Source organism: Anaerolinea thermolimosa (assembly GCF_001050195.2).
Taxonomy (GTDB): domain Bacteria; phylum Chloroflexota; class Anaerolineae; order Anaerolineales; family Anaerolineaceae; genus Anaerolinea; species Anaerolinea thermolimosa.
In genome coordinates, this window is sequence record NZ_DF967966.1 from 333,411 (window position 1) to 391,081 (window position 57,671).

Here is a 57,671-nt window from a genome sequence, read left to right on the forward strand (position 1 = left end):
GGGGGCTTTTCTGCCAGGGGGGCAGAGTGGAAGGTGAGATGGTGATTCTCTCAGGCAATGATGCGCCCGAGGGGGCGGGGTTGTATATCAACGGAGGGTGCACCTTCGATCTGCATGAGAGCGCTATTTTTCAGCACAATCAGAGCAGTGGAACGGTGATCACGGCGGGGGGCGTTCTCGCGTTGACCAATGTGAGCGCCGGTTTTAACGCTGGCACCGCCCTGAAGGTGCTCTCTGGCGGACAGGTCAACCTCAACCATGTGACGCTGGGATGGAACGGGCTGGAAGTGGATGGGGTGAGGGAGGTTCAGGTGCTGGCAGGCGGGCAGGCGCGATTGGCCAACACGCTGGTGCACCATCCTGATGGTATGAATTGCAGTGGGAGTGCAGAAGAACTGACCTCTCTCGGTTACAACCTGAGTGATGATGATACCTGCAACCTCACGGCGGGCGGTGACCTGGCCGGGGTAGATGCGCTTTTGACAGGAATGGAGTACAACGGCGGGGTTACTCCAACCTTCGCACTGCGGCGGGAGAGCCCGGCGGTAGACGCAGGCGACCCTCTGGAAAGCACGCCGTGGGTGGATCAGCGGGGAAAGGCGCGGCGGCGGGATGGCAACGGCGACGGGGTAGCGCGCGCCGATATTGGCGCGTTTGAGTTCCCGATTTTCGAGTTCATGCTCCCGCTGGTGATACGCGCGCCGGGTTTTTAATAGGCGGGAGCTTCAATGAGCTTCCCTTCGGCGCTCACCAGGTAAACTGGCACCCAGAGTAACCCTCCCACCTCAAGGTAGATGTCTTTTTTATAGGGAGCCACGACGATCTCCGAAATCTGTCCGGCGGTACGTGCCCAGCGTTCCTGGGTCTGTTTTAATTCTTCGGCTTTTTGCTGTTCAAGCTCCTGTTTTTGCTTGAGGAGGCTCTCCAGTTCTCGTTTTGCCGTTTGCAGGTCGGCTTTGGCCTGCTGAGCCATGCGGCTTTTGCTGAGCGGGGTTGAAATGCTGCGCCGGCGTTTTCCGAACAGCCCGCCCAGCAGCACCTCTGCACCTGAGGCGAGGGTCTCGACGTTGCGCTGGGTCACCTCGGCTTCGTTCTTGTCAATGATGCTTTTCTGTTTTTCGATTTTCCGTTCCAGAGCCTCGATCCGGGCCTGGTAGGTTTTTTCGATTTTACGGGCTTCTTCGTCAAGGGCGGCGCGCAGGGCGGCATCGCATTTCTGCCGGAAGGCGGCCTGACTGTCTTGAGGGTCGCTGTAAAGCTTGAGAGTCTGATTGGCGTAGAGGCGAATCTCCCCGCTACGGTAGGCCCATTCGAGAAAATCTTTTTGCAGCGAGGTGAGACGGGCGGCAGAGGAAAGCCAGCCGGGTAGCGGAGCAAAACGGGCATCGGGGAGAGGGCGGGTATCGAAACGCTTGGGGTCGATGGGTTCATGGGCGGCGGCGGCCCAGTCGGGGCGGGCGCCGGTGAGCGAGTCGATCAGGGCGGCCACCTTACGGGTGTAATTCAACCCGTAGGTGCGGTTCAGGTATGAGATCTCGGCCTGGCAGAAGAATACCGGGCGGTAGAGCAGGCCTTCGGGGCGTGCCGGGCCGTTAAAGCCACCCCCCAGGCGGGCAAGCGCCTGGCTGAGGCTGAGTTCGGGCGCCAGGAACAGAGCTGATGTTCCGGCGGGTGGGGCGGGAGGGGTGCGGGTGAAGGTATCGGTGGAGGTGGTGGTTGGGCCAGCCGGAGGCACGGCTGCAGGCTGTGTAGAGACTGCTGGCGCGGCAGTGGCGGATGGAACCGCCGCAGGGGGGGTGGGCAGCCCCTCAGGAGCGGCGCCGAGGGGTTTCAGCCCTGCAAGCTGAGCCCGGCTGAGCGGTCCGGCCAGGTAGTTGAGGCACCAGCGAGGCTGGAAGGTGAAGGCTCCGCCGCGATGATGCACGTTGTGGAGCAGGAAAACGCGCGGGCGCAGGGCTGAAATGATGCGGTCGTAAGCGGCGCGGTCTACACCACCCTCCAGGGAGTTCAGACCGTCGAGCAGGCGTTCTTTGTCGCGCTCGGTCTGCAACCGTCCGATGAACCAGGTTCCGGCATTGGAAAGGCCTTTGTAGTCGAGGTCGACGGGGTTCTGGGTGGCCAGCAGAAGGCCCAGGCCGAAAGCGCGCCCCTGTTTAAGCAGACGCAACAACACAGGGCGCGAGGGCGGGTTGGCCACTGGCGGCAGATACCCCACGATTTCATCAAACGCCAGCAATGCACGCAGGCCTGAACTGCCGCGTTGAGCACGCATCCACGATTCTACAGAAGCGAGCAGGAGGGTAACGAAGAACATGCGCTCGTTCTCATCGAGGTGGGCAAGGTAGAAAATGCTCATGCGCGGGCGTCCCTCAGGGGTGTAGAGGAAGTCTTGCACCTCGATGGGCTGGCCTTCGGCCCAGGCCTGAAAGGATGGAGAGGCCAGAAAATTGTTCAGGAGCAGGGCGAGATCAAAGCGTTCTTTGGAAGGGTAGAACGAGTCCAGAGGGAATGCCCCGAGGCGTTCGAAGGGAGGTTCCTGTACCTGATGGATCAGTTCGGCCAGATCGAGAGGCTGGTTGCGGCTCCAGGCGGTTTCCAGAATGTTGGAGAGGAGAATATGTTCACGTGAACGGAGTGGATCGATGTCTTTGAGGCCGATTAAACCGAGCAGGGCAGTGACCGTGGATGAAATCCGCTCACGGAGGATGTCGCGGTGTTCTTCCCAGTTGAGGGCAGGGGGCGGGCTGAAGGAGGAGAGGAGGTTGACGGGCTGCCCGCTGGAAGAACCGGGAGTGAAGAGGACGTAATCTACCGCCTGCTGAAGAGCCAGGAGCTGATCGCGGCCCAGATTCCAGCTCTGGAGGCCCTCACGCCAGCGGGAAGCGGTGGCTTCGGCAAGCTGGGGCACGCTCAGATTGGCGCGGCGGGCGGCTTCGGGGTCGATCCATGGTTCGAAATCGGCCGGGGCAAGGTTGGGGAAGTGGAGGAAAAGGTTGGTGAGGTCGCCTTTCGGATCGATGACAATGGATGGAATCCCGCGCAGAGCGGCTTCTTCGAGGAGGTCGATGAGCAGACCGGTCTTCCCGGAGCCAGTCATGCCGACGATAATGCCGTGGGTGGTGAGATCATCGGGATCATACTGGACGATCTCGCCGGTGGCCGGAGAGGACTGGGCGGTGAGGTCTACGGTACGACCGATGGTGAATGAAGCATTGCTCATGGGGCGCCTTCCTTAAAAAGGGAGTGGATGAGAGAGAATCATCAGGGGCGAATGACCACATGCAGTGGGGCACTACGGATGCGGCGTCCACTGCGGACGCCAACATCGGCGGTGTATTCTCCCTGGCGGATGGCCTTGAGTTGAAAGGTCAGGGTGGTGGTTTCCTGCGGTGCCAGGGGGAGGGAGAAATCGTAACCCACCTGGCCGGTGTAATCGGTTGCACCGGTGCTGGGCGGGGTGGAGCCGGTCAGTTCGGCCCCTTCGAGGAGGATTTTAGGCAGCTGGACTTCGGTGAGGGTGAGCGTACGGTCGCTGTCATTGGTGACGGTGACCGGCAGGGTGAACGATTCACCCACCTGAACGGGCGGCAGGGTGGGGATGGTAACCGTCAGGGGAGGTTCGCCGAAGAGGGAGGAAAGAGCCATGCCTCCCAGAAGAAAGAACCCTCCCAGACAGAGGAATACCAGCATGGAACCGATGAAGCCGATTAAAACCAGCCGCTTACGGCTACCGTAGATCAGGGGTTGGGCAGCGGCCGCTTGCAGGTCTGATGGTTTCATGGTGAGAGGGTCTTTCACGGGCATTCCCTGTTTGAACGGTTATCTTCAAAGAAATGATAAACCACAATAGATCATTGTGCAACCGGGGGAAGAAGAAAGTTTCACCTTTTAACAGGTTGATATTTCACCTGCGGGAGTGATAATCTTGGTTTGAAAATAGAACATATATTCTATTTTCGGGAAGGTGAAATGACTTCAGTGAAGAAGCGTGGAAACCGGCGCATGGCGCGTGAGGTGGAACAGGATCTGCTGGTGGAGAACCTGAACGAAGAGATTGCCACCCTGCGCGGGTTGATGCGAGAAATGGCGGAGGCCTTCGACGCCGGGATGGATGTGCCCGAACGGCTGCGGATTCTGGCCGTGTTGAGCCAGGCGAGTGCCCGGCTGGCGCAGGTGTTGAAGATCCAGAGTCAGCTGGGGGGCGGTACAGCGCTGGTGGAGGAGATTCGCCAGGTGGCGGAGGAAGTGCGCCGCGAGTTAGAGGGGCGCGGCGCCCCGGGACATTCAACGGAAGAGGACAGCGGCGTATGAGCGCAAACACCGGGGGTGGTGGGGCGTGCGGGGCCACAACGCCATGGCGGCCCTGGCTGCACGGCAACTCTTTTCTGGCCGGTTGGTGTAGTGTGATGAAAAAGTCAGCCAATACCCCGGAACCCTGCAGCAGGTGGTCTACACGAGGGCATCCTCACCACCCCGGAAACAAACTGCCGGTTTTTGTGCTCATCAAAGGCGGGCAAAGGAGGGGCTTGTTCAATCGTCAGGATGTGTATGGAGGGCTGGCTTCGATTCGTGCGTTCACCCTGTTCGGGGGGATTCGCCTGCGTGCCTATCAACAGGAAGCAGTAGAAGCTGTGCTGGGCTCGGTTTTTATGGGGCGGGGGGACTCGCTGGTGGTGATGTTTCCCCGTCAGAGCGGCAAGAACGAACTACAGGCCCAGCTGGAGGCGTATCTGCTGGCAGTGTATGCCAGTCGACCGGCGGAGATCATCAAAGTGTCGCCAACGTGGCGGCCCCAGAGCCAGAATGCCATGCGCCGGTTGGAGCGGGTGCTGCAGGCGAATCTGCTCACCCGGCTACAGTGGCGGCGCGAGAACGGGTATATCTACCGGGTAGGCGAGGCGCGGATTTACTTCCTCTCCGCTGCTCCGGAGGCTCACATTGTCGGGGCAACTGCCTCTCTGCTTCTGGAGGTGGACGAAGCGCAGGATGTAGGGGTGGAGAAATTTGACCGGGAGATTGCTCCGATGGCGGCTTCGACTCACGCCACCCGGGTTTTCTGGGGTACAGCCTGGACACCCACTACCCTGCTGGGGCGGGAGCTGCGCGCCAGCCAGCGGGAGGAACAGGCCGATGGGCGGCGGAGGGTGTTCCGGGTGAATGCCGGGGAAGTAGCGCGTGAGGTGCCGGCCTACCGCACGCATGTGGAGCAAATGATTGCCCGGTTGGGGCGGGGGCACCCCTCCATCCGGACGCAGTACTTTTCGGAGGAGATCGAAGCCGAAGGGGGCATGTTCCCGCCGGAGCGGCTGGCCTTGATGGAGGGGGATCATCTGTGGCAAGAGTCGCCGCAACCGGGGCAGGTGGTTGCTTTTCTGGTCGATGTGGGGGGAGAAACGCGTGCCCCGGAGGGGGACGGCGCACCGGACAAAGAGCATGATGCCACGGCGCTGGTGATCGTGCGGGTTGATCTGAGTACGATGGCCGACCCGGCGTTGCGCGCGCCGTGCTACCGGGTGGTGCATTTGCGCCAATGGCATGGAGAAAGCCATTCTCGTCTGTACGCTCAGATTGCCGCCCTGGCCCAGAGCTGGAATGCCCGCCGGGTCGTGCTGGATGCGACGGGTATGGGAGAGGGGTTGAGCAGCTTTCTGGAAAAGGCGCTTCCGGGACGGGTGATCCGTTTTCTTTTTCAGGCGCAGTCGAAAAGCCGATTGGGGTTAGGGTTCATTGAGGTGGTGGAGAGTGGCCGGTTTCGCCTGCCGCGAACGGTAGAGCCGCACGCCGAAGCCCTGGTGGAGCTGTTTCGAGCACAGTGCCGGGCGTGCCAGATGCACATGGGTGAGCGGATGACGCAGGGTATGCGCTGGGGGGTGCCGGAAGGGGCGCGCCACCCCCGCTCGGGGCAGTTGCTGCATGATGATCTGCTGCTGGCGGCGGCGTTGTGCGCTCATCTGGACAGGTTGGAGTGGCCTACGGGATCGGGAGCGGGGATCATTCAGGGGCGCGACCCGCTGGAAGAGAAACTTTCGTTTTGAACAGAGGGAAAGAGAGGAAGGCCTGGGATGTTGAAACGTCTGTGGCGGCGCTGGATTGAACCAGAAGTTTCGCGCCGGGTGAGGCTGGCGCTGGCCGAAACGGAAAATACGATCACAGTGGGGTGGCGGCACAACCAGAGCGAACGGGATCGTTTCGATGGCGACCGTGAACAGACCCTGGAGCTGGCTCTGGAAGCCTGGCGTACCAATCCCCTGGCGCGGCGCATTGTGGAATTGACCACTCAGTATGTGGTAGGGGGCGGTTTACGTCTGAGGTGCGAGGATGAGGCGGGGCAGTCTTTTCTTCAGGAGTGGTGGAATCACCCTCTTAACCGGCTGACGATGCAGAGCGCCGAGTGGTGCGACGAGTTGACGCGCTCCGGGGAGTTGTTTCTGCTTCTTTCTACGGATGCAGGCGGAATGACTTATGTGCGGGCGGTGCCGGCGGCGCAAATCTCGGAGGTGCGTTGCGCGCCGCAGGATATTCAACAGGAACTGGCCTATGTGGAACGCAGAGAAATGCCCGGTGAAGAGCGAATCTGGCCAGCGCTCCACCGGCTGGATGACTGCCCGGATGAATCGGGGAGCTTCCCACCGGCCATGTTGCACTATGCGGTCAATCGGCCGGTGGGGGCACTGCGCGGGGAGAGTGACCTGGCTCCCCTGTTGCGCTGGCTTTCGCGTTATGCTGGCTGGCTGGAAGACCGCGCCCGCCTTAACCGTTACCGCAACACATTTCTGTTTACGGTGCGTTCCAGCTTTGCCAGTGAGGCTGAGCGATTGGCCCGACAGCAGTCGCTTGCGGCCAACCCGCCTGCGCCGGGGAGTATTCTGGTCACAGATGCCAGCGAGGAGTGGGGGGTGATCCATCCCCGGCTGGAAAGCCAGGAAGCCGGAGAGGATGGGCTGGCATTGAAGAAAATGATCGCTGCCGGAGCGGGTGTGCCGCTGCATTTTCTGGCTGAGCCAGAAAGTGCCACCCGTACCACGGCTGAGGCCGCGGGCGGCCCGACATACCGGCGGCTTGAACAGCGTCAACGCTTTTTCTGCTGGCTGATAGCCGATGTTGCCGAGGCGGCCCTGCGGCGCTGGCAATGGGTGCAGGGGTTGCCGGTACGTCGAGTGCCGGTGTATGTGGAGGCAGCGGATCTTTCGGCGAGGGATAATGCTTCGCTGGCGGGGGCGCTTGCCGCCGCGGTGCGTGCGCTGTTGCCGCTCTGGGAGCACAAATTGATCGACGCTGATGAATTATTACGCCTGGTGTATCGTTTCGCCGGAGAAACCGGAAAGAGCCGCGGCTGAGGGAACCAATGGATGGGCATTGGAAACCTGTTCATCTGAATCAAGGAGGTGGTATGCAGGATGATGAGATTCCGGAAGGGGCAATGCGGGTGTGTCTGGCTGCCGAGGGGCAGGTGGGCGCGCAGGGTGAGTTTGAGGTGCTGGCGATTACCGCCGGGGAAGGGAATGGCTGGGTGTTCCCGGAGGCGGTGTTGCGGCATTCGCTTGCCCTGTGGGAAGGGGTGGAGGTTTTCATCGACCATGCAGAGCAGGCGCGCAGTGTTCGAGACCTGGCGGGGGTGTGCGCCGCGCCGAGCTGGGACGCAGTGGCAGGCGGGGTGCGGGTGCACCTGCGCGCGGTAGGGCCTTCGGCAGAAGTGCTCCGCGAGGTGGGCCGACAGATGCTGGCGGCGGGGAAACCCCTCCCGCGCGTGGGTTTCTCGGCAGACGTGGCGTTCACGGCCAGAGGGCGTGAGGTACAGGAGATCGTGCGGGTGTATTCGCTCGATCTGGTGTTCAATCCGGCGCGCGGCGGGGCATTCGTCCGGGCGCTTCATTCAAAAGGAGGGAAGATGACTGAGGAGCGCGAAACATCCATTCGGAAAGTGGCGCTGGCCAAAGAGGAGACGAACGGTCAGCCACAGGCAGAGGGGCTGGCGGGTCAGCGCGCCCAATTGAATCGTTACCTGCTGGATGTGGGACTGCAGGCGGCCAAATTACCCCCTGCCATGGAGGCTTATGTGCGGGGGCAATTTGATGGAAAAGATTTCGAGCCGGATCAGCTTGCACGGGCGATCGGTGAGGCGCGCAGGCTGCTTTCGGACCTGGCCGGTGCAGGTGTGGTGGTGGGGCCAGGGCGCATTTCAGAGATGTATGATACCCGGGATCAACTTCAGGCGGCAGTGGATGATCTGTTTGAAGCCCCGCGCGATGAGCACCTTAAAAGCCTGAAGGCGCACCGTTTGCAGGGTATTCGAGAATTGTACCTGATGCTCACCGGTGACTATGATTTTCATGGCGGATATGACCGAACCCGGGCTCAATTTGCCATGACCACAGATTTCACCGGGCTGGTGAAGAATGCCCTGAACAAACTGGTGGTTAACACCTGGGAAATGCTTGGCCAGGCCGGGTATGACTGGTGGTCGAAGATCAGCGTGGTGGAGCACTTCAACAACCTCAATCAGATCACCGGCATTCTGGTGGGAACGGTGGGTGACCTGCCCACAGTGGCGGAGGGAGCGGCCTATCCTGAGCTGGCTGTGGGTGATTCCCCGGAAACTGCCACATTCACCAAATACGGCGGGTATGTGCCCCTCACTCTGGAGTTGATCGACCGCGACGAAACAAGAAAACTGAAGGCGTATGCCCGGGAGCTTGCCAGCGCTGGCCTGCGGAAGATCTCACGGCTGGTGGCGGCAATCTTCACCCAGGCGGGTGGTCTGGGGCCAACGATGGCCGATGGCGGCACGCTCTTCAATGCCACGGTTGCCACCACAGCGGGCGGGCATCAGAACCTGCGAACGGTGGCGCTTTCGGCAGCAGAATGGGATGCCGTGGGGCAGGCCGTGTATAACCAGCCCATGCTCATTAAAAATGCCGCCGGGGTTTATGGAACCGGGCCCAAACTGGCGATTTCGCCGCGTTATTTGCTGGTGCCGCGCACACTTCAGCTGACTGCAAAGCAGATTCTTTACCCCAGCCTGGAGCGGGCGGCCAATATCTTCAGCGATAACCTGCAACGAGGCGAGCCGGGGGATGTGGTCACTGTGCCCGACTGGACGGATGCCAATGACTGGGCCGCGGTTTGTGATCCGCGTATTGCTCCGGCGATCTTCATCGGCGAGCGCTTTGGAATTATGCCGGAGGTGTTCATCGCGGGCGATGAACTCAGCCCGGCGGTTTTCACCAATGATGAACACCGTCTGAAGGTAAGGCACTTCCTGGCGGTGTGGGTTAACGATTACCGTCCACTGCATAAATCCAACGTGGCCGGGTAGAGAGGGTACGCTTATGGGATACACCCACGATACGGAGTTTGCCCAGTTCATTGCCCCTCATCAGATCATCAAGACGGCGGGAAGCTGGACAGATACCCTCAATGCCGGTGTCATTCGCTCTGAGCGCGCCCAGGCCGCCTCCGGGTTTTCGTTATTCGTCCCTCTGCTGGTTCCTTCTAACGGAGCGCCGTTGCGTGGAGCGCGCCTGAAGAGCGTGGAATTGCATTACCGCATTTCAGGGGCGGCCGCCGGGGCGTTTGCGGTGGAACTGGAACGGATGACGATTAACGCGGCCGGGGTGGTGAGCGGCGCGGTGGTGGCCGTCTCGCTGGACGCCGCACATGCCACTGATATTCAGCGGCGCAGTGTCGGTGATCACCGGATGCTGGTCAGCCTGGATGTGCCCGTCTGGGTGGATGATGACGATGCATACTGGCTGGTGTGTACGCTGAACGCGGCTTCATCCACGGCGTTTGGTTTGTCGGGGGCGGTGGTGCGTTACGATTTTCGCGCCTGATTCTGGTGATTGGTTCGCTGGATCGTTCCGGGAGGGTATATGCCTGAAAAATTGAAGATGTTGCTGATCAGCCGCAAATTCTGGGCGGCACTGGTGGGGCTGGTGATGGTGCTGGTGCGCACCTGGCGGCCTGATTTTCCTCTCAGTGAAGAACAGGTGACCGGCATCATTGCCTTGCTGGCCGCCTATATCCTGGGAACGGCGCTTGAGGATGCCCGGCCTGCTCTTCCACCGGCGAAATAGATTGCAGGTTCAGGCCCGGTGAGAGGGGGACTGGTTTGTGGTCTCCTTCTCACCGGTAATGGAAGGGAAGGTGTGCCTTGGATGTGAACACGGTGGTAGAGCGGGTGGCGGGATTGTTGCTCGACCCGGAACGGGTGAAATATGGTGAGGCTGAGATGCTGGCGGGGCTTCGGCTGGCACTGGGGGAATTATCGCTGAGGGCTGGCGAAGCTTACTTGCTCACCGGTCTGGATGGCGCCATGGAGACTACTTTGCCGGAGACCCTTGAGACGTTGCTGGTGATTGGTGCCGCCGGTTACACAGCTCTGGCGCGTGCCGGTGCGCGGGCTGACTGGGAACTGCAAGATGAAGGGGAGTTCCAGCGTTTACAAACCTGGGCCGAAGGGCGGCTGGAAGATTTTCGCAAGGTGATGCGAAGCCTTTATCCGGCGCATGTGCCCCGGGTACACGGTCAATATCGCAGTCAGGCGCCCTGGGCGGCGTGGCATGGCACCCTGGGAGAAGAAGAGGAGGGAAGCGCATGATGGAGATTTCTCTGATTCGGGGAGCGGATACGCTGGTGCTGAACGGTTCAGGAGCCTGGGCGCGCTTTGTAGATGCTCCTATGCGGACTCTGGAAGTTTCTCTGGCCGGAGATGCCGCCGGTGCGGCCGGGTGGGTGGGGGCGGTCTCGCGAATGCTGGATGAGGCAGCGCGTGCCTTCGCCTGGCCGGGTGAAGAGCGCGGCTATGTACAGGTGGCTCTGGAAGATGGTCAGCGCTGGCGCAGCCCCTACCGTGGCGGGCGGGTTGAGATGACCCGCAATGCGGCGGGGAGGGGATTAAAAACCCCGGCGATGCACCTCTGCCTGGAGCGGGAGGACTGGTGGGAAACCGCCGAACCGGTTTATGCCGCGCTCAGGAATCGCCATGGCGAGTCAATCGGGGCGGGTGGGCTGACCGTGTATAACCACAAGGATGCCAGCCACGATAATTACGTGGATGTGGCGTATATGGAGGGTGACCTCCCGGCTCCGGCGGTGCTGAAGATCTCCGGGGCAGGGATGGGAGGGGTGGAGGCATTCTGCGGGATGGGAAGTTTTCTGATGCTGGATGACTTTCAGGTGAGGTATGAGGGTGAAGGTGGTAGTTCGGGTGCTGGAGTAACGGCAACCCTTCTCGCCGATACCGCCTGCGCGGGGGGGAGCTTTGCGGCATTGAGCTGGGCGGGGACGGTTGAAGTGATGGTGCGGCGGTGGTCGGTATCCCGGGCAGAGGCCGGGGCGCTGGCAGGGCGGGTGTTTCTGCCATTGCTACGTCTGCAGGAAGCGGTGATGGCAGGAGAGTCTCTCTGGCTCAGCTGGCAGGTGGGCTTCAACAACCTGGGGGACATTGAGGTCATCTGGCAGGGTGAAGCAGTTCTGGTACCCGCGGGCCGGCAAATGGTGGTGTTCCCGGCCATGCAATTACCTCCCTGGCCAGCCCCTGCTGGAAGTGCCGAAAGCCTGGAACTTTGCCTGCTGGCGCAGGCCCAGACGGGCGGAGGGCACACCCTGAGGATCGATCAGGTGCTTTTGCTGCCCACCGATTCCTTTCTGCGTTTGGTTCCCGTGCTTTCGGGGTATCCGCAGTTCGATATCGAATATACCTCTGGCGGTGGTTTCTTTAAAAACGGAGGTCGAGCCTGCCCCTCCCATGAGGCCGAGGGGCCGGGGTTGTGGCTGGTACCGGGGCGGGTTCAACGGCTGGTGTTTGCCTTCAGGCAGGGGAACGAGTGGAATATTAACCACGCGCCGCTGGTGAATTTGCTGGTTCGGCCCAGAAGGCGGGTGATCTGATGGGCTGGGGTGTCTATTTTGAAAGCCGCGATTTTTCTCGCCCGTTGCCGGCGGCTGGCCTCACGTTTCGGGTGCAGCGCCTGACATGGAGTGAAGAGGGCGGTCCGCAGCTGGGAGAGGTGCAGGCGGTTGGTGATCTATCGGCGCTGGAGTCGCTGGTGGGACGGCTGCGCTGCCCGGTGACCGTGCTCGACGATTACGGCTCACCTGCCTGGTGGGGCTATGTGCACGCGGTGCAGATCTTCCTGGATGGGGTGGTGTTTCGGGCCACGCTGGAAGGGATGGCAAACCGGGTGGCGGTGCGCTGGGCCGATGAAAACCCACAAATGGAGGAGACCGGGCAGGCTTATCAGCACCAGACGGCCTGGCTGGATGATTTACCCTCTCAGCGGGCTTTCGGAGTGAAGGAGATGATTTTCTCTCTGGGTGAGGCCAGCCAGGCCGAGGCTGAGGCCGCCTGCTACACGCACCTGATGACCCGGCGGCTTCCGCAGGTGCAGGCCCTGCCCGGAGAACGCGTGGGGCGGCCCTGCGCGGTGCTCGATTTACGGGGCTGGTTTGATACGCTGCGCTGGAGATTCTGGAGCGAGCCGCGCGGGTACACCGGTAATATTCAATCTGGCGGGCGAGAAGCCAGTTTTGGCCACAGCCTGGCTGTACAGCGGGTGGCCCAGTCTTTTTCGTCGGGCCTGGCAGGAGGGTGGGAGCTTTCTGAAGTGTGGGTAAAGCTCTGGAAGGTGGGCGCTCCGTCAGATCAGGTGGTGGTTTCTCTGTGCGCTGACCAGAACGGCCTGCCCGGAACAGTCCTTGCCAGCGTGAGCCTTTCTACCGGGGAGATCGCCTCTGAGCCAGGGTGGGTGAAGGTTTTCTTCCCCGAAGCGCTGATGCTCACCGGCGGAACGATGTACTGGGTGGTACTGGCCCGCAGTGGAGTCGCTGGTGGGACGGCTGCGCTGCCCGGTGACCGTGCTCGACGATTACGGCTCACCTGCCTGGTGGGGCTATGTGCACGCGGTGCAGATCTTCCTGGATGGGGTGGTGTTTCGGGCCACGCTGGAAGGGATGGCAAACCGGGTGGCGGTGCGCTGGGCCGATGAAAACCCACAAATGGAGGAGACCGGGCAGGCTTATCAGCACCAGACGGCCTGGCTGGATGATTTACCCTCTCAGCGGGCTTTCGGAGTGAAGGAGATGATTTTCTCTCTGGGTGAGGCCAGCCAGGCCGAGGCTGAGGCCGCCTGCTACACGCACCTGATGACCCGGCGGCTTCCGCAGGTGCAGGCCCTGCCCGGAGAACGCGTGGGGCGGCCCTGCGCGGTGCTCGATTTACGGGGCTGGTTTGATACGCTGCGCTGGAGATTCTGGAGCGAGCCGCGCGGGTACACCGGTAATATTCAATCTGGCGGGCGAGAAGCCAGTTTTGGCCACAGCCTGGCTGTACAGCGGGTGGCCCAGTCTTTTTCGTCGGGCCTGGCAGGAGGGTGGGAGCTTTCTGAAGTGTGGGTAAAGCTCTGGAAGGTGGGCGCTCCGTCAGATCAGGTGGTGGTTTCTCTGTGCGCTGACCAGAACGGCCTGCCCGGAACAGTCCTTGCCAGCGTGAGCCTTTCTACCGGGGAGATCGCCTCTGAGCCAGGGTGGGTGAAGGTTTTCTTCCCCGAAGCGCTGATGCTCACCGGCGGAACGATGTACTGGGTGGTACTGGCCCGCAGTGGAGGAATATCAGCCACGCAATATTTTGGGGTTCGGCGCGAGGAAGATGCCCGCATTCCTTCCGGGGCATTCAAAGTGTTTAATGGCACAACCTGGGTGAATGAGGTTGCTCCGGGGCACCTGGTGATGGGGGTTCTGGGGCGCCAGGAGAGCACCGAACAGTTGGCGGCTGTTGCCGGAGCGGCGGGGGGTGGTCAGTTCCTGCGGGGGGTGCGTATTCGGCAGGCCAGCGGGGTGAAGGCTCACCTTTTTCGGGCCGGAAAATGGAACGCTCTGGAGGAAGTGTGCCGCCTGTTGCAAATGGGCACTGCCGGCGGCGAGAGATTGCTGGCACGGGTGAACCCTGAAAGGGTGCTGGTGGTGGAGAAACGCCCCGGCCCGGAACAGCCCACGTTGCGCATCTTACCCGGTGGTGAGGTGGTTCATCTCAACGGGCGCAGACTGCTTCCGGGAGAGAATCCGGCAGGCAGATGGGCGGTGCTGGATCATCTGGTGAGGATGGAGGGAAAAGTTGGAGCTCCAGAAGTAGTGTACCTGACCCGTGCCGAATGGAGAGATAACGGGGTGCGCGTGAGCTGGGAATGAGGCAATAAACCTTCGGGCGGGGGCTCAGTCAGAGTGGGAGCCGTGGAGCAACTCACGGGCGGTGGCATCGGCTTCTTTCAGAAGGTTCTCGACTTCCTTTTTGATTTCAGGGGTGGCACTGGGGGTGTAGGGAATGAATTTAACCAGGTCTTTGGCCTGTTGCGTAAGCTGCCGGATACGGGCAATGTAGTATACGTCGAGCCGCCCCAGCTCCTCTGGAATGGGAAGTTCCCGCGCCTGCTGGATGAGCTGGCGGGCTTGCTGGATACGTTCAGCCATGGTCAGGGTTTTGGGCGTCATAGGAACCTCTGGCGGAATAAACGTAGATAAGGGTCTGGCCAATTACTCGTTGATAACCGTGGAGTGACCCCATTATAACCAGATTCTCAGCGGATGGTGAATCACTGGCGGCAAATTTTGTTCGAGAGAAAATCTCCCTTCCGATTGGCATGATCTATGCACACTGTGATACACTTTAATTGTGTTCTGAGCGAACCTCTCTGGGAATTTTTACCGGGGGAACTTCCGGTGGATGGTATGAAGGATGAATGACCAGCCGGTAAACGATGCAACTTCTGCCCCACAGCCGAGCCCGCCGCCCGGCTGGCTGGGGGAGGGGCAGTTTGTCGAGTTACTCGCCGCTACCCGGGCGCGGGGTGGTATGCTGGTAGCCCGGGATGGTGTGGTCTTTTCAGGCGGCGGGTTGACCGAAGCTGTGGCACATGAGCTGGAAAAAACGGCACAGCGCTCGCTGGAGCGGTTGACGGGAGAGGGTGAGCACACCGATCTGGTGCGCTTTGTGCGCCTGCCAGGGCAGGGTAAATGGAGAGATCACCTGTTCTATGTGACCTCAGTGGCCCCTGAAGTGGTGCTTGCCATGGCTTATGCTGTCGGAACACCTCTCCGCCAGGTGCGGGAGCAGTCGGCTTTTGTGGCGGGCAGGCTGGCAGCATGTATGGATGCGCCTTTGCCACCCTCCGGTACGGAGATTCTTCCCACACCACCTTCCTCCGAACCTGCTGTTGAACCCGATGCGGTGTTGCCCGTCGGGGATGAGGAGGAGGTGGCCGAGATTGACCTTTCGGCATTGCTCGGGGATGTTCCCCCGCCTGACCCGTACCCCCCGGGAGAAATGCTGTCCCCCTCACCGGAGATTTCTATGTCTCTGCCGCGTCTGGAGGAAGAAAAAGCCCCGGAAGAAACCCCGGAATCGCAGGGAGAAGAGAGCCCGGCCTGGGCCGAAGTGCTTGAAGCCCTCTCGTGGATCGAAGAAGCGCGTAACGCTGGCAACGCCCGGCCCCAGCCTCCGGCTCCTCCCGAAGAGACGCCGCTTTCTGAACCTTCACCGGAGGCTGAAGCAACCCGCCCTGCATCTGTGGAATCCGACACGATGGAGGAAACGCTCCCCACCCCTGTAACGCCGGTCAGTGCGCCGCTTCAACTGGAAGAGCCCCCGCCGGATGACCTGGAAGATACCCGACCGCATGTGTTGACGCACCTGGTCAGTCTACAGCAGGTGGAACCGGTTTCGGCGGCGTTCAGCCAGCTGAGCTATACCTGTGTGCTCATTCCCCGCCTTCCACAGCACACCCTTACCGGGCAGCTGGGTGAGCAATTGAGCCAGTGGATTCAGCAATTGTGCCTGGCGTTTGGCTGGCGGCTGGAGGGGATCGCCGTTCGACCGCAGTATCTTCAATGTACGGTGCAGGTTTCACCTTCCATTGCCCCGGCGCACCTGGTGCGTGTGCTGCGCCACCGGCTTTCGGAGCTGATCTTCCAGCATTTTCCGATGTTCGGGCGGCAGAACCCCTCTGGAGACTTCTGGGCTACGGGGTATCTGATTGTAGGTGGGCCGCAACCTCCGTCGCCACGCCTGCTGCGCGATTACATCGCCGAGACGCGCCGCCGACAGGGGGTGACACCCTCAGGAGAACCGCTGGCTTTGCAGCAACCCTCATCGGCTGATTCTGCGTCCCCCCTTCATTAACAAGATTGAGGATTGTACAGTATGCCTCCAACGCTTTACTTAATTGACGGGCATGCGCTGGCTTATCGGACGTTCTTTGCCCTGACGGGCACCGGTACTCGCCTCACCACTTCGAGTGGCGAGCCCACTGCGGGGGTGTTCGGTTTTGCCAGTGTCCTGCTCCGCCTGCTCGAACAGGAAAAACCCGAGTACCTCGCGGTGGCCTTCGATGGCGGGCATTCTTTCCGCGATGTGGAATATCCTGCCTACAAAGCCACACGCGCCAAAATGCCCGATGATCTGCGCGCTCAGATGGATCGCGTTCGGGAGCTGGTGGATGCCTTCGGAATTCCCCGCCTGGAACTGGACGGATATGAGGCGGATGACATCCTTGGGAGCATTGCCCGTCAGGCAGTGAAGGCCGGGATGGGGGTTAAGATCATCACCGGCGATCGCGATCTCCTCCAGCTTGTGGACGAACGGATCATCGTCAACCTGGCGGGAAACAAGTTATCTGAGGCGCGCGATTTCACCCCACGGGATGTGGAAGAAGTTCTGGGGGTGCGGCCAGACCAGGTGGTGGATTATAAGGCGCTGGTGGGCGACTCTTCAGATAACATACCCGGAGTCAGCGGTGTGGGCGAGAAAACGGCGGTGTCGCTCCTGAAGCAATACTCCACCCTCGACGAAATTTATGCCCACCTTGAAGAACTTCCGCCACGCATTCGCACCCGGCTGGAAGCCGACCGTGAAAATGCTTATCTCAGCCGCCGCCTGGCGAAGATTCAGACAGATCTGCAAATCACCCTCGATCTGAACGCGGCACGGGTGGATGGCTTCGATGTGGCGCGGGTTGAAGAGCTTTTCCGCAGGCTGGAGTTTCGCTCTCTGCTTGAGCGCCTGCGGAAAATTGCCAAAGCCAGTGAGGGTTCTCCTTCTGCAGTTGAGACGAACCAGCGCGGTCAGCTTTCGCTGTTTGAGAGCCTGCCCGGCGGCACAGCTCGAAGTCTGCGCATTGGGGAGCCGCCAGCCTATCAGTTGAACACGGTAGTGGTTGATTCTCCCCGGGGGCTTGCAGAGCTTTCCGCCAGGCTGGAACAGGCGGAATGGATTGCGCTGGATACCGAGTCGACCTCGACCGATCCGTTGCGCGGAGACCTGGTGGGAATTTCGCTGGCCGTGGAAGAGGGAACGGGCTATTACATTCCACTGGGACACCGAACGGGTGAGCCTCAGCTTTCTCTGGAAGCGGTGAAGGCGGCCCTTGCACCGGTGATGCTGAACCCCCGGAAACCTAAACTGGGGCAAAACCTGAAGTATGACATGCTTCTGTTGCGGGTGCATGGGATAGAGACGGCCGGTATTGCCTTTGACACCATGGTGGCCGAATGGTTGATTGACCCGGCTTCGCGCAACCTGGGGCTGAAGGAGATGGCTGAGCACTACCTTGGGGCGAAGATGACGCACATCCAGGAGTTGATCGGCAGCGGTAAAAACCAGATCAGCATGGCTGAGGTGCCGGTGGCCCAGGCGGCTCCTTACGCCGCCGCCGATGCTGAGGTGACCCTGCGACTGCGTCCCATCCTCGAAGAGGGGATGCGAAAAAGCGGCGTGGAGCGGCTTTTTTATGAGCTGGAAATGCCCCTTGTGCCGGTGCTGGCCCAGATGGAATGGAATGGAATTTCACTGGACGTGCCATTCTTCGAGCGCATGAGCGAAACCTTGAGCCAGCGCTTGAAGGAAATTGAGGCTGAGATCTACACACTGGTGGGGTACACCTTCAATGTGAACTCCACGCAACAGCTCTCCAGGGTGCTTTTCGAAACGTTGCACCTTGAACCACCAGACCGCAAACGGAAGACGGCCAGCGGGCATTACTCCACCAGCGCGGATGTGCTGGAAGAGCTTCGAGGTCAGCACCCGGTGGTGGACCTGGTGCTGGAGAACCGTGAGCTGGCCAAACTCAAATCGACCTATGTGGATGCCCTGCCGCGGCAGATCAACCCGCGCACGGGGCGGGTGCACACCAGCTTTAACCAGACCGGTTCGGTGACGGGGCGGCTGGCCTCATCGGAGCCGAATCTGCAAAACATCCCCACCCGCACCGACCTGGGCCGGCAGGTGCGGAACGGGTTCATCGCCGAGCCGGGGTGGTTTTTGCTCTCGGTGGATTACTCGCAAATCGAATTGCGGATTGTGGCCCACGTGGCGCAGGACGAGGCCATGCTGGCAGCCTTCCGCGCCGGGCAAGACATTCACGCGGCCACGGCGGCGGCGATCTACGGTGTGCCGTTGAATCAGGTTGATAAAGCCATGCGCCGGCACGCCAAGGCGATCAATTTTGGGCTGATCTACGGGATGAGCGCCTTCGGGCTGAGCCGCTCCACCGAGTTGACTCTGGCCGAGGCGGAGGAATTTGTGAAAGCCTATTTCCGGCAATTCCCCGGGGTGAAGCGGTATCTTGATGAGGCTCGCCAGCAGGCCGCTCGCCGGGGATATGTGGAGACCCTGCTGGGGCGGCGGAGGTACTTCCCCAATCTGGTCAGTGGGGCCAACCCCGCCCTGCGCAGTCGTGAGGAACGCGAGGCGATCAATGCGCCCATTCAGGGCACGGCCGCCGATATCATTAAACTGGCCATGATTCGCCTGCCCCGCGCGCTTGAAGAAGCTGGAAGCCGGGCGCGCTTACTGCTTCAGGTGCATGATGAGCTGCTGCTGGAGCTTCCACAGGAAGAACTTCATGCCACAACGCGTCTTGTACGCGAGGTGATGGAAAACGCATTTCCACTTTCCATTCCTCTCAGTACCGAAGCGCGGTACGGGGTGAACTGGGGTGAAATGACCGTCCTGGAAGATTGAGGACGGGCACAGATGGGATGGTGAGACATTGCAATTGCCATACATTTACCGGCGAACTATTTTCGAGGAAAGGATTTGTGATATTCTATAACGTATGGCAGGAAACCAGGCTGCATTTCAAAAAGCGATGAACCAGGGCCATTCGGCGGCCTGGGATCAGGATTGGCGGAAAGCCGCCGAATACTACAGCCAGGCGCTGGAAGAGTTCCCGGAGAATGCCCTTGCTCTTTCCAGCCTGGGGCTGGCTTACTTTGAGCTGGCAGATTACGAACGTGCCCTGGAGTGTTATCAACATGCGGCGCGGGTGGCTCCCACCGACCCGATTCCCCAGGAAAAAATGGCGCGCATTTATGAGCGTATGGGGCGGCTGAAAGAAGCCGCTGAGGCTTCGCTCATCGCGGCAGAGTTACATCTGCGCGGACGCGATGCCGAACGCGCGATTGACAACTGGGTGCACGTGCTCAGCCTGTACCCTGAACATCTTTCGACACGGCAACGCCTTGCGGCTGTGTACGAACGGCTGGGACGGCGCGAAGAAGCCGTGCACGAATACATTGCTGTAGCCAGCCTTCTCCAGCATAGCGGAGACCTTACGCGGGCGCTTAAATCGGTGGAGTACGCCGCGCGCCTGGCCCCTGAAAGCCAGGAAGCCCGTTTTGCTCTGCACACTCTGCGAAGTAACCAGGTGTTGCCCCGCCCGGCCCGTCCCAAAGGGGGGACAGGGCCGATGCGTATGGCCAGCGTAAAGGAGTTAGAGAGCAGTGCCCAGAGCGGCGAACAGGATTTGCAACTCGACCCGGTGGATGAGACGCGCCAGAAGGCGCTGGTACAGCTGGCGGCACTGCTTTTTGAACAGGCCGAAGAAGCTGAAGGGGAACCTGCCAGCCGCCGCGGACTTTCTGCGCTGACCCGCGGGGCGGCCGGGCCTCTGGGCGGCGGAAACGATAGAACCCGGGTCATTTTACATCTGGGGCAGGCGATTGACTCGCAGACCGAGGGCGACCTGACCCAGGCCGCGGTGGAGCTGGAGCGCGCCTTCGAGCTGGGTCTGCGTACCCCGGCAGCGGCTTTTGACCTGGGCCTGCTTTACCGCGGGCGCGATGATGAAAAGGCCCTGCGTTACCTGCGCGAGTCTGTGAAGCACCCCGATTACACCCTCGGGGCAAGCCTGCTGCTGGCCCAAATCTACGCCGGACGCGGCCAGTGGAATGAAGCCGCAGCCAGTTACATGCGCGCGCTGGCCATGGCCGACGCTGAGATGGTGCCCCCTGAACAGGCCGACGAATTGCGCCAGATGTACGAACCGATGATCGATGCGCTGGGAAGCGATACCGATCAGGCATCCTTGCAGAGCATCTGCAAGACGATTGCCTCGCAACTGCAACGCGCCGACTGGCGTACCTTCCTGCGTATGGCGCGGCAAAATCTGCCTCCCCAGCCCCCCGGAAGCCCCCTCACGCCGGTGTCTGAGATGCTGCTGGAATCGCACAGCGGCACGGTGGTGGAACTGATCGGCCGGGTGCGTGAGCTGGCCGCCCGCGAAATGACCCGTTCGGCGATGGAAGAGGCTTATTTTGCATTGCAACTGGCTCCGGCGTACCTGCCCGTTCACATTGAGATTGCCGAGCTTCTTCTGCGCGAAGGGCGAATGGAAGAAGCCGTGCGGAAATTCATGATTGTGGCCGATCTGTACAACGCGCGCGGCGAATCGGCGCGGGCAGTGCGCATCTTACAGCGGGTGCTCGAAGTGGCCCCCATGAATCTTAACGTGCGTGAACGATTGATCGAACTGCTCGTGGCGCAGGAAAAAACCGATGAAGCTCTGAAGCAGTGCATGGAACTGGCCGAAAACTATTACCGCCTGGCAGACCTGGATAAAAGTCGGCAGACCTATCTTGAGGCGCTTAAGGTGGCCCAGCAGTCGAAGAACAACCGTGCCTGGGGGGTGGAGATTCTCAGCCGGGTGGCGGATATCGATATGCAGCGCTTGAATTTTCGCCAGGCGCTGCGTATCTTTGAGCAGATTCGCACCATTCAACCGGATAATCAGGCCACGCGAATGCAGATTATTCAATTGCAGTTCCGCCTGGGGCAGCCCGCAGCGGCCATTGGTGAGGCCGACTCGTACATTAACCTGCTGGAAAGCTCGGGCAGGCGGGGGGAGGCCATTGAATTTCTCAACCTGGTGATCAAAGAGGGAAACGATAACCTCGATCTTCGCCGCCGATTGGCCGATCTTTACGCCCGCGAAGGGCGAGTTGATGAGGCCGTGAGCCAGCTGGATACTGTGGCCGATGCCTACGCCGGGCAGGGGAAAATGTTGGAAGCCATCAACATCCTGGAGATGATCGTGGCGCTCAAGCCTAAAAATGTAGAAGATTACCGCCAGGCGTTGATGGAACTGCGGCGTCAAAGTTTACGCCGGTAAGGCGCTCCGCAGAGAGCGGCTCAGCCTTCAAACAGAGGGGCTTTTTCGAGACCGAGGATGACCCGCGTGGCATGGAAGGCCAGCGGCGGCAGGGCATGGCGCGGGAAGAAGGCCGCTGCCCTGGCATCATCTCCGGCCTGCAATTGACCTCCACAGATTTCGGCGCGGTAGGCAATGACCATGTCGGCTCCGGCAGGGTGTTCACGCCCGGCAATGATTCCCAGCAGACGGGTTACTTTTACGGTCAGCCCGGTTTCTTCCAGGCATTCCCGTTCAGCGGCGCTGGCAGGGTCCTCATGGGCATCAACAAAGCCTGCGGGTAATGTCCACAGGCCGGCTCCCGGCTCGTTCACACGCTGTACCAGCAGGACGTGTTCATCCTGTTCCACCAGCACCGCGGCGGCTACTTTGGGATCTTCAAAGTAAATCCATCCGCACGACGGGCAGGTGGAACGTTCTTTTCCAAAAAGGGGACGCTGGATGAGCGCTGTGCCACAGCTGGGACAAAAGCGGACGGGGAAAGAAAGGCTCATGGAGGTTCAGATGCGGCGGCGTGCAAACCAGGTATATACACCGGCCAGCAATGCCACTCCCAGCAGAATGGCCTGAATCAACCGGCGGGCAGGGAAGGCTTCTCCGGGGGCCGGGGCTGGGGCGGTTACTGGCTGAGAAGCGCTGGCGGGCATTCCAGGGGAGGTGGCAATGATCTGCCCGGCCGCCTGGTTTGAGGGAATGCCCAGAATGGGGCCGCTGCCTTCCAGCGGGACAGATAGCGGGAGGGCTTCCGTAGGGGCGAGGGGCTGTTCCTGCGCGGGAGCGGAGATCGGCCCGGACGGGACAGGAGCCGGCACGCCGCTGTAGGTTACAATTCCGCCTGATTGCCCCTGGGGGGGCAAACGTATTGGCAGCTCCACCATCTCCGCCAGCCATGAGCGCGCCGGGCGAGCTCTGGTTGAAGGTGACGATCCCTCCTTCTGCGCCAGAGCTACCAGTACCACCACCTCCACCACCGCCTTTGCCAAGGGCTATCGGACTACCTGTGTCCATCATGTTCGATTGACCGTTCCACACCACAACCGGCGGCGGAGTGCTCTGAGCGGTTGCCTGGACGCTCTCCTGGGGGGCGGCTTCCGGGGCGCGAGAAGTTTGCCCTTCGGTCTTCAGCGAGAGCGCAGGCCCCTGGGTGGGCATGGCCGGGGGCGCCATGGCCACCCGGCTGGCAGGCCCGCCGCCGGGTAATACCTGCAACACCAGCACAGCGATGAGCGCCACGGCGGCCAGTGCCGCTGAAAAGCGGAAGGAAAACAGGGAAGGAAGAATGGGCCTGCGAGCAACCTGGTGGGCCATTTCGGGCGAGAGAGTGAAGTTGCGTGGGGCGCGGTAATGCGGAGCACGGCGCACCACGGCACGGGTAGCGGCCAGCTCATCCAGGGCAAGGCGCCATTCGGGGTTGGCCTTGAGTTGCTCTTCCAGTTTGCGGGTTTCGGCGGGAGAAAGCTGGCCATCCAGATAGGCGGAAAATTGTTCGTAATCTCGTAACGATAAACGGCTGCTCATGCGCTCCTCGTATTTTCAAGACGAAAAGCGGGCGGCAATAGTTCCCAGAAGCGGTGCAGGCAGTCGCGCATTTTTAAACGCGCCCGTGCCAGACGGCTTTTGATGGTGCCCAGGGGGCGGTGAAGTGCGGTGGAAACTTCCTGGTAGTCCATGCCTTCAATATCTACCATGATCACTACCGCTCGAAACTCCTCGTCCAGGCGCTGTAAGCAATCTTGCAGGGCCTGGTTTAATTCTTCGCGTTCCAGTGTGTCTTCGGGAGAAGGTCCATCATCGGCCATCCATGCCGGTGATTCGACCTCATCGTCCTCTTCATCCAGCGGGTTGAGCGGGGTGGTGGGGCGGCGCTGTCAACGGCGTAACTCATCGTAACAGGCGTTGGTGACCATGCGCATGACCCAGGCGCGGAACGATCCGCCGCGAAAAGTGTTCAGGCTGCGGTAGGCCGAAAGAAAGGCCGTCTGGGTGACATCCTCTGCAAGATAGGGGTCGTTCAACATGCGGATGGCCAGGTTGAAGGCCATGTCCTGATAACTCAACACCAGGCGATTGAAGGCGTCCAGATCTCCCTGACGGGCGCTCTGGACGAGGGCCAGTTCATCCACGGGTATCACTCCTGAACACAAGCCAGCCCCAGAGCAGGCGCCAGATGCCCATTCCCAGCGCATTGGTCAGGCCCAGAACCAGCACAAAGAGGGGTAAGACGGCACTGTTTAACCACAGCCCCCGCAGGGTGGCCGCCAGCGGCGCGGAAAGCAGGGCCGCCAGGGCTGCGCGCCAGGCATGGGCCGGGCGCGAGGCCGTCTCGGGACGATAGACACCCAGCCATGGAGCCACCAGTGCCCAGGCTGCCAGGGTGGGGAGGATGGTGGTCAGCAGGCGGGCGTTGAGATCGCGGTTGTGAAAGAGGAACCCGATCACCCCCAGGATGACGATCGCCAGAAAATCCCCCACCAGAAGAGGGAATGGTATGCGACGGAAGGCAATCATAGCGATATTGTACCAAAGAAATGGACATTACCCCGGTTGCGAGGTTGGGGGCTTAATCTCCGCGGGCTTCTTCACTTTGCAATGCCAGGGCTTTTTGACGGCGGTCGAATTGCCAGGCAAACACGGCCAGCCCCAGCGAGGCGAGGATGAAAAACACAGCCACCATATAGGTGTTGACCACTCCGCTGATCAACGCGGAGGGTGGAGCAGTAGTGATGTCGAAGCCGGGGGGGAAATTCCCGAAAGCCATTACCTGAGCGGTGAAGATTGAACCGATGAGGGGCAGGCCGGTAGTGCTCCCCAGGGTACGCGAAAGGCTGACCAGCCCCGAGGCTACACCCAGCCGATCGCGCGGGGCGGCTCCCATGATGGCGCTGTTATTCGGGGATTGAAAAACACCCATCCCCACCCCCAGTGGAACGAGCCGCAGAATAATCCCGAGCGGAGTGACACCGGGGTGCAGGGTGCTCATGCCCAGGCACCCCCCCGCCAGGATGATAAGCCCCACCAGGCTGATCACCCGCGAGCCGAAGCGGTCGGATAGAGACCCGGCCAGGGGAGCTACCAGTCCCATGGCAATAGGATTGGCCATCATTAATAAGCCCACCATTTCAGTGGAATACCCGAGTACATTTTGCAGCAGGAAGGGAAAGATGAACCCGGCGGAAAGGACGATGAACACCAGGAAGGCCATTAATAGATTGGCGCTGATCAGTGGATTGTGGAACAGGCTCAGGTCAACCATGGGGTGGGTGGTGCGCCGCTCCACGAGGATAAATGCGGTTAATCCCACAAGGGCCAGCCCCAGCAGGAGGAGCACCGGGAGCGTTCGGAAGCCCTGATCCTGGCCGAGGGTCATGCCCAGGGCATACGACCCCATCGCGAAGAACAGGATGAGTGCTCCGGCGGCGTCGAAGCGCTGGCCGCGGCGAAGAATGGTGCTGGGCGGGACGAAGCGCTGGATGATCAACCAGGTGAAGAGGCCGACCGGCACGTTCACCCAGAAGACCGAGCGCCATCCCAGCAGGCCGATCAGCAATCCTCCCAGGGGTGGCCCCACCGCGATGCCTACCGAAACCGTGCTACCCATCACTCCCAGCGCCCGTCCGCGCTCACTGGAGGGGAAAATCTCGGTCACAATGGCCCCGCCGAGGGCCTGCATAAAAGTTGCGCCTAATCCCTGCAGGGCGCGAAAGGCAATCAGCCAGTTTGCGCTGGGAGCAAGGCCGCATAAAAACGAGCCAAGGACAAAGACGGTCAGCCCTCCCAGGTAGAGCTTCTTCTTGTTGAACATGTCGCCCAGGCGGGCGGCGCCAAGCATGAGCGAGGTAAGCACCAGGGTATAACTTAAAATCACCCATTCGATGGTCGCCAGATTGGTATGAAAGCTCTCGACGAGGGTGGGCAGAGAGATGTTGACGATGCTGGAATCGAGGGTGGCCATGAAGACCCCCAGCCCGATACCGGTAATGGCCAGCCATTTGTTGTTGGTCTGATTTTGCTCCATGATTAAATGTATAACCCCTTTGGTTTTTCAGGGTGGGCGGGTAACAAGGGCAACCTCAAGTATACTCCCACCGCCACCAGCTTTCCAGGAGGGGCTCTTCCGAGGTTTCGGAACAGGTTTTCCATTGACCACTCGAACAATTGGTGATTCAATTTAAGGTATGAAATGCATCCAGATTCTTGAACCCAATCATGCGGAATATATCGAAATCCCCACACCTCGTCCGCGGGCGGGCGAGGTGCTCATTCGGGTGGCGGCTTCGGGCATCTGCGGCACCGACCTTCATATTTTGCGGGGGGAGTATATGGGGGGGTATCCGGTGATCCCGGGGCATGAATTTTCGGGCACCATTGTGGAAGTGGGCGAGGGTGTTTCGCGCTTTCGGGTGGGAGACCGGGTGGCCGTGGAACCCAACATTTCCTGCGATAATTGCCCCGAATGTTTACACAACCGCCAGAACTTCTGCCGCAACTGGCAGGCGGTGGGGGTAACCCTGCCGGGGGGCATGGCAGAATATGTGGCTGTGCCGGAAAAGCAGGTTTTTTCCATCGGCGATCTGCCTTTTGAACAGGCGGCCTTCGTGGAACCGCTTTCCTGCGTGCTCCACGGCCTGGAAAAGCTATCCCTTCGCCCCGGTGAGTCGGTAGCTCTGCTGGGGGCCGGGCCGATCGGCATTCAACTTTTACGGGTTGCCCGCCTCTGGGGAGTGACGCACATTGCGGTGGCTGAGCGCAACCCCGAACGGCTGGCGTTTGCCCGTCAGGCCGGTGCCGATGAAGCCTTTACCAACCTGGACGAACTGACCCCCGATGGTTATGACGCCGTCATCGACGCCACCGGTGTGCCGACCGTCATGGCCCGGTGTATTGATCTGGCGCGTCCGGGCGGACGGGTTTTATGGTTTGGGGTGCCCCCGTCGGGCCGGGAAATGAACCTGGAGCCGTTTAAGGTGTTCCGTAAGGGTCTGGCGCTTTACGGTTCCTTTACCTCCCTGCGAAACTCTTATCAGGCGGTGGCGTTGCTGCAAAGTGGGCGCCTGAAGGTGGATGATATCATTTCGCACCGCCTGCCGCTGGAAGCCTTCGTTCACGGTTGTGAGTTGATTGAGCAGGGAGCGGAAGGGGTGAAGAAGGTGCTCGTTCTGCCGGGTGGTTGAGGAATCTGCTGAAGAGGGCTGGAAAGGAAGGAAAGCATGGCCGAAACGTTAAACCCGCATCTGCACAACCCGCATCTCAACAGCGATCCCATCTTCTTTCGAGGTGGGCGGGTGGGGATTCTTTTATTGCACGGATTCACGGCCACCCCCTACGAGGTGCGCCCGGCGGCGGAACGACTGGCACGTCTCGGGTACAGTGTGGCCGGCCCATGCCTTCCGGGGCACGCTACCCGCCCCGAAGATCTCAACCGTGTGCGCTGGCAGGACTGGGTGGAAACCGCCGGTCAGGCATATCGGGCGCTGCAGGGCGAGTGCGAAAAAGTGGTGGTGGGGGGTGAGTCGATGGGAGCGGTGGTTGCCCTTTACCTGGCCACGCAACACCCGGAGGCCGCGGCTGTGCTGGCGTTTGCCCCCGCCATCCGTTTGCGCCTCACGTGGGTGCGGCAGCTCCAGCTGCGCCTGCTTGCCCCCGTGGTGATGGGTGTGCCCAAGGGAGGGTTGGATGCTTCGGAGAACTGGCAGGGGTATCGGGTTAACCCACTGCGCGGGGTGTTGCAGCTGCTGGCGATGCAGCGGGCGTTGCAGGCAAGGTTGCCCCTCATCCAGCAGCCGCTCTTTGTGGGGCTGGGGCGTTTTGACACCACCATTCATCCGCAGGCCGGAGAAATGGTGCTGAAGGGGGTGTCTTCAGCGATTCGCGAAATGCACTGTTATGAACACTCCAGCCACGTGGTGCTTCTCGATGGTGAAATCGACGCGGTGATCACAGACGTGGAGAATTTTCTGCGCCGGGTGCTTTAACCGCTGGCGCGCCACCTCAACTTTCGTATTTGCGCAGCAGATCATCCAGCGCCTCCCGGAGGAGGTGCGCTTCGGTTTTCCCGGTCTTTTTCGCCAGGTCGGCCAGCTTTTCGAGCTGGGTCTGGGTGTAATGGCTGGTTTTGGTGACCATCTGTGAGCTGACGGGCAGGCAGATGCGGTTGCGCCCGAGCCGCTTGGCGCGGAAAAGGGCCTCATCAGAGCGCCGGAAAAGGCTCTCCCAGTCGTTGCCATCGGAGGGATATTCGGCCACCCCACCGGAGATGTGAATGGTAAGGCGGAATTTCTGCTCGCCTACCTGCACGTCGATGGGGGTATCTTCGAGGGCCCGGCGCACTTCTTCAGCCAGGACGAAGGCGGTTTCGGCGCGGCTGTCAGGAAGGACGACGACGAATTCATCGCCGGCGTAACGCCCGGTGAAGCCCATCTCCCGAAAGTTATTCGCCAGCACACGCCCAACCCGGCGGAGCACCTCGTCGCCGGTGTACCGCCCATACTGCCGGTTGATCGAGTCGAATTCGTCAATGTCGAGGTTGATGATAGCCATGGGAGCGTGTGTCCGGTCGGCTTCTTCCCGGGCACGGGCAAAGCGCGCAAGCAAGGCTTCGCGTTTGAGGACGCCGGTGAGCACGTCGCGCTCTTCCTGGGCAGAATAAAGGACTACGGCATTCCCGCCGCTTTCCTTACCGCGCAGAAGCGCATCGTAAGCGCGGCGGATGAGTTCTTCGGCGGTGAGGGAAGGGCCGTCTGCGGGGTAGCTGGCCACACCGATGGTGACGCTAACGCGAAGATCGACTGGCTTTTCTTGATGGGTGAGGTGCAAGGGCTGAGACTCAACGCCACGCCGGATAGCCTCGGCCAGGGTCAGGGCTTCCTCGGCAGACAATCCGCTGGCAACCAGCAAGAACTCGTCACCGGCTATCCGACCGGCGTCGGCGTGAGGGGGCAGGTGTTCTGAGAGCACACCCGCCACATGGTGGATGAAAGCGTCGCCCGCCAGGTGGCCGTAGGTGGAATTTACGCTCAGAAGCCGGTCTGTATCGATGTAGAGGATGGCGAGAGGGTGGTGCTGCTGGCTTGCCAGTGAGAGGGTGCTTTCCAGTCGGGTGAGAATCTCACCGCGGCTCGGAAGGCCGGTCAATTCATCGGGAGGCATGAGAAAACTCCTTTTTGACATACATATATGCTTATATGTATCATTATATATGTATGTTCGCATATGTCAAGGACTTTCCCCCTGGTCTTCTAGACCGGGTGCCGCGGGTTTTTAGAGGTCAGATGGGTTAAAAGGATTCTCAGGAAAGGGTTCTGGGCTATAATTCACGTATGCCCAACCCTCCCACCCCTCTGGTTATCGGGATTGCCGGTGGTACTGGTTCCGGAAAGACCACCGTGGTTGATACGATCCTCAAACGTGTCGGGCGCGAGCGTATTGCCTGCCTGCCGCACGACGCTTACTACCGCGATCTTTCTCACCTGCCCTTTGAAGAACGCCTCAAGGTTAATTTTGATCATCCCGATTCGCTGGAAACCGACCTGCTCATTGAGCACATTCATCGCTTGAAATGCTGGGAAGCCGTGGATGTGCCGGTGTACGATTTTGCCCACCATACCCGTACAAGCCAGACCATCCATGTTGAACCCCGGCGCATCATTCTGGTGGAGGGCATTCTCATTTTCTATGAGCCAGCCCTGCGGGCGGAGTTCGACGTTAAAATTTTTGTCGATACCGATGCTGATATCCGCTTCATCCGGCGCTTACAGCGCGATATCGTGGAACGTGGGCGCACCACCGAGTCGGTGATCCGTCAGTATCTGGAGACGGTGCGCCCCATGCATCTCGAATTTGTTGAGCCAACCAAACGCTATGCCGATATCATCATCCCTGAAGGCGGCCTGAATACCGTGGCGCTGGACATGGTGGTAGCGCGGATCGAAGCCTTGCTGGGCAGGGAGCATCTTTCTGCATGACCCGCTCCCGGCGCACCTTGATCCTGCGCATTCTGGCGCTGACTTTTGTGGTTGGCCTTTCGATTACGCTTTACCTGCTTCGAGACCAGGTGCGCCAGCTGGAAGGGCTGGGTTATACCGGGATTTTTCTGGTTTCTCTGCTTTCCAGCGCCACGCTGATCCTTCCGGTGCCGGGGGTGCTCTTCACCTCGGTGATGGGGGCGGTGTTCAACCCGCTGTGGGTGGCGCTCGCAGCCGGGAGCGGGGCGGCCCTGGGTGAGCTTTCGGGGTACCTGGCGGGGTTCAGCGGGCGCGGTGTGGTCGAAAAGACCGAGATCCACCGTAAGCTGGAAGACTGGATGCACCGTTATGGTGAGGTTACCGTGCTGGTGCTGGCTTTCATCCCCAACCCGCTTTTCGACGTGGCCGGGATGATCGCCGGGGCGTTGAAAATGAAATTGTGGCGTTTCCTGCTCTTTTGCTGGCTGGGGAAGGTGGGGAAGATGCTTCTCTTTGCCTACGGCGGGATGGGAATTTTCCATCTGTTTCCCTGACCCTTTCCTCACCGAAAGACTGGCAGAAACCCCATCCATTCCAGGGTTATGTTTAATCGTACAGGAGGTTATGGGAATGGCTTCACTGGAACACATCGATGCCTATCTGGAGAGCCATCTGAATGAGTCGATTGCGGAGTTATCGCGTTTTTGCGCCCAGCCCAGCGTTTCGGCGCAAAACTGGGGGCTGACCGAAACCGCCGGGATGGTGGCAGACATGTTGCGCAGGCGCGGCTTCAGTGTGGAGATCTTTCCTACCGGCGGCGCTCCGATTGTCTTTGCCGAGCGAAAAGGGCGCAGTGACCGGACTGTGCTCTTTTACAACCATTATGATGTTCAGCCACCTGAGCCGCTCGAATTGTGGGAAACCCCGCCTTTTGAGCCGACCCTGCGCGAGGGGCACCTCTATGCGCGCGGCGTCAGTGATGACAAGGGGCCCATCATGAGCCGTTTGTTTGCCATCGATGCCCTGCTGGCAACGGAGGGAGAATTGCCCTGCACGGTGAAGTGGGTCATCGAAGGTGAGGAAGAAACCTCCAGCGCGCATCTGGCGCCTTTCGTCAGGGAACATGCCGACCTGCTCCGCGCGGATGGATGCGTGTGGGAGTTTGGCACGGTGGACTTTCGCGATGTGCCGATTCAATACCTGGGACTGCGCGGTATCTGCTATGTCGAATTGAGCGTAGAGACGGCCAATCAGGACGTCCATTCGGGGCTGGGCGGTTCGATTTTCCCCAATGCCGCCTGGCGGCTGGTCTGGGCGTTGAACACGCTTAAAGGCCCGGATGAGCGCATTCGCATTCCCCACTTTTATGATCATGTGCGCCCGCCTACCCCGCGCGAGCAGGAGCTGATGGCGGCCCTGCCTGACCCGGCGGAAGAATACAGGACCCGTTACGGCATCAAAGGGTTTGTGCGGGGGCTTCAGGGCGGGCAGGAACTGCGCCTGGCCGAAGTGTACGAGCCCACCTGCACCATCTGCGGGCTGACCTCGGGTTATCAGGGGCCTGGCTCAAAGACGGTTCTCCCGGCCAGGGCCAGCGCCAAAGTGGACTTCCGCCTGGTGCCCGACCAGACTCCCGAAGAGGTATTGCGCCTGCTCCGCGCCCACCTCGACGCACAGGGTTTCAGCGACGTGCAGGTGACCTTCCTGGGGGGTGAGGCTCCCGCCGTCACCGACCCTGACGACCCGTTCGTCAGGCTGGTGGTCGACGCCGCCGAGGAGCCCTACGGGGTAAAAATGCAGGTGGTGCCCATGGTGGGCGGCTCGGGGCCTAACCACGTGTTTCAGGAAACATTGCATGTGCCCATCGTCACCGCCGGGCCGGGGCACCCGGGAGGGCAGGCGCACGCCCCCAATGAAAATATGCGCATTGATTTGTATCTGAAGGCCGCCCGGCACATTGCCCGAATCCTGAGGCAGTTTGGAGGTTGAGGCGGAGGCACCTCACCGTAAAGGTGCATCTTCAGGGGCGTTCTCGTCGGATGAGGGCGCCCCTGTTTCGTCTTCCGGGGTGACCTCAGGGGGCGGTGGGTAGAGCCGGTGAGCCTCCAGCAGGGGCTGGTGGATGACCTCTCCCAGCTGCTGCCAGAACCTCCTGCGCTGCCATGCGTTCCACTGTTCCACAAACCCGGCATAAGCGCGCTGTCGTTCGGCAGTGCGGTCGGCCAGGTAGCCCTCGATGCCCGGCAGAAGCCGCCGGAAGGGACGGGGGTTGCCGTAAAAGGCAATTACCCGGGCGCGCTCTTCTTCGATGAAAACCGGGAGGAACTGCCCCCAAACATCACAATCGTGGATGTTTCCCAGCGTTTCCTGCGTCTGGCGGATGGCCGTAAGCCAGGGTTTGAGGCCGCTGGCGTAGAGGGGGCTGAAGGTCTCAAGGGTGTAGCGCAGATGTTTGGCGGCGATGCGCATGGCATGGAGTTCGGCCACGGCTTCGGGCCGGGCCACGATGGCATCGTAGGAGAGGAACGCTTCCAGGCGGGGCTGGATCGAGGCGGCGGCGTGGCGGTACAGAGCGTGAGAAAAGGGCGGCCCGACGGATGCGGCGGCCATCGGCTCGAGCACGGCGCGCATGACGGGCAGGGTGCCGCTGGCGGCGAAGCGATCGAGGGCATGGAGCACCTCTGGCTGAAGCGACTCGCGATGCTGGCGCAGGCGCAACAACAGGCGTGCCACACCCCGCCGCTGGAGCGGGTCGTTCAGAGTGCTGGCGTAGGTCTGCAAATGGGCCAGCTGTACGTCGGCGTCACGGGCGGCGCCCATAGCGCGGGTGATTTTGCGGATTTCCTTAAGCCAGATCGGGCGCTGGCGGGCGGGCAGGCAGGCCTCGAACAGGGGCAGGGCGGCGCGCAGGCGGCGGGTGGCCACGCGCATGCGGTGGATATACTCAATATCCTCTCCCCCGGAACGCACGCCGTGCATTTCGGTTTCCAGTGCCTGAAGGTGTTTGAGCAAAACGCTCGCGCCAAAGGCGCACAGCTCTTGATCCTTACCAGAGGTCATGCGGGCTTTACCAGCTGGCGGATGTGGGCGCACAGATCGTGGAAGACGTCCTGCACGGGGCGGTTGGCGTCGATGGTGACGAAGCCGTATTCCTCGGCCATGCGGTCAAATTCTTCGATCAACTGCGACTGGTACACGCAGAAGCTGTCGAAGAGGTTGTCGGCGAAGCGCATATCCATGCCGGATTCCCAGTAATTGAAGCCGCGCCCGTTGGCCATGCGGGTGATGAGCGTGTCGAGATTGGCGCGCAGGTAGAAGACAATATCGGGCTTGAGCGCAAAACCGTACACCTTGCGCCCCCAGTCGGGGTCGCCCCCGCGCACGGTATCGCGGGCGACAATGGAGTAGAAATACCGGTCGGAGAGCACGTAAAAACCGGCCTTGAGGGCAGGGATGATGCTGTTTTCCAGCCGGTCGGCGAAATCGGTGGCGTAGAAGAGGCTCATGGTGAGGCGCCCCAGGGTGTGGCCGCTTTTAGCCGCGTCGAGGCCGGGCTGGGTGAGCGTGGAACGGCGCAGGCCGGTATCTGAAACGGCAAAGCCTTCATCTTCCAGCCAGCGGCGTAGAAGGGCCATCTGGGTAGAGCGCCCCACGCCGTCGGTGCCTTCGAGGACGATGAGACAGCCGGGGAGCGAATCGATGTTGCGGTAGGGAAACCCCGCACCGTAGAAAGAGACGGCGGTCATCAGGCTACCTCCCGGGTTTTCTGTTTTTTCTGACGCTTTTTGTTCTTACCGGCGGCGGCCATGGGGTTGGGCAGTCCTTCCCAGCCGTTGAGCACGCGCCGCACCAGGGCGCGAATTTGCTTCTGCTGGGCCTGGATGGGCTGGGTGCCGTTGATGACGGTGAAGTTGAACTCTTCGATCATGCGTTCGTACTCTTCCATGATGCGTTTCTGGAAGAGAGTGAAGCTCTCCACCTTGTCTTCCGAAAGCCCAAGGTCCATGCCAGCCTCATAGTATTTGATCTTGGCACGCGCGGAGAGGATGCGCGAGATGGCCACTTCGAGGGGGACGCGGAAGTAGAGCGCCAGGTCGGGCTGGGGGGCGAAGGAATAGAGGTTGCGCACCCAGAGAGGATCGACCCCGCGGGCCACATCGCGGGCAAAGGCGGTGAAAGCGTAGCGGTCAGCCAGCACTACCGCGCCGGCCTTTAACATGGGGAGCATGTAGTTTTCCCAGCGGTCGGCAAAATCGGTAGCCTGAAGCAGGCTGAAGGTGGTGGGGGTGAAGAGCTTCTCTTTTTTGGCCAGGCGGGTGGTCGATTTAACCAGCTCCGAGGAGTTCCACTCACTGAAGTATACCGTGCGGCCCTGCGCGGTAAGCCACTTGACGAGCAGGTCAATTTGAGTGGATTTTCCGCTGCCGTCGATGCCCTCGACGATGATCAGCTTTCCGTGATAGGGTTGCGGATGGAGCACAGAAGGCCTCTTTTTCAAAAAGATGATTGACTTAGCGTATCTATATTATAGCATTTGGTGAGAAGGAAAAAAGTGGGTGAAGAGGCCGGGATTCCGAAGAAGCAGGCTTTACCGATGTTTTTTCTGATCTCCGGTGTTCGGGTGAGGGTTCAAACCAGAATCGGGGCGGGCCGAAAACCCGCCCTTCCTGCTATTTCTCCAGATCGTCCGATTCGCTCGGATCGTCCAGGTCGCCCAGCTCCAGGAAGCCTGAAAAGTCTTCCTCTTTGGGCGGCGTGCAGTCCTTGCAGGCGTATAGCACGCTAGGCTCGGGCCGCTTCTCCATCTCGAACAATTGACCGCAAAGGGCACAAATCGCTTCATATGGCAGTTCTTCTGTGTTGTTCATGTTTTCCTCCCTGTGCTTTGTTTTTGTCGAAGACAATCCATCCCTGTCAAAAGCTCCAGTCTTGCGGTTCGTCCCAATCCGACATCCAGTTTTCCTCTTCCTCTTTCTTCTTCACCTCCTTCGGTTTCAGGTCATCCAGAGTGAACTCGCCTGCAATCAGCCCGGAAATGACCAGCCCGACTACCAGGGCCGGCATGGCAATGTACGGAAAAGCAAGGATTACCACAAACATCCAGAAAATGAGAAAGATAATGCCGATCGTCCACTGGACCGCCTTGGCTGCTTTGTCAAACATGTTGTTCTCACCTGGTTTATGTTTTCAAGACAGGATAGATGAGGCGGCTGTTTATGGGCTCGCTGTGGTTTCAGCATCCATGAACGGAGCGAGCGAGACCTGTCTAACCCCCATATATTCATATTATAACAGAAAACAAACAACTTGGGATCTACGTATCGATCCAGGGAATGCTATTTGTACCGCAGAAAAGAAAAAGCGCCCGGACGGACAGGCTCCCCGTCATCAGTCCCTTGCAGGTAAGTGGCGCCTGGTTTTCGACACTCGAGCGCAACGCATTTCAGTATCCACTAACGGATCGAGGGGGGTGCAACACAGCCAGCCCAAGCCCGCGATGGACTGCAACGTTAATTTCAGTATCCACTAACGGATCGAGGGGGGTGCAACAGAAACGCGGAGATCTCACGCTTTACTTGATTACAGTATTTCAGTATCCACTAACGGATCGAGGGGGGTGCAACTCGGTGTCCCTCACCGCCCCAGACGGTGAGGTGTCCGATTTCAGTATCCACTAACGGATCGAGGGGGGTGCAACCCGAAAGCAACGGCAATCCGGTTACATCCTTCCTAAATTTCAGTATCCACTAACGGATCGAGGGGGGTGCAACCAGTCAACCTACAAATACACGCTCCAGATTGATTTCCATTTCAGTATCCACTAACGGATCGAGGGGGGTGCAACGCCGCTGCCAAAATCCGCCTGATGGACATTCAAGCATTTCAGTATCCACTAACGGATCGAGGGGGGTGCAACGAACAGAATTGACCGCGCAGCTGTACAGACGCTGCTATTTCAGTATCCACTAACGGATCGAGGGGGGTGCAACTGAAAAGATAGCCCCCTACTCTCTTGTCGAGACCGGATTTCAGTATCCACTAACGGATCGAGGGGGGTGCAACCATCCGCCAGCCCCGTCACTGATGCGCGTCAAGCGCATTTCAGTATCCACTAACGGATCGAGGGGGGTGCAACGAGATATATACGCTGACGCATACAAAATCGCGTAGAGATTTCAGTATCCACTAACGGATCGAGGGGGGTGCAACCGATATTCGGGACGTAGCTCGTCGAGATTACGTCGCATTTCAGTATCCACTAACGGATCGAGGGGGGTGCAACTTACAAAAAAAGGATTATCTCTGAAGCTGAATACAATTTCAGTATCCACTAACGGATCGAGGGGGGTGCAACCGATCTATCTGACATACCGGATGCCAACCCGAAAATCATTTCAGTATCCACTAACGGATCGAGGGGGGTGCAACAAGATCCGGCGCGAGCGCAGTCCAACCAAGACTTGAATTTCAGTATCCACTAACGGATCGAGGGGGGTGCAACCTTCTAAGATGCGCCCCTCGCGCAATGCCTGCATAAATTTCAGTATCCACTAACGGATCGAGGGGGGTGCAACAAAAATACATTGAAAACAAACACAGACATTACAATGATTTCAGTATCCACTAACGGATCGAGGGGGGTGCAACCGTCACGCGCCTTGGGTGGTGAGGGACGAAAAAACTATTTCAGTATCCACTAACGGATCGAGGGGGGTGCAACAACCTAGACGCCTGGGATGTGGTAGTAGACGAAGTGATTTCAGTATCCACTAACGGATCGAGGGGGGTGCAACTGTGGGTGAGGTCTGCTGACAATCCAGACAATCTACGATTTCAGTATCCACTAACGGATCGAGGGGGGTGCAACAAGAACCCTCGCGCATCCTTGCCCTGGGAAAGCAACTATTTCAGTATCCACTAACGGATCGAGGGGGGTGCAACACGTCCACCCCGATGACATATTCCCCGCCTTCAGCATTTCAGTATCCACTAACGGATCGAGGGGGGTGCAACTTGCTCTCGAACGAGAGCAACTCGCTGATCAAAATATTTCAGTATCCACTAACGGATCGAGGGGGGTGCAACTACGACAAGCTCTGCATGAGATAAGCCGTGTGCCAATTTCAGTATCCACTAACGGATCGAGGGGGGTGCAACACCGAGTAAGTCCAGCAGCGACATGTAGATAGAATTATTTCAGTATCCACTAACGGATCGAGGGGGGTGCAACGTGCGCATCAATTACACGCGAATGATTGTTGATAAATTTCAGTATCCACTAACGGATCGAGGGGGGTGCAACGTCCGGTTCAACAACACCGCCCCACTACCGAAAAAATTTCAGTATCCACTAACGGATCGAGGGGGGTGCAACGCTCTGAGCCCGTTTGCGCGATTTCGGGGCTGGGGAATTTCAGTATCCACTAACGGATCGAGGGGGGTGCAACCACTGTTCTCATCGCCATCCTTGATCTTGTCTATGAATTTCAGTATCCACTAACGGATCGAGGGGGGTGCAACAAATGGACCGCTCCCGGCGGTCAGGCACCCTTCGCCAAATTTCAGTATCCACTAACGGATCGAGGGGGGTGCAACGGACTGGTCATCAAGTCGATGGAAAACGGGCTGGTGGTATTTCAGTATCCACTAACGGATCGAGGGGGGTGCAACGGAGATGGAAGCGTTTGCCATATACGACATATGCGAAATTTCAGTATCCACTAACGGATCGAGGGGGGTGCAACTGCGGCATCGATCCAGAGTCGCGCAAATATAATTATAATTTCAGTATCCACTAACGGATCGAGGGGGGTGCAACAATTGGTTTTGGGACATCTACCAGCGGGGCGTTCGATTTCAGTATCCACTAACGGATCGAGGGGGGTGCAACGTATCCCCGACCAATCCAGCCCAGGGCCGTGTTTCATTTCAGTATCCACTAACGGATCGAGGGGGGTGCAACCCTTCACCACCCCGTACACCTCCCGAAGCCGCGCTTCATTTCAGTATCCACTAACGGATCGAGGGGGGTGCAACGTCGGTGAACGAATGGAGCGTTTACGCTGAATCGGTATTTCAGTATCCACTAACGGATCGAGGGGGGTGCAACCCATGCACCCCCGGTGCGTACCTTAACCTGCATCCATTTCAGTATCCACTAACGGATCGAGGGGGGTGCAACAACCAAAACACCAGCCAGAGGCTCTTGCTGAATAAATTTCAGTATCCACTAACGGATCGAGGGGGGTGCAACCGGAGGTGATCACCTCCGGTCTCGCGGACGTCAACGATTTCAGTATCCACTAACGGATCGAGGGGGGTGCAACTGCTGGAGCGTCTTTCCGAGAGGATACGTTATGTCAATTTCAGTATCCACTAACGGATCGAGGGGGGTGCAACTCGGGAAACTGAATGAAGCAAAAGCCTTATCATACTATTTCAGTATCCACTAACGGATCGAGGGGGGTGCAACGACTTTCAACCTGCCGACCGGTTTCAGTTTGACGGGTATTTCAGTATCCACTAACGGATCGAGGGGGGTGCAACCAAGCGGATTGGACGCCGACCGCGACTCCGGCGCTTTATTTCAGTATCCACTAACGGATCGAGGGGGGTGCAACTTGATTTTAAGCTGTCTAGTATTCAACCCTGGGTTACATTTCAGTATCCACTAACGGATCGAGGGGGGTGCAACTTGACAGGCAAACGCGCGCGATATAATCAAAAAAACATTTCAGTATCCACTAACGGATCGAGGGGGGTGCAACAAAGACGGTGGATAATTCCACCATATCACACAGACGTTATTTCAGTATCCACTAACGGATCGAGGGGGGTGCAACTAACCACCATAGGTGGGGGGAGGTATGCTAAAAATCATTTCAGTATCCACTAACGGATCGAGGGGGGTGCAACCTGGAAACCGGCGATGCCTGGGTAGCCTGCGATGATATTTCAGTATCCACTAACGGATCGAGGGGGGTGCAACGCATGGAATGGGTGATAATTATGTTAATGTTACAAGATTTCAGTATCCACTAACGGATCGAGGGGGGTGCAACTGCAAGGGGGCGAGTAATGTGGAAACCATTCTCAAAATTTCAGTATCCACTAACGGATCGAGGGGGGTGCAACGACAGGGGCTCAGACATTGAACATTGAAGACCTGAATTTCAGTATCCACTAACGGATCGAGGGGGGTGCAACTTGACCAGCTCGTAAGCGTATTCCTTGCCCGTCGTATTTCAGTATCCACTAACGGATCGAGGGGGGTGCAACCTGAAGCGGTGCATGTTGAGGATGGAAATCGGGTATATTTCAGTATCCACTAACGGATCGAGGGGGGTGCAACATTGTATGGACTGTAAAAAAGTCCTTAAGTACGTAGAATTTCAGTATCCACTAACGGATCGAGGGGGGTGCAACGTCACCTCTCCGGATGGTAGCCACCGGAATCTGGATTTCAGTATCCACTAACGGATCGAGGGGGGTGCAACCTTGAAGTCGGGCAGCATAGTGTCGAACAGGCGTACATTTCAGTATCCACTAACGGATCGAGGGGGGTGCAACATCCTTGTGGGCGAGGTGAACTACCACCCGCTCAAGCATTTCAGTATCCACTAACGGATCGAGGGGGGTGCAACCCCCCGCGCCGCCGCTTCCCACGGATCCTCTAGTAGATTTCAGTATCCACTAACGGATCGAGGGGGGTGCAACCCGGCCGGTTCGACTGTCCAGGATGGGCCCAGCCGCATTTCAGTATCCACTAACGGATCGAGGGGGGTGCAACAGAAAATGCTAGTCACTGGCAAGTTACAAAGAGAGAGATTTCAGTATCCACTAACGGATCGAGGGGGGTGCAACGGGTGTACACCCCGGGGGGAGTTTTATTTGTTTTTTCATTTCAGTATCCACTAACGGATCGAGGGGGGTGCAACAAATCCGCTCCTGCGCCTGATGGTGCAGGAATGTCCCATTTCAGTATCCACTAACGGATCGAGGGGGGTGCAACCGCGAACTGGCGCGCAAACTTATCGCCTTGTATCGCATTTCAGTATCCACTAACGGATCGAGGGGGGTGCAACAAAGCGCAAAGCGGCGCGAGCGCTGCTGCGGTTGTATATTTCAGTATCCACTAACGGATCGAGGGGGGTGCAACCATTCTGGAAACGCTTGAATGAATATTCAAAAAGCATTTCAGTATCCACTAACGGATCGAGGGGGGTGCAACTTCCAATCAATGACCAGCCCCGCCGGTGGCTTACCATTTCAGTATCCACTAACGGATCGAGGGGGGTGCAACGAAAAGACGGTCAGCCGGTTACATACACTGCAAATGAATTTCAGTATCCACTAACGGATCGAGGGGGGTGCAACAGCCCGTTCCAATTGTCTTCGGTCAGCCCGTCCATATTTCAGTATCCACTAACGGATCGAGGGGGGTGCAACCTGGCAGTCGTATCCATGCATGCGCTGGCCAAACAATTTCAGTATCCACTAACGGATCGAGGGGGGTGCAACCTATAGTCGCAAGACTTGATCATTCGAATCGTCTGAATTTCAGTATCCACTAACGGATCGAGGGGGGTGCAACAACGCCTGCCGCGGGCAACGCGATCTGAATGTGATCCATTTCAGTATCCACTAACGGATCGAGGGGGGTGCAACCCTGCCGCGGGCAGAAGGACATCAACATCATTCGCATTTCAGTATCCACTAACGGATCGAGGGGGGTGCAACAGCGGGAGCGGAGCGCGGACGCACAATTACGCCTGGGATTTCAGTATCCACTAACGGATCGAGGGGGGTGCAACCCGTGCTCAGTTCCCAGATGCCGCCGTGACGTTGCATTTCAGTATCCACTAACGGATCGAGGGGGGTGCAACTGCTGGATGTTGGTGATGCCTGGATAGCCTGTGAGGAATTTCAGTATCCACTAACGGATCGAGGGGGGTGCAACTTCGCTGACCGGAGCCGCGATCGTTGCGGTTTTGTATTTCAGTATCCACTAACGGATCGAGGGGGGTGCAACTTGAGCGCGGTGCATGAGAAGCTGGATCAGATTCGATTTCAGTATCCACTAACGGATCGAGGGGGGTGCAACTGACCCGTACGAGGACATGCCTGACAGAGAACGCGAAATTTCAGTATCCACTAACGGATCGAGGGGGGTGCAACACCGGCGTTATGGAAGAAGACTTGATCGTCCGATAATATTTCAGTATCCACTAACGGATCGAGGGGGGTGCAACGTAATTTGTAGCAAGTGCGGAAAATTTGAAGAGATATTTCAGTATCCACTAACGGATCGAGGGGGGTGCAACGTTGACCAGCTCGTAAGCGTATTCCTTGCCCGTCGTATTTCAGTATCCACTAACGGATCGAGGGGGGTGCAACCGCGTATTTTCGCACCTCAAAACCTATTATACATCCATTTTCGGGGCTCTGCGGGCATTTTAAGGCCATTCTGCAGGGGTACTGCTCGGGGGGGGCGGAGCAGTTTTCGCAAACCGTTTTTTGCTTAAAAACCGGGGAGATTTGCGAAAAGAGTCTCGTTTACAAACGGTCGTTGCAAAACCGGCGGAATTCGCAGGAGACGCACCGCTGAAGCTGGGTGGTAGGCGGCGGCATGCGTTCACTTTCCAGTACGCCCCGCATCTGATCGAGGATTTCTTGCACCCTCTCACGCAAAGCCGGGGTGAAGGGAACTTCTACGGCACGCCGCAGGGGAATTTCGACCAGAAAACCACGGCGGGAGGGTTTACCGCTCATTTCTTCCAGGAGCATCCCGTACGCCACGAGCTGAAGTTTAAAGTGCTCCCCCGCGCGGTGAGAAAACTTAAAATCAACCGGGATCACCTCGCCGGGTGCTGGCTCATCCACCCAGATGACAAGGTCCACCTTACCGCGCAGTCCCCATTTTGAGGAACGCACGGGCACGTCCAGCTCGCGTCTTCCCTCCGTCAGGCGGTAGGCGCGCAGAGAGCGGCGGATTTCGCGCCGGGCTTCTTCTTCTCCCACTTCCTTCCCCACATCCATGAGGTAGGTGCGGGGTTGAACATCGGGCAGGCAGACCAGGTAATAAAGAATGCGCGGACAGTAAGCCCACTGCTTCAGATCGGTCACCCGGAATGGGAACTCCATAATTTCTTCGTAAGGGTCCAGCATGGCGGGGCTTCTTCCTTTCGGCTCAGTCTGGTTTCTGGTCGATCACCCGGCGCTTACGCCAGTCCTCGGCACAGACGGGCACCAGCTGTACATTGCCGGGGCTTTTCCCCAGGATGCGCCGGATTTTGACGAACAGTTCCTGTTGTTTCCCGGGCAACAGCCAGCCGGTAAATGCGCTGAACTGGATGCGGTCCAGGCCGTAATCGAGGCAGACGTCGGCAATTTTGCTCCGTTTACGATCGTTGGGAATATCATAGATCAGGATCAGGTTGGGGGTTTTCTCCATACAGAAGGTCACCAGGGCAGTACGGAGGGGATGTAGGCTTCGCGCTCTCCGCGCAGGAAGGTGGCCATGTGGCGGGCCTGCATCTGGATCACCCCGCGGATGGGGAAGCGTTTGCTCTTGAAGGGAATGAGGCTATCCAGGCGCTCAAGCACTTTTTCGGCAATGGTGCGGCGGGTTTCGAGGGTGAGGAGGTGCTTATCATCCTGCTTGAATTCCATGCCTTTGTTGGCCAGCCCGAGGATGGTGCGGTCGACCACAGTGGGGCGGAATTCTTCGATAAAATCGAGGGTGAGGCTGGGTTTGCCGGGGCGGTCGACGTGCAAAAATCCGGCGTAGGGGTCGAGCCCGGCCAGCACGATGGCGCGTTCTACCTGGCCGTAAAGGATGCCGTATCCGTAATTGAGGGCGGCGTTGACCGGGTCGGTAGCGCCGCGCCCGACGCGCCCCGGGAAGGCGTATTTTTCGGGGATGGTCTGGCGGATGGCGTCCCAGTAGCGTTGCGCGGCGCGGCCCTCGATGCCCAGGATGGACAGACGCAGGTCGTCCATGGTTAGCTTTGCTTCCTGAACTTCAGGCGAGCGGCGAAGGCGTTCAAGGGCCAGCTGTTCGTCGAGCACTTCGGCGGCGCAGCGGCGCAGTTCTTCGTAGAGGGCAGGCTGGCTTTCTTTGCGGTTTTTACTCAGGTATTTCAGGAAGTTGGCCTGGTTCTGCAGTTTTCCGCTGGCCAGCGCCAGGGCCAGCTCCAGCCCCCGGCGGTGGTGGTAGGCTTCCAGCTGAGCGCGGCGGGTGGCGATGGTGCCGGTGAGTGCGGCGCTGTAGAGGGTGGCGTAAGGCGAGCCGCTGGGGCTGACGAAGAAAATAGGAATGCCGCGTTCGGTGCATTCCTGCACGGCATCGGCGCTGATGCTCACCCCCTGGCTGGCAATGACCACCGATTCGAGGTGCATGAGCGGCGCCTGAAGGCGTTTCTCTTCTCCCACGGAGATAATGAGCCGCTCGCTGTGCTTGCCGATGAAAGCGCCAAATTCGTCCACGACCAGATGCTGGATGATCCCCATTTCTGCTCCCTTCTGGTGGTTAACCCGCGCGGCGGAAGACGCCGTTGCCTTTCACGGTGTCTTTTCCTACCTGCACCACTTCTCCCCACAGCAACCACGGCAGCAGTTCTTCCCATGCCGAAACCGGCGCAGCATAACGGGCGCTTCCGACCAGCCCGCTGATCCAGGTTTTTGAGCCAGTGCGGCTGGAGCCGCTGGAGACCTCGACCCAGCGGGTGTGGTTTTCGATCATGCGCACCTCGCGCGCCAGGTTTTGCAGGCGGGTGCGTTCTTCCAAGGGGCGGTGTTCGCCGCCCGAAAACTGCATGGCCAGCTCATCTACCCGCTCCAGCAGGCGGTTAAAGAAGATGGAGAAATCCGGGGCTTTTACCAGCTCTTCATTCCAGATGAGGCGGAGTGGGGTCAGAAATTCGAGCCCAAGCGAAGCAACGCCCCCATCACGCCAGCGGCGGCTGAACTGCCCGGCCTGGCTGAGCAGGTCGGCGTGGGTTGCGGGCTGTTCGGGCAGGCGCAGCACCTGCTCGCCCTCAGGGAGCACCTCTTCTTCACGCCCGCCGGGGAACTCGGCCACCACACGGCGCAGACGGAAGCGCCCCCGCCCTGCACCTACCCCGCCCAGGCCCATTTCTGGCACGGCCAGGACGAAGTAAGGTAAAAAGCGCCGGGCTTCTCCGAAGAGGGTGAGGTGAAAGGCAAAACGCTCACCCGGCATGAGCACCGAAGGCGCTTCCACCGGCGGGGTGAGGATGTAACCCCGGCGTTCTACCCCTGGCTTCTCGTGTGCGGCCACCAGCCAGCACACCGGGCAATGCGCAATATGTTCTGCATCGATAGAGACCTTTTGGCCCGGCACCGAGGGGACACTGTAAGCGCAGGTAGCCCGGCGCATGACATCTACCAGGGCGCCGCGCAGGTTGCTGCCGGCGCGCCACCCTCCCAGGCGCAGGGGGGTCTCTGTGACACACTCAAAACGCAAACGGGTAAAGGTAAGAGGGAATGGGGTCATTCTTCCTGATCATCCTCCATGGCAGGGTTTGCTTCGAGATCGAGGCCGAGATCTTCTCGATAGGGCAGGCGGACAACGGGCGGAAAGCCGCGCTCTCCCTCCACCAGGGCATGGCGCTGTACCAGCATGGCGTAAAGCCCCCACGAAAGCGGCACCAGCAGGCTGTCGGCTTCGAGAGCGCGGTCGCTGTCGCGCAGGGTGAGGTAGTCGTCGTAGAGCGACTCTGGGAGAACTTCGGTGCTGTCGAAGAGGCGATCGAACTGCGCGGCCAGGGTCTGGTTCGAGCGAAAAGGTTGCAGAGAATCCAGAAAAATGCGCTGAAATTCCTGTGCCGCGCGCCGGTACTCTTTCTGCCAGGCGTCGAGCACTGCTCCAGTGTATATGGCATCCAGCCACCGGGGCAGAGAGCGTTCATCCAGCACCACACCTTTCCCGTGAGAGGCGGCAAAGTGTTCTTCCAGCACTTCCAGGGTATGAGTGACCTGTTCAATAGGGCGGTAAACACGGCGGAAGACCTCGTCCGCGCCGCGAAAGACGTACACGGGCGCCAGTTCCCGCCTGCCGAGGCGGTTGATGCGCCCGATGCGCTGCAGCAGGGCTTCCAGCGGAGCGGGGTCAGAAAAAAGCACATCCAGATCAAGGTTCAGGCTCACTTCCACTACCTGGGTGGCAACCAGCACCAGCGGGCGATGATCCGTCGGGTTCAGCCCTGCCGCCTGAAGCATCTCGCGTTCTTTGCGGGCGCGGTCGTGGCCGGTAAAGCGTCCGTGAAGCAGGAAAAAGGGAATTTCAGGGGGAAGGTGGTCACGCATCCACAGCCATACCTGCTGGGCGCGTCGGACTGTGTTGCATACTACCAGCACCCGCCGCCCTTGGCGGGCTTCTTCAAGGGCCTGATTCAGGTTTTTCTCGTCCAGCAAATCACCATCGGCCAGAAAGAGGCGATGGCGGCGCAACCCCGCCAGCAAGCGCCGGGAAGCATGGATGGAAGTGACCTGCCCCAGGGTGTCTTCCAGGGCGGCGCGGAGAGGGGCAGGCAAAGTTGCCGACATGACCAGAAAACGCGCCCCGCAGGTACGTGCCAGGAACCCCATCGTAGATACAATCATCGCCAGCCGATCCGGTTCGTAGGCGTGAATCTCGTCAAAGACAAATGCGGCTTCGGTAAAATCGCTCAGCAGGGCCTCGTGGCCTTTGAGCTGAAAGGCGGCTTTGAGCAGTTGATAGGGGCTGAAGACACGCACCGGGTAGTAGGCCAGCCCGGAGCGGTTATGAAGCAACTGGGCCAGTTTTGCCGCTTCTTCGGGAGCGTAAGATTGTTCCATCAGTCGCTGGAACTGCGCCATGGTGCTGCGCCCGTGCAAAAGCCCAACCTGTTCGGGAAAGATACGCGTGAGCCGGTCGTACATGGCGTTCATGCTGGCTTGATAGGGCAGGGTGTAAAACAGGCGCGGCAGACGCTGATTTACCGCCCACAGAAGAGCGGCTTCGGTCTTGCCGGTGCCGGTGGGCGCCAGCAGCATGGCGTGTCCACCGACACTGGCAGCAGTACGCTGGTGTGCGTATAGACGACGGCGGGATAACCCCAGCGTTTGTAAGATGGCATTCGCTTCCAGGCGCGGGTCGGGTAAAGCCCCCCAGCCTGCCGAAGCCAGATGGTCGGACTGCAAAACCAGCCCGCGCAGGAAAATGCCCAAACGCAGGTTTTCTGCAGAGGGGGGAGTTTCCTCCCACTCACGCAGGTAGCGTTCCATGCGGTGCAAATGACGGCGAATCGCCTGCGGGGTCAATCCGTTCAAGGCCTGTTCCAGCGGCGGCAAGACAGGGCAGGTGACCCCCAGAGGGCGCATCTCCAGCGCATCCACCCAGTGTTCGGCACAGGTTGCGATCCAGCGGTAGAGCGCGGTGGCATCCTCGCGGGTAATTTCCTTCAGCATGAAAGTCAGCGGGTCGAGATCGGGATCATGCTCATCCAGATAATCTTCAATGTCATCAAAGTCCTTGTGGTGGGTGGCAATGGCTGCTGCCAGAAAGGTCGATTCTTCGCGGGAGAGGTCGGCGGTGACCCAATCTACAAATGCCAGAGAGAGCACCTCATGGCGGAACGGCCAGCGGCGCTCTTTGCCGCGCAAGAGGCGCTGAAAGCCCTGCGCGGCCTTGCCCCAGTCGTGCAGGAAAACCGTCCAGAAAAGCAAATGCCACAGGCGTGGTTGCCCGCTGAGAGCGGGCAGGTCGGGGCGCTGATGCGCCAGTTCGCTCAGACGCATCAGCGCCTCCCAGGTGTGCTCTGCCAGCGTCTGCGCCTTTCGGTGAGCCGCCACCGGGCTTTTTGCCCACAGGTGGGCTAAGCCTTCGGGAACACGGGGCATATTCATGGTCATACCCACGAAAGCCACACCACTCCGGGATAATCTCCATCCACCGCCGGTTCGCTGGGATCTGCCCACCAGGGCTCAAGCGCAGGCTGACCCGTGTAGCGGGTGAACTCACGCGTGCGCACACGGCGGTGCAGGACAACATAACGCTCAAAAGCCGGGTAGCGGCGGTTATGATAATCCAGCCAGCGGGGCATCAACACGGCCTGCCCGGCAGCCGTGTAGGCCGCGTAGTCATAGGGCAGAAGGGTGCGCTCCAGCACCACCTGATCGGCGGGCTGAAGCTCTACCACCTCCACCCTGCGGTAGGTAAATAAGTCCTGCGAGCGGCCAAGGCAAACCGCATAACGCGGGTGACAGAACGCCTCCAGCCATTCGGGGCGATTGAGGTAGAGGGTGAGGCGCGGAAAATAGAGAATCTCGCGCTGGAAGGGGTTGGGGTTGCCCTCCAATGCCTTTGGCAGGGATTTGTCGCCGGGCATCTTGCCGGTGGCAGGGGTGAGCAGGTAAGTGGTCTCAATATCCGCCTGTTTGCGGCGGAACTCGAAACGCACGGCAAAACGCACACCCTGTGGATCGAACCACTCGCCCAGGGCGCTGGCGACGTGCCCGTAGAGCGTGGCAGGCGGGGGCATCTCGAAAGTAGGCTGAACGCCCATCATGAAGTGGGGGTAACGGAAAGAGGCGGTCAGCCCTTCGGCAACAATTTTGAGTGCGCGCATGGTGCACCCTCCGTTTACTGCATCCAGTCCGGGTGCGCCTCCAACTCCTGTGCCAGCCGCTGGCAGGCTTCGCGCGGATGGATGAGGTGAATGCGATCCTTCCAATGGGCCAGCAAACCGCCTTCGCCCAGAGCGGCTTCCAGCTTCTCGCGCTCGGCGTCGAGATAGCCGCGCACCCAGCCCATGTACACATCGGAAAGTATATCCTCGCGGTTGACATCCAGAGCTTCTTGCAGGGCAGGCAGGTTAAGCACCGGGCGTTCTCCCTGGGCCCCGATGATGTGCCCGAAAATGTGGTTGCCGCCGCGGGTGACCGCCAGTACAAGAATATCGGGGCTGACATCGGTATAGTGCAAAGCCTGTTTGGCGCCGCCGCCCAGTTCTGCCAGCCCTTCCAGCAACGCATGAACACGGGTAAGCCGTTCCTTGAGCGGCAGGCGGTAGGCTTTGTCCTTTGCCAGATGCTCCAGTGCCATTTCACGCGCCAGTTTGAGGCGTGTCTCATCCAGGTTGAGGTAGCCGGTGCGCTCGGCGTAGGTAAAGGTACCGGCGGCGTGCAAATCAAGCGAAAGAAGCCCCTGCAGGGTGGCGCGGTAGAACTGATGCCCGTGCGGGACGGGGTTGCCTTCCTGGCGCGACATGGTGCCAAAATCCTCTACCAGGCGCACCGGCGCAATGGAAACCAGCGTGCTGACGCGGAAGGGCGAGACGCGGGTCACGGTTTCGGCAGTGAGGGTGCCCTCGGCTACCAGACCGCTGGATTCGCGAGCATTAGCGGCTTCGGTTTTCTTCGAGGGGGCGCGCATGTAGCCGAACAGATCATCATCCCAGTAGAGAATGGGGTTGGCGTCGGTGTAGGCGATCTTGGATTCGCGGAAGACCGGCGCGGCTTTCCAGCCCCAGTTGCCCTGCTCCAGTGTGGTGCGCAGCCAGTAGCGAAAGGCCTGGGCAGAAACATAGGGATAATTCCCCTCGCGGGTGGGGATGTGCTTCACCCCGACCACATTTTCAGTCATACTCCCGGGCATGTTACCCAGGTTGTTCAACGCAGACGCGGGAGCGTCAATCAAGAGTAAACCGGTGACAAAAGACATGGATCCCTCCTTGAGATGACATTACAGGTTTTCTTCTTCGGGTGCGGCTTCGGGCAGTTCTTCGGCATGTGCCTGGAGCCAGCCTTTCTGATACAACTGTTCGAGCAGACGGATGAGCACCAGGTCGCGTCCAAGGCGCCAATCGCTGTTGGGGATGCCCTCGGACTGCTCGAAAATGGCCAGGAACTGATCGAGGTTGATCAGCGGCTTGCGCCCTGCACGTACCTCGGCGGCAGAAGCGCGGATAAGCACTGCGCGCAGTTCGCCATAATTGCGCGCCATCCAGAAGCCGTTGAACACGCTGCGATCATTGCGGTCAAGAATGTACTGGGCAAGGGCATCGCCCAGTTCGCGAATGGATTGAACACGGGAATCTTCCATAAGCATCACCTTCCTGAGAAAGAGCTGGGTCAGCTGCCACGAAATCAAATCAACTTCGCGGCGGGTGTCATAGGTCAACGTGGGGTCCTGTTTATCCGTTCTCTGATGGGATGGCTTGCGGAGGAAGTACAGACGGATGAAACGCGGAGCTCCCTCGGGCAGGGTAAAGAGGTCTTCATAGAGGCGGTTGTAGCGCGGGGTCTCGCCCTCTTTGCGGGTTAACTGCCAGCCGCGGGCGGTGAGCGCCTCCCAATCGGGCTTCAGCAGGTCATTATGCATCACCTCCCTCAAAAATACGCCCACCTCCAGCGGCAGGGGATAGATATCCAGCTCGGCGCCCTGCCCGCTGTTGGTAAAGTAGTAGCCGGTCAGGGTGGGCGCAAGCCTGCCGTTTTCCTTCTCCTGGCGTGTGCGCTCCTTTTCGGCTTCGAGCAGATGCTCGATCAGCACCGTGCGGGCGCGATGCGGGCTGGTATCGGGCAGTTTTTTCTCACCGCCGGCGCGTGCTGTGACCACCCCCTGTAAATTGGCTTTGAGGAAGGTTCTGGCAAAGGAAAGCAGAAGGTCGGGGTCATTGCTGTGCACCGCCAGCAGTTTGCCGCTCACCTTGGCGCACCCCATGGGGAGCATCTGGAACGCCAGCAGGCTGATGCCCGAAAGGGGAATGCCCGCCTCGCCGTAGGGATGGAAGTTAATCACATCCTCCCCGGTGAGCAGAGGCACGTGCTGGCGATAGGTGCGCCCGGGGGGTAAATTGCCATCTGGCTTGAGAACCAGCATCGTTGCCGGTAAACCGGTAAGTGGATCACGTTCCTCTCCGGCTGGCGCGGCAAAAGCGCCGGAAACAATTTCTGCATATCGGTGGCGTTTTTCGGGTTGCTTTTCAAAAGCGGGATTGGTAAACCCCGAATTGGGAAAGGCCACATTAAGGAAGGACTTCAGCGGGTCTACGATGTAGTTTTCGCGGATGTAGCGCCCCGCGTTGTGCAGGTCTTCCTCTGTCAGCAGGGTGGGGTGTTTCTTCCCGGCAAAGGCGGTCAGAGTGGCCAGCCCCACATCTAACAGAGGGTGACCGGTGTAATCAGGGGGAGAAAAAGACATTTCAGGCATAGGCATCCCCTTCTAGAAAAAAAGACAAACTCATGCCCTGCGGCGGCGGGCGGCTTCGTGCTGGGATTGCAGGTTGAGCACCTCGGCCACCTCAAAGCGCGGCGGGATGGCGCCGTTCACCGCGCGTAAACGCACACACGCCGGGAAGTAGCCCATCCTGCCGTGCAGTTCAGCGATGAGCATTGTGGCGCTGAAGTTGAGCGAGGGCGGGTTGATCAACAGGGGGGCATGCTCCCATTCTTCCTGAGTCAGACCAGCCCGGTCTACCATGGCGCTCACCTGCGGGCCGAGGGGCTGGCCTGGCTCAATCTGGCTGTGCACCTCGATGGTGCGTTCAATGGGCGCACCGAGCAAGTTTTGCAGTTGTTCTATCTGGTCGGCAGAGAGGGGGTGCGAGAAGTTGACCAGAATCATCGCTTTGGCTCCTGATGGGTGGGCAGAATTTCCGATACGGTTTGAAACAAACGGTTTTGGTCCTTCTGGCTGAGGGGTTTGCCGGGATAGTACTCCTTCAATTCGATGACCCTCACCCGCAGGGCGGTTGCCAGCGCTTTGTAACGCTCCTCCATCGAGGCCTGGGTCACCATGAAGCGCGCGGCATAGGTGCCCAGGTACTCGCGGGCCGCCATGGTGGTGAGCTGATCTATGGCGTGCTTATCGCTCCCCGTACCGCCGGTCTTGATTTCGAAGACGCCCACATGATTACCGCAGCGCACCAGCAGGTCGATTTCTACCTGATCTTTCACCCCGTCGGGCACCACACTCTGTTTGATCTCATCTACATGCGGCTTCAGGGCTTTCGCAACGGCATCTTCCAGCGGCTTTCCGTCAGTTTCCTTGGTATTGTAATGATATCCATCCAGGTGGGCTTTGAGGTAATCATCCAGGGTGATCAGTGCGGGCAGTTCGCGGGGGTAGCCCTCTTCGAGGTGCAGTTCACGTTGTTCGTCGAAACGATAGCGGTAGAGTGTGCTCTTTTGATCGCGCCCGCGCGGCCCTTCGGTCTGGTAATAGACCACCGGGTAGCGGCGCTGGCGCGCCAGTTCGAACGCCGCCAGCATCATCGGTTTGGTGCCGCCGGTCACGTTGACCACCACTTCATCTTCAGGCTCACCCATCTCGCGGTAAAGCGCTTCCAGGATGCGGGAAATATGGTAGCCGTCACCCACCGAAAACAGGCGGGTGTTGCCCATCAATCCGGCGAGGCGTCTGGCACTCTTCTTCGAGGCTTCCAGCGAGGTGTGGGCGATGAAGGTCTGCGCCGGGTTGTGGTAGCGCGCCGGCAGCAGGTTGGGGATGGGCTGTTCACCAGCAAGGCAGAGAAGAATCATGGGCACCTCATTGGAAATAACCATAACCCGCGCTGGTCTTGGCACCGGCGCCCAGGTTGCGCAGGCCATTCTTCAACCAGGTACAGGCCTGTTCCAGCAAATCCGCCCGGGAAGCGCCGCGCCGCCATGCCATGGCGAAAGCAAATTCCTTATCTTTGGGCACCGCCAGGAAGGTGATGGGGTTGGGGTTATGCCAGTCGCCGGGGGAGTCTTTGCCCTGGTAATAGGGAGCGTAATGCGGGTTCATGATATCGATATCCAGCGGGAACGCTGAGGTGGGGATGGCGTCAAAGAACACCGCCCCGCCCGCCTGCTCCAGCGTGCCAAATACCAGACGCATAGTCTTTGCCAGTTCCTTTGCCTCGGGCGAGGGCTTAAATCGCTCAAAGGCTTTGTCAAACTCTTTATCTTCTCTGGAAAGCGTCTGGTCAAGGTCATTCAACTTCCCTTCGCTAAGGGACAGGAGTGAAGCCAGTTCAAACAGCGCCCAGGTGCGGGCAATGCCCTTGACACTGCTGGCAGGCAGGTAAGGAAAGCCGTAGCGGTGAAAGCCAAAGCCAATTTCCAGCGCGGTTTTACGTCCCAGCCCGGGGATGAAGCGCCAGTCGGTCTTGAGGGTGAAGGTTTGAGCGCGGCAGGCTTGCGTCAGGGCCTGCCAGCGGGCAAAAGCTGCTTTGAGCGCGGCCGGGTCGGGGGCGCTCCGGGCTTTCTTCAGCGCCTGTTCACGCCAGGCCGACTTTTCTCTATCTCCGGCTTTACTCATGTCCGGCGCAAAGCGTTCGAAGACCAGCCCGGGGTTGCTGGCCGGAACTTTTGTGAAGACATCCACCACCTCTTTCGGCAACGGATATACCGGTGCTGTCGAGGAAGCAGGGGGGCCGCCTTTACCCTGCTGCCCGCCGGAGCGGTTGGGGGGAGTGCCATGTTTTTGAGGAATATTCGGGCTCATGGCTTACTCCTTTGTAGAATCAGGTAGTTCAGCCTCGGCAAAGCGTTTGTACCAGTTGAGGTACGCCAGGGCTTCAGCCGTTGCCTGGCGGTAGTGCAAACTGCTGGCCGTGGTGGCAATCCATTCCAGCAGGTCGCGGTTCTCGTCGATGTGCAACTGCTTTTTCAACCAGCCCGAAAGATCGTTGTATAAAGTCAGATGATGCACTTCTTTTTTGGCTTTCCAGAAGGCTAAAGTTTGCCCCAGGCCGTTGCTCTGAATGCTGGCAGGGGCATTGCGGGCAAGGCTCTTCAAGTCCTTAACTCCCTTCTGCCTGGCTCTGGATATCGCATCATAAGCATGACTGGCGCGTTTCTGCTCCAGCGAGCGTTGTTCAGTTACTGTCTCAGCCATGGTATCACCCTCCATACACTTTCACGGCTACCCAACCCTGACCGGTGGTTTCGTCGCCACCTAACTGCACGTGCCCATCCTGCAGGAAGTCGAATTCCTTCAGCACTTCGTCTGCAGGCATCTGGTCTTTGCCGTTGCGCACATCCATGGCCATCAGCGGGGCGTAAAGCAGACTGTCGGCAGGCAGGCTTTCCGCCGTCCACAGTGCCCCTTCGGCAACCGTTTTCTTCTCGGGGTCAATGCGGATGTGCGTTTGAACCTCGGTGGCGTAGAGGCAGAAATCGCGGAAGGCGTCTTCGTGAAGGATGCACAGGCGCGCGGGCAAAGTCTCGCGCCAGTACTGGAAAGCTGTCCCCTGGGGCAGGGCGTTTGCCGCCAGCCACTGGGCAATGGCATCCACTTCACTTTTCGGCCGGGCGTCGAAACTGAATTCTTCCAGCACCACTTTGCCCTCAGGTGCCACCTGAGATTTGCTTCCCACCCAGGCGGCGGTGCCTTCCGGCCCGCCCTGGGGCACATTCCAGCTAACCGACTGGCCGGCCAGTTCAGCAGAACGGCGGAAGGACTCCAGTGCATGCAGGCTGGTTACCCAGGCAAAGACCCCTGCCAGCGAACGTACCGGGAAGAGCAGAATACGTGCGTCGCCAGCGGAGATCGCCCCCGCCCAGTTTTCGCCGGTACTGCCGGCCTTACCGAAGATGGCCTCTACCAGCGCATCATCATCATTTAATTGATGCGCCTGGCGAAACTCCGCCCGCAGGGCGCCTTTGAGGCTTGAAGCCTGCACCATGGGGTATTGCGTTACCCGTTCGCGCTGAATGGGAAGGTCTACATTGGCGCTGGCGCGCCCGGCACCCACGTGCAGAGGGGTTTCGACATAGAAGAAAAGCAAACGTCTGGCTTTAAACATGATCTTTTCCTCCCAAAAACGAAAGTTCCTATCCTTGTTCCGGTTTCCATGAAGCAATCATCACCTGCCCGAAGCCCAGCGCGGCACCGTCTTCGGTGATGGCCTGCTGAGATAACTGCACCCCTCCCGTATGGGAGAAGTAATACACACTCCCTGCAGGGACGAAGCGCCGTGCAGGTTTCTGCTTCCGATTGAGCAGGTCGTACCCGCCCAGGGTTTGATAACGCGAAAGTGCCACGGCTTCCAACCTTACCTCGCCGGTGAAGAAAGCCTGCCACGAAGCCGGTTTCCAGCCCTGCGAGAAGTACGCCGGGGTGGCGAAATACACTTTGAAGAAGCGTGGCAGTTCACCGGTGTATCCCCATGACAATGAAGAGAGTTCTCCATCCTTCAGGGTGGTGTAACGCAGAGCGCGGCCTTCGCCACCGGCACGCATGATGCCCTGCGGGGGGAAATCCGCATATCCCTCTGTGATTTCCACCACCAGGCCGGCATCCTCAACCAGGCGGATATATTCCACCTCGTAGAGCATCCCCTCAACGGTGGATCGGCGTTGGGCATCGAGCTGAATGCCCAACCGCCGCTCAGTGACGAAAAGCTCAGCGGCTTTGACCGGCGTAACCAGCGCGCCCTGCTCCAGATAAGATTTCAACGTCTTTTCACTGAGAAACGCCCCTGGAGCGTTTTTGGTGATGATCCTGTTGGGTTTCTCCAGCAGGCAGGGCAGGGTTTCTTCCTTCCACACGCACCCGCCCGGGTTTGGCACCACTTTCATGGGCACCACCTGGCTGGCTTCAGCATCGGCCGGGTAGGCGTCTGCCGGGGTGGCAAAGTAGCGTATGACCCTGCCGTTCTCGCGGCGGGCAAGGAAAGGCCCGCGCAAACGCAACCCTTTGGAATTGGCCGAATCACCGACCAGCTGGCGAATGGCTTCAGGATCATCCAGAGGGATCTTCCTGTGAGTCAGATAATGTGAGCGAATTACACCCTGGATCACCGAGGGAGGTGGCGGAAAGAGGCTGCGCGCCTCATGATCACTCTCAGCATTGAAGGGACGGCCGTCGCGAAACAGCAGGACATCTTCGGCTTCCATGAACAGGATACTCATTCTGCACCTCCAGAAGCAAGGAACCGGGCGATGATCAACCAGCGTGCAATTTCACCCATTGCGGATACTCCAGTTTTCTCCTTAATGGCTTTGTGCCATTCAGTCAACGTACCCAGCAATGCGTCTTTGCGATCCTTTGAGACCTTCTCCCCCGTGTGGCGATTGAATAGATACTGCAATATGCTTGTCTTGACTTCCTGTTTCAGGTCCTGAAGCATGGCAGTTTCGCGCGCCAGCAAATAAGGGAAGACCGCGGCAACTTCATCGTTTTGGAAAGCCTGCACCCACTCTGCTACCTGTGCCACATGCTCCCAGGGGCTGAGAGCAGAGAGCGCCTCACCGCCGCGTTTGGCAAGCGTGACGCACACCATTCCCTTGTTACCCAGGTCATCCTTTTTGCCCAATTTAGCGCTTTTTTCAGCTTCGTGCAGCAGGCTTAGCGCCCGGGCAAGCGGGGTGAGATGGTGTGCAATTACCACCCCGGCTGATGCGGTTGCCAGAATACCCAAATCCTTTCCCACCGTGTTCTGATATTCCTCCGCCAGCTTTCGGGCAAGTTCCAGGCCTTTTTCACGGGAAGCCAGGAAGAGCACGTCATCCCCGCCGTTGTAGATGAGGAAACCACCCGCCTCTGGTTTCACGACCTTGCGCACCTGATTGGAAAACCTGGCGATGTTCTCGCTGAAACAGCGGTGATTTGCCTCTGCCTTCTCCTTATTCTCTAAAAGATGATCGATTTTCGCACCCACACCGTCGCCGTCGAACTGAATCAGCATGTAGTAGGGCGAGGGGGATTTTCTGGTTTTTTGGATCAGGCTCTTGAGTGTGCCGCGCACCTGCTGAAGTGCGGCCTCATCCACCTTCTCAACGTTATAGCTGTCCTTCATGCGCTGGCGGGTGAGAGTCTCTTCGAAGAAGAGGTCTCCGTCGTAGGGAAAAACTGCATCCTGCTTGCGGGCCCTGTAAAGCGGCAGTTTCTCCAGGGCCTGGCGGTAGCGGCTCAACTCATCTTGGGCTTTTTTCTGCGCTTCCAGATAAAAATCCCACGCCGCCACGGTGCTGGTAGAGGGGAATTCACGATCTCCGACCTCCCAGAAACGCTTGACCAGGGCGATGCTGTCGAGCAGTTCCCGTCCTTCGGGGCGCACCTGGGAAGATAAGATGTGCGGCTTCCTGGACATGGCTTCCCAGTACTTGCGGGCGGTCGCATATTTCTGGGTGCGCAGGGCGGTGCGCGCGCCGCTCAAGCTGTCCTTTTCCCCTTCTTCTTCGCTCTGGTCGAAGAGACGACTGCGCTTGGCGCGCTCCAGCATATCGCGGGCGGCCTCATAAGCCTGAGCATAGTTCTCAGTTTCCGGCGCCACCGCCCAGAAAATTTGCCAGGGCGGTGCCTCCACAACCTGGCGCTTCCAGATGCGCTTCCAAAGGTCATCCTCTTCGAGGTAGGCTTCGGCGCGGGCTTTTTCAGCAATCTCCTGCCATTCCTTCAGTAAGGCTTGCCGCGCCTTTTGGGCAATTTCCGGTGCCTGCTCTTGGGACACACGGGCGACCAGCACGTTAGGGGTGTCGTTCTCCTGCAGTTGGGCGGGGTAAATCAGTTCTCCCGCGGTTTGAATCGCCTTTCCCGCTGCCTGAGCCAGCCGGGAGAGGATGGCGCTCCCGTTGAACAGGTCTTCACTGCGCCGCGCCTCGGCAATGAAGGACTGCACCGGCGAAAAGGTGAAAATTAACACGGCTTTGGTCATTGGTTCCACCCCTTTATTTCGATCTTCTGCCCGCCGAAAGACTGAAGCACATTCAACACACTTTGATAATTGTGCCTGCCAGAGATCAGCCGGGAGGGTAAGACGGTGAGCAGCAGATGGTAGGCCTGAGAAGCATAGAAGATATTCACCCACAGGGGCGACCCCTGGCGGGGAGAGATACCACCCAGATAATCGGCTTTGGGCATATTACGCATGACCATCGTCAGCGCTTCCTGAGATGTCCTGGCCCAATCCTTAACAAAGCGGATTTCTGCACCCTGTGCAGCACAGGGAAAAGCGGTTGGAATGGTTGGTAAAGAAACTACAGGTTGTTGTAATTGTTCTGCTAATTTTTTCCCCATACCAACTGCCGAACGCAAAATTTTATCGATACGTTTTGGGAACATATCCGGATTATCCGGGAACACAGGAATTAACGAAGGGTCAGTGCTCTTGATCACTTGCAAACTCCCTGCGCCTCTCCTGGAACGCAGTCCCAAACCTCCCAACCAGACGGCAAGGTTGAACGCCATACAGGCATTCACCCACACCAGAAGGTCTACCGGGCGCGTGGTGCTCAAGATCACCTCAAATTGCTGTTTGGGTTTGAAAGCGCGGCGACTTCCTGAAGGCGTTTTATGGGGCAGAATAGGGTGTGGATCGGATAGAAGCGGCTTCTGCTGTACCTGAATGGCAATGGGCGAGCCGTACTCCGCATCCCCAAACACTTCCCGCTCCAGTTTCCTCAGCCCGGGTAAATTTTGATCCCCAATCACCCCGCCGAGAGCGGCGCGGAACCAGTAGCGCATGGCGCCGCGGAATGCCGGGGGGCGCAGTTCAGGCTCGCCTCGCGGATCGACCCCTCCCAGAAAGAGGGGGGTCACCGTTTCCAGTTGCACGCTCACCTGTTGTTTCCAGTTGAACATAGTCTCTCCTTTCCTTCTTGGCGCGGTTTTGAAGATACCTTCTTTTTTTTCGCCTGTCGTCACAGACGGTTCCCATTCTCGATAGGAACTTCTTCCTATTCCGGTTCCTGCCCGAACAGGGAGGCAAACTCGGCAATAAAGGCAGCCCGGCTGGCACCCCCTGCGACCCCGTGCGTGCCCTTCCAATCTTCGAAGGCCCGGTAAATCCTGGTCAGCTGATTGGCAATCGTATGTTCACTTTTCCCCAGCCGGCGGGCGATGGCGGCATTGTCCAGGCCTTCACGCACCAGCAGTTCCGCCACCCCGCGCAGCGCAGGCGACAGGTGGTGCTCCCAGAACTCCCGCCGCCGCCGTATCACCTCGTGCAGGGTGAACTCCTGCTGACGGCGCAGGGCTTCCCAGGGATCATCCACCTCGGCGAGTAAGACCTGCACGGTTGCGGCATCGCTCCAGCGCACCACCGGTACTGCCACCACCTGGTAACGGTCTGGCGGGGTAGCGTGCATACGCCGCTCCGTGCCCGCCCAGGGCACCTCGGAGATCATGTGCCAGGCACGATCCTGTTCTCCAAAGAGCAATTGAGCCGCCACCATGGCATACACCGCCATGGTTTTGCGTCCACCGGTCAGGCTTAAATGCACTTTTTGCCCCATCTGGCGCGCCCGGCGGATGGCCCGGTATATGGACTGG

The 57,671-nt window shown here is 59.3% G+C and carries 50 protein-coding genes, 1 pseudogene and 1 CRISPR repeat array (1 of these 52 only partly in view); of the genes and pseudogenes, 20 read left to right on the top strand and 31 right to left on the bottom strand.

What is annotated here, in order from left to right:
- Positions 1-713: choice-of-anchor Q domain-containing protein (locus tag ATHL_RS16940; protein ID WP_236822416.1), on the top strand; the 713-nt coding region annotated here is incomplete at its 5' end.
- Here ATHL_RS16940 and ATHL_RS16945 read toward each other — a convergent pair.
- Together ATHL_RS16945 and ATHL_RS16950 are read right to left on the bottom strand one after the other, a co-directional pair.
- Complete coding sequence (locus ATHL_RS16945; protein ID WP_062196200.1) at positions 710-3,220, bottom strand: type IV secretion system DNA-binding domain-containing protein; 2,511 nt, start codon at positions 3,218-3,220, stop codon at positions 710-712. The genes ATHL_RS16940 and ATHL_RS16945 overlap by 4 nt on opposite strands.
- 41 nt (positions 3,221-3,261) lie before the next feature.
- Entirely contained in the window at positions 3,262-3,804 is a 543-nt protein-coding gene (locus tag ATHL_RS16950; protein ID WP_062196202.1) for a COG1361 family protein, read from the bottom strand.
- 165 nt (positions 3,805-3,969) lie between these two features.
- On the opposite strand from ATHL_RS16950, the gene ATHL_RS16955 reads away from it, so the two are divergent.
- The 10 genes from ATHL_RS16955 to ATHL_RS17000 all read left to right on the top strand — a co-directional run bounded on the left by ATHL_RS16955 (position 3,970) and on the right by ATHL_RS17000 (position 14,187).
- On the top strand, positions 3,970-4,311 hold the full coding sequence (locus tag ATHL_RS16955; RefSeq protein WP_062196203.1) for a hypothetical protein: 342 nt from the start codon (positions 3,970-3,972) through the stop codon (positions 4,309-4,311).
- 215 nt (positions 4,312-4,526) lie between these two features.
- Positions 4,527-6,035 (top strand): phage terminase large subunit family protein, encoded by a 1,509-nt coding sequence (locus ATHL_RS16960; protein ID WP_162787787.1) that lies wholly within the window; start codon positions 4,527-4,529, stop codon positions 6,033-6,035.
- A gap of 27 nt (positions 6,036-6,062) precedes the next feature.
- A complete protein-coding gene (locus tag ATHL_RS16965; protein WP_062196207.1) occupies positions 6,063-7,337 on the top strand; it encodes a hypothetical protein in 1,275 nt (424 codons plus the stop codon).
- Between the two features lie 53 nt (positions 7,338-7,390).
- Positions 7,391-9,316 (top strand): phage major capsid protein, encoded by a 1,926-nt coding sequence (locus tag ATHL_RS16970; protein ID WP_062196208.1) that lies wholly within the window; start codon positions 7,391-7,393, stop codon positions 9,314-9,316.
- Positions 9,317-9,329: 13 nt separating this feature from the next.
- A complete protein-coding gene (locus ATHL_RS16975; RefSeq protein ID WP_062196210.1) occupies positions 9,330-9,833 on the top strand; it encodes a hypothetical protein in 504 nt (167 codons plus the stop codon).
- 39 nt (positions 9,834-9,872) lie between these two features.
- Positions 9,873-10,076: a hypothetical protein gene (locus ATHL_RS16980; RefSeq protein ID WP_062196212.1), complete on the top strand. Its 204-nt coding sequence runs from the start codon at positions 9,873-9,875 to the stop codon at positions 10,074-10,076.
- A 77-nt stretch (positions 10,077-10,153) separates the two neighbouring features.
- Positions 10,154-10,600, top strand: coding sequence for a hypothetical protein (locus tag ATHL_RS16985; RefSeq protein ID WP_062196214.1), 447 nt, complete (start codon positions 10,154-10,156; stop codon positions 10,598-10,600).
- Positions 10,597-11,892 carry a hypothetical protein gene (locus ATHL_RS16990; protein WP_062196216.1) on the top strand — a complete coding sequence of 432 codons (1,296 nt, stop codon included), beginning with the start codon at positions 10,597-10,599 and terminating at the stop codon, positions 11,890-11,892. The genes ATHL_RS16985 and ATHL_RS16990 overlap by 4 nt, the downstream gene beginning before the upstream one ends.
- Positions 11,892-12,989: a choice-of-anchor R domain-containing protein gene (locus ATHL_RS19555; RefSeq protein ID WP_062196218.1), complete on the top strand. Its 1,098-nt coding sequence runs from the start codon at positions 11,892-11,894 to the stop codon at positions 12,987-12,989. The genes ATHL_RS16990 and ATHL_RS19555 overlap by 1 nt, the downstream gene beginning before the upstream one ends.
- Before the next feature lie 157 nt (positions 12,990-13,146).
- Positions 13,147-14,187, top strand: a complete 1,041-nt coding sequence (locus tag ATHL_RS17000) for a choice-of-anchor R domain-containing protein (protein ID WP_274703404.1) — start codon at positions 13,147-13,149, stop codon at positions 14,185-14,187.
- 24 nt (positions 14,188-14,211) lie between these two features.
- Here the strand turns inward: ATHL_RS17000 and ATHL_RS17005 are convergent, their stop codons facing one another.
- A complete protein-coding gene (locus ATHL_RS17005) occupies positions 14,212-14,487 on the bottom strand; it encodes a hypothetical protein (protein ID WP_062196222.1) in 276 nt (91 codons plus the stop codon).
- 244 nt (positions 14,488-14,731) lie between these two features.
- On the opposite strand from ATHL_RS17005, the gene ATHL_RS17010 reads away from it, so the two are divergent.
- From ATHL_RS17010 to ATHL_RS17020, 3 genes are all read left to right on the top strand, one after another.
- Entirely contained in the window at positions 14,732-16,174 is a 1,443-nt protein-coding gene (locus ATHL_RS17010; protein ID WP_062196224.1) for a transposase, read from the top strand.
- A 21-nt stretch (positions 16,175-16,195) separates the two neighbouring features.
- Positions 16,196-19,012 (top strand): DNA polymerase I, encoded by a 2,817-nt coding sequence (gene polA / locus ATHL_RS17015; protein WP_062196225.1) that lies wholly within the window; start codon positions 16,196-16,198, stop codon positions 19,010-19,012.
- A gap of 94 nt (positions 19,013-19,106) precedes the next feature.
- The gene (locus tag ATHL_RS17020; RefSeq protein WP_062196227.1) at positions 19,107-21,440 is read left to right on the top strand and encodes a tetratricopeptide repeat protein; all 2,334 of its coding nucleotides are present in this window, start codon (positions 19,107-19,109) and stop codon (positions 21,438-21,440) included.
- Positions 21,441-21,460: 20 nt separating this feature from the next.
- On the opposite strand, the gene ATHL_RS17025 is transcribed toward ATHL_RS17020, so the two are convergent.
- The gene (locus ATHL_RS17025) at positions 21,461-21,973 is read right to left on the bottom strand and encodes an NUDIX domain-containing protein (protein WP_062196228.1); all 513 of its coding nucleotides are present in this window, start codon (positions 21,971-21,973) and stop codon (positions 21,461-21,463) included.
- Positions 21,974-21,979: 6 nt separating this feature from the next.
- The gene (locus ATHL_RS19600) at positions 21,980-22,462 is read right to left on the bottom strand and encodes a hypothetical protein (protein WP_062196230.1); all 483 of its coding nucleotides are present in this window, start codon (positions 22,460-22,462) and stop codon (positions 21,980-21,982) included.
- A 182-nt stretch (positions 22,463-22,644) separates the two neighbouring features.
- On the opposite strand from ATHL_RS19600, the gene ATHL_RS19605 reads away from it, so the two are divergent.
- Complete coding sequence (locus tag ATHL_RS19605) at positions 22,645-22,824, top strand: hypothetical protein (protein WP_338024799.1); 180 nt, start codon at positions 22,645-22,647, stop codon at positions 22,822-22,824.
- Between the two features lie 169 nt (positions 22,825-22,993).
- Here ATHL_RS19605 and ATHL_RS19420 read toward each other — a convergent pair.
- The 3 genes and pseudogenes from ATHL_RS19420 to ATHL_RS17055 form a co-directional block, all read right to left on the bottom strand.
- Positions 22,994-23,665, bottom strand: a pseudogene (locus tag ATHL_RS19420) (RNA polymerase sigma factor).
- Entirely contained in the window at positions 23,595-23,987 is a 393-nt protein-coding gene (locus ATHL_RS17050) for a DUF3054 domain-containing protein (RefSeq protein ID WP_062196237.1), read from the bottom strand. The pseudogene ATHL_RS19420 and the gene ATHL_RS17050 overlap by 71 nt, the downstream one beginning before the upstream one ends.
- Positions 23,988-24,039: 52 nt before the next feature.
- Entirely contained in the window at positions 24,040-25,494 is a 1,455-nt protein-coding gene (locus ATHL_RS17055; RefSeq protein ID WP_062196238.1) for an MFS transporter, read from the bottom strand.
- Between the two features lie 160 nt (positions 25,495-25,654).
- On the opposite strand from ATHL_RS17055, the gene ATHL_RS17060 reads away from it, so the two are divergent.
- Together ATHL_RS17060 and ATHL_RS17065 are read left to right on the top strand one after the other, a co-directional pair.
- Positions 25,655-26,650 carry a zinc-dependent alcohol dehydrogenase family protein gene (locus ATHL_RS17060; protein ID WP_062196240.1) on the top strand — a complete coding sequence of 332 codons (996 nt, stop codon included), beginning with the start codon at positions 25,655-25,657 and terminating at the stop codon, positions 26,648-26,650.
- 36 nt (positions 26,651-26,686) lie between these two features.
- Positions 26,687-27,451, top strand: a complete 765-nt coding sequence (locus ATHL_RS17065; RefSeq protein WP_062196242.1) for an alpha/beta hydrolase — start codon at positions 26,687-26,689, stop codon at positions 27,449-27,451.
- Positions 27,452-27,467: 16 nt separating this feature from the next.
- On the opposite strand, the gene ATHL_RS17070 is transcribed toward ATHL_RS17065, so the two are convergent.
- On the bottom strand, positions 27,468-28,625 hold the full coding sequence (locus tag ATHL_RS17070) for a diguanylate cyclase (protein ID WP_062196243.1): 1,158 nt from the start codon (positions 28,623-28,625) through the stop codon (positions 27,468-27,470).
- A gap of 170 nt (positions 28,626-28,795) precedes the next feature.
- Between ATHL_RS17070 and udk the strand changes: the two genes are divergently transcribed.
- The 3 genes from udk to ATHL_RS17085 all read left to right on the top strand — a co-directional run bounded on the left by udk (position 28,796) and on the right by ATHL_RS17085 (position 31,408).
- Positions 28,796-29,440: a uridine kinase gene (udk, locus tag ATHL_RS17075; RefSeq protein ID WP_062196245.1), complete on the top strand. Its 645-nt coding sequence runs from the start codon at positions 28,796-28,798 to the stop codon at positions 29,438-29,440.
- Entirely contained in the window at positions 29,437-29,973 is a 537-nt protein-coding gene (locus ATHL_RS17080) for a VTT domain-containing protein (RefSeq protein ID WP_062196246.1), read from the top strand. The genes udk and ATHL_RS17080 overlap by 4 nt, the downstream gene beginning before the upstream one ends.
- 76 nt (positions 29,974-30,049) lie before the next feature.
- Positions 30,050-31,408 (top strand): M20/M25/M40 family metallo-hydrolase, encoded by a 1,359-nt coding sequence (locus tag ATHL_RS17085; protein WP_062196247.1) that lies wholly within the window; start codon positions 30,050-30,052, stop codon positions 31,406-31,408.
- A gap of 12 nt (positions 31,409-31,420) precedes the next feature.
- Here ATHL_RS17085 and ATHL_RS17090 read toward each other — a convergent pair whose 3' ends face one another.
- The 22 genes from ATHL_RS17090 to ATHL_RS17195 all read right to left on the bottom strand — a co-directional run.
- Positions 31,421-32,479, bottom strand: a complete 1,059-nt coding sequence (locus ATHL_RS17090; protein WP_062196249.1) for a CHAD domain-containing protein — start codon at positions 32,477-32,479, stop codon at positions 31,421-31,423.
- Positions 32,476-33,165, bottom strand: a complete 690-nt coding sequence (locus ATHL_RS17095) for a dTMP kinase (protein ID WP_062196251.1) — start codon at positions 33,163-33,165, stop codon at positions 32,476-32,478. Before ATHL_RS17095 ends, ATHL_RS17090 begins: the two co-directional genes overlap by 4 nt.
- Complete coding sequence (gene tmk, locus ATHL_RS17100; RefSeq protein WP_114679534.1) at positions 33,165-33,899, bottom strand: dTMP kinase; 735 nt, start codon at positions 33,897-33,899, stop codon at positions 33,165-33,167. Before tmk ends, ATHL_RS17095 begins: the two co-directional genes overlap by 1 nt.
- 190 nt (positions 33,900-34,089) lie before the next feature.
- Complete coding sequence (locus ATHL_RS17105) at positions 34,090-34,287, bottom strand: hypothetical protein (protein ID WP_062196253.1); 198 nt, start codon at positions 34,285-34,287, stop codon at positions 34,090-34,092.
- Between the two features lie 46 nt (positions 34,288-34,333).
- The gene (locus ATHL_RS17110) at positions 34,334-34,582 is read right to left on the bottom strand and encodes a hypothetical protein (protein ID WP_062196255.1); all 249 of its coding nucleotides are present in this window, start codon (positions 34,580-34,582) and stop codon (positions 34,334-34,336) included.
- A 277-nt stretch (positions 34,583-34,859) separates the two neighbouring features.
- Positions 34,860-40,816: a CRISPR direct-repeat array (repeat unit 37 nt; unit sequence ATTTCAGTATCCACTAACGGATCGAGGGGGGTGCAAC).
- Between the two features lie 159 nt (positions 40,817-40,975).
- The gene (gene cas4 / locus ATHL_RS17115; RefSeq protein ID WP_062196256.1) at positions 40,976-41,587 is read right to left on the bottom strand and encodes a CRISPR-associated protein Cas4; all 612 of its coding nucleotides are present in this window, start codon (positions 41,585-41,587) and stop codon (positions 40,976-40,978) included.
- A 22-nt stretch (positions 41,588-41,609) separates the two neighbouring features.
- Positions 41,610-41,873, bottom strand: coding sequence for a CRISPR-associated endonuclease Cas2 (gene cas2 / locus ATHL_RS17120; protein WP_062196338.1), 264 nt, complete (start codon positions 41,871-41,873; stop codon positions 41,610-41,612).
- Positions 41,874-41,881: 8 nt separating this feature from the next.
- On the bottom strand, positions 41,882-42,931 hold the full coding sequence (cas1, locus tag ATHL_RS17125) for a CRISPR-associated endonuclease Cas1 (protein WP_062196258.1): 1,050 nt from the start codon (positions 42,929-42,931) through the stop codon (positions 41,882-41,884).
- A gap of 19 nt (positions 42,932-42,950) precedes the next feature.
- A complete protein-coding gene (gene cas6 / locus ATHL_RS17130) occupies positions 42,951-43,937 on the bottom strand; it encodes a CRISPR system precrRNA processing endoribonuclease RAMP protein Cas6 (protein WP_062196260.1) in 987 nt (328 codons plus the stop codon).
- Positions 43,934-46,306 carry a CRISPR-associated helicase Cas3' gene (gene cas3 / locus ATHL_RS17135; protein WP_162787791.1) on the bottom strand — a complete coding sequence of 791 codons (2,373 nt, stop codon included), beginning with the start codon at positions 46,304-46,306 and terminating at the stop codon, positions 43,934-43,936. The genes cas6 and cas3 overlap by 4 nt, the downstream gene beginning before the upstream one ends.
- Positions 46,307-46,314: 8 nt before the next feature.
- Entirely contained in the window at positions 46,315-47,034 is a 720-nt protein-coding gene (gene cas5, locus ATHL_RS17140; protein WP_062196264.1) for a CRISPR-associated protein Cas5, read from the bottom strand.
- Between the two features lie 14 nt (positions 47,035-47,048).
- On the bottom strand, positions 47,049-48,128 hold the full coding sequence (gene cas7i / locus ATHL_RS17145) for a type I-B CRISPR-associated protein Cas7/Cst2/DevR (protein WP_062196266.1): 1,080 nt from the start codon (positions 48,126-48,128) through the stop codon (positions 47,049-47,051).
- A gap of 21 nt (positions 48,129-48,149) precedes the next feature.
- Positions 48,150-49,619: a type I-B CRISPR-associated protein Cas8b1/Cst1 gene (gene cas8a1, locus ATHL_RS17150; protein ID WP_062196268.1), complete on the bottom strand. Its 1,470-nt coding sequence runs from the start codon at positions 49,617-49,619 to the stop codon at positions 48,150-48,152.
- 30 nt (positions 49,620-49,649) lie between these two features.
- Positions 49,650-50,033, bottom strand: a complete 384-nt coding sequence (gene csx15, locus ATHL_RS17155; RefSeq protein WP_062196270.1) for a CRISPR-associated protein Csx15 — start codon at positions 50,031-50,033, stop codon at positions 49,650-49,652.
- Positions 50,030-50,950, bottom strand: coding sequence for a PDDEXK family nuclease (locus tag ATHL_RS17160; RefSeq protein WP_062196272.1), 921 nt, complete (start codon positions 50,948-50,950; stop codon positions 50,030-50,032). The genes csx15 and ATHL_RS17160 overlap by 4 nt, the downstream gene beginning before the upstream one ends.
- Positions 50,951-50,957: 7 nt before the next feature.
- Complete coding sequence (gene cmr6, locus ATHL_RS17165; protein ID WP_062196274.1) at positions 50,958-51,899, bottom strand: type III-B CRISPR module RAMP protein Cmr6; 942 nt, start codon at positions 51,897-51,899, stop codon at positions 50,958-50,960.
- Positions 51,900-51,902: 3 nt separating this feature from the next.
- Positions 51,903-52,292: a type III-B CRISPR module-associated protein Cmr5 gene (cmr5, locus tag ATHL_RS17170; protein WP_062196275.1), complete on the bottom strand. Its 390-nt coding sequence runs from the start codon at positions 52,290-52,292 to the stop codon at positions 51,903-51,905.
- A gap of 4 nt (positions 52,293-52,296) precedes the next feature.
- Positions 52,297-53,202, bottom strand: a complete 906-nt coding sequence (gene cmr4, locus ATHL_RS17175) for a type III-B CRISPR module RAMP protein Cmr4 (RefSeq protein WP_062196277.1) — start codon at positions 53,200-53,202, stop codon at positions 52,297-52,299.
- 28 nt (positions 53,203-53,230) lie between these two features.
- Positions 53,231-54,310 carry a type III-B CRISPR module-associated protein Cmr3 gene (gene cmr3, locus ATHL_RS17180; protein WP_062196279.1) on the bottom strand — a complete coding sequence of 360 codons (1,080 nt, stop codon included), beginning with the start codon at positions 54,308-54,310 and terminating at the stop codon, positions 53,231-53,233.
- On the bottom strand, positions 54,307-56,055 hold the full coding sequence (cas10, locus tag ATHL_RS17185) for a type III-B CRISPR-associated protein Cas10/Cmr2 (protein WP_062196281.1): 1,749 nt from the start codon (positions 56,053-56,055) through the stop codon (positions 54,307-54,309). Before cas10 ends, cmr3 begins: the two co-directional genes overlap by 4 nt.
- Positions 56,052-56,981, bottom strand: coding sequence for a type III-B CRISPR module RAMP protein Cmr1 (gene cmr1 / locus ATHL_RS17190; RefSeq protein WP_062196282.1), 930 nt, complete (start codon positions 56,979-56,981; stop codon positions 56,052-56,054). The genes cas10 and cmr1 overlap by 4 nt, the downstream gene beginning before the upstream one ends.
- A gap of 95 nt (positions 56,982-57,076) precedes the next feature.
- Positions 57,077-57,671, bottom strand: partial view of a CRISPR-associated ring nuclease gene (locus ATHL_RS17195; RefSeq protein WP_062196284.1) — the 3' portion only. It continues 263 nt past the right edge of the window; only the last 595 of its 858 coding nucleotides appear in the window; its start codon lies beyond the right edge, outside the window; it ends in the stop codon at positions 57,077-57,079.

Bases quoted from the DNA above. Each gene is read 5' to 3' on its own strand.
- cas7i (WP_062196266.1), bottom strand. From the start codon at position 48,128: ATGTCTTTTGTCACCGGTTTACTCTTGATTGACGCTCCCGCGTCTGCG.
- ATHL_RS17065 (WP_062196242.1), top strand. From the start codon at position 26,687: ATGGCCGAAACGTTAAACCCGCATCTGCACAACCCGCATCTCAACAGC.
- cas5 (WP_062196264.1), bottom strand. From the start codon at position 47,034: ATGCGCGCACTCAAAATTGTTGCCGAAGGGCTGACCGCCTCTTTCCGT.
- ATHL_RS16950 (WP_062196202.1), bottom strand. From the start codon at position 3,804: ATGCCCGTGAAAGACCCTCTCACCATGAAACCATCAGACCTGCAAGCG.
- ATHL_RS17000 (WP_274703404.1), top strand. From the start codon at position 13,147: ATGACCCGGCGGCTTCCGCAGGTGCAGGCCCTGCCCGGAGAACGCGTG.
- ATHL_RS17085 (WP_062196247.1), top strand. From the start codon at position 30,050: ATGGCTTCACTGGAACACATCGATGCCTATCTGGAGAGCCATCTGAAT.
- ATHL_RS17060 (WP_062196240.1), top strand. From the start codon at position 25,655: ATGAAATGCATCCAGATTCTTGAACCCAATCATGCGGAATATATCGAA.
- ATHL_RS16965 (WP_062196207.1), top strand. From the start codon at position 6,063: ATGTTGAAACGTCTGTGGCGGCGCTGGATTGAACCAGAAGTTTCGCGC.
- ATHL_RS17070 (WP_062196243.1), bottom strand. From the start codon at position 28,625: ATGCCTCCCGATGAATTGACCGGCCTTCCGAGCCGCGGTGAGATTCTC.
- cas2 (WP_062196338.1), bottom strand. From the start codon at position 41,873: ATGGAGAAAACCCCCAACCTGATCCTGATCTATGATATTCCCAACGAT.
- ATHL_RS17055 (WP_062196238.1), bottom strand. From the start codon at position 25,494: ATGGAGCAAAATCAGACCAACAACAAATGGCTGGCCATTACCGGTATC.
- csx15 (WP_062196270.1), bottom strand. From the start codon at position 50,033: ATGATTCTGGTCAACTTCTCGCACCCCCTCTCTGCCGACCAGATAGAA.
- cmr4 (WP_062196277.1), bottom strand. From the start codon at position 53,202: ATGTTTAAAGCCAGACGTTTGCTTTTCTTCTATGTCGAAACCCCTCTG.
- cas8a1 (WP_062196268.1), bottom strand. From the start codon at position 49,619: ATGCCTGAAATGTCTTTTTCTCCCCCTGATTACACCGGTCACCCTCTG.
- ATHL_RS17160 (WP_062196272.1), bottom strand. From the start codon at position 50,950: ATGATTCTTCTCTGCCTTGCTGGTGAACAGCCCATCCCCAACCTGCTG.
- ATHL_RS16955 (WP_062196203.1), top strand. From the start codon at position 3,970: ATGACTTCAGTGAAGAAGCGTGGAAACCGGCGCATGGCGCGTGAGGTG.
- cas6 (WP_062196260.1), bottom strand. From the start codon at position 43,937: ATGACCCCATTCCCTCTTACCTTTACCCGTTTGCGTTTTGAGTGTGTC.
- cas3 (WP_162787791.1), bottom strand. From the start codon at position 46,306: ATGCCCCGTGTTCCCGAAGGCTTAGCCCACCTGTGGGCAAAAAGCCCG.
- ATHL_RS17110 (WP_062196255.1), bottom strand. From the start codon at position 34,582: ATGTTTGACAAAGCAGCCAAGGCGGTCCAGTGGACGATCGGCATTATC.
- cas10 (WP_062196281.1), bottom strand. From the start codon at position 56,055: ATGACCAAAGCCGTGTTAATTTTCACCTTTTCGCCGGTGCAGTCCTTC.
- ATHL_RS16975 (WP_062196210.1), top strand. From the start codon at position 9,330: ATGGGATACACCCACGATACGGAGTTTGCCCAGTTCATTGCCCCTCAT.
- cmr1 (WP_062196282.1), bottom strand. From the start codon at position 56,981: ATGTTCAACTGGAAACAACAGGTGAGCGTGCAACTGGAAACGGTGACC.
- ATHL_RS16945 (WP_062196200.1), bottom strand. From the start codon at position 3,220: ATGAGCAATGCTTCATTCACCATCGGTCGTACCGTAGACCTCACCGCC.
- cas1 (WP_062196258.1), bottom strand. From the start codon at position 42,931: ATGGGGATCATCCAGCATCTGGTCGTGGACGAATTTGGCGCTTTCATC.
- cas4 (WP_062196256.1), bottom strand. From the start codon at position 41,587: ATGCTGGACCCTTACGAAGAAATTATGGAGTTCCCATTCCGGGTGACC.
- ATHL_RS19605 (WP_338024799.1), top strand. From the start codon at position 22,645: ATGGCCACCCGGCTGGCAGGCCCGCCGCCGGGTAATACCTGCAACACC.
- ATHL_RS16990 (WP_062196216.1), top strand. From the start codon at position 10,597: ATGATGGAGATTTCTCTGATTCGGGGAGCGGATACGCTGGTGCTGAAC.
- cmr5 (WP_062196275.1), bottom strand. From the start codon at position 52,292: ATGGCTGAGACAGTAACTGAACAACGCTCGCTGGAGCAGAAACGCGCC.
- ATHL_RS17050 (WP_062196237.1), bottom strand. From the start codon at position 23,987: ATGATTGCCTTCCGTCGCATACCATTCCCTCTTCTGGTGGGGGATTTT.
- polA (WP_062196225.1), top strand. From the start codon at position 16,196: ATGCCTCCAACGCTTTACTTAATTGACGGGCATGCGCTGGCTTATCGG.
- cmr6 (WP_062196274.1), bottom strand. From the start codon at position 51,899: ATGAGCCCGAATATTCCTCAAAAACATGGCACTCCCCCCAACCGCTCC.
- cmr3 (WP_062196279.1), bottom strand. From the start codon at position 54,310: ATGAGTATCCTGTTCATGGAAGCCGAAGATGTCCTGCTGTTTCGCGAC.
- ATHL_RS19555 (WP_062196218.1), top strand. From the start codon at position 11,892: ATGGGCTGGGGTGTCTATTTTGAAAGCCGCGATTTTTCTCGCCCGTTG.
- ATHL_RS17010 (WP_062196224.1), top strand. From the start codon at position 14,732: ATGAATGACCAGCCGGTAAACGATGCAACTTCTGCCCCACAGCCGAGC.
- ATHL_RS17095 (WP_062196251.1), bottom strand. From the start codon at position 33,165: ATGACCGCCGTCTCTTTCTACGGTGCGGGGTTTCCCTACCGCAACATC.
- ATHL_RS16970 (WP_062196208.1), top strand. From the start codon at position 7,391: ATGCAGGATGATGAGATTCCGGAAGGGGCAATGCGGGTGTGTCTGGCT.
- ATHL_RS17020 (WP_062196227.1), top strand. From the start codon at position 19,107: ATGGCAGGAAACCAGGCTGCATTTCAAAAAGCGATGAACCAGGGCCAT.
- ATHL_RS17005 (WP_062196222.1), bottom strand. From the start codon at position 14,487: ATGACGCCCAAAACCCTGACCATGGCTGAACGTATCCAGCAAGCCCGC.
- ATHL_RS17090 (WP_062196249.1), bottom strand. From the start codon at position 32,479: ATGACCTCTGGTAAGGATCAAGAGCTGTGCGCCTTTGGCGCGAGCGTT.
- ATHL_RS17080 (WP_062196246.1), top strand. From the start codon at position 29,437: ATGACCCGCTCCCGGCGCACCTTGATCCTGCGCATTCTGGCGCTGACT.
- ATHL_RS17105 (WP_062196253.1), bottom strand. From the start codon at position 34,287: ATGAACAACACAGAAGAACTGCCATATGAAGCGATTTGTGCCCTTTGC.
- udk (WP_062196245.1), top strand. From the start codon at position 28,796: ATGCCCAACCCTCCCACCCCTCTGGTTATCGGGATTGCCGGTGGTACT.
- ATHL_RS17025 (WP_062196228.1), bottom strand. From the start codon at position 21,973: ATGAGCCTTTCTTTCCCCGTCCGCTTTTGTCCCAGCTGTGGCACAGCG.
- ATHL_RS16980 (WP_062196212.1), top strand. From the start codon at position 9,873: ATGCCTGAAAAATTGAAGATGTTGCTGATCAGCCGCAAATTCTGGGCG.